The organism is Azospirillum melinis (assembly GCF_013340935.1).
Lineage (GTDB): Bacteria > Pseudomonadota > Alphaproteobacteria > Azospirillales > Azospirillaceae > Azospirillum > Azospirillum melinis.
Genome location: NZ_WHOS01000001.1, coordinates 283,327 through 339,083 on the forward strand (window position 1 = coordinate 283,327; position 55,757 = coordinate 339,083).

54 protein-coding genes (1 of these 54 running past the window's edge) are annotated in these 55,757 nt (G+C 67.1%); 36 read left to right on the top strand and 18 right to left on the bottom strand.

Features of this window, described 5'->3' with window-relative positions:
• From GBZ48_RS01230 to GBZ48_RS01290, 13 genes are all read left to right on the top strand, one after another.
• A protein-coding gene (locus GBZ48_RS01230) for a hypothetical protein (protein WP_246306913.1) crosses the window boundary here: on the top strand, nt 1-324 show its end. Its footprint begins 972 nt before the window's first position; only the last 324 of its 1,296 coding nucleotides appear in the window; its start codon lies beyond the left edge, outside the window; the stop codon is at nt 322-324.
• A 213-nt stretch (nt 325-537) separates the two neighbouring features.
• The gene (locus GBZ48_RS01235; RefSeq protein ID WP_174469311.1) at nt 538-1,188 is read left to right on the top strand and encodes a HyaD/HybD family hydrogenase maturation endopeptidase; all 651 of its coding nucleotides are present in this window, start codon (nt 538-540) and stop codon (nt 1,186-1,188) included.
• 19 nt (nt 1,189-1,207) lie between these two features.
• Nucleotides 1,208-1,519, top strand: coding sequence for a HypC/HybG/HupF family hydrogenase formation chaperone (locus GBZ48_RS01240; RefSeq protein WP_174469312.1), 312 nt, complete (start codon nt 1,208-1,210; stop codon nt 1,517-1,519).
• A gap of 4 nt (nt 1,520-1,523) precedes the next feature.
• Nucleotides 1,524-1,952 carry a thioredoxin domain-containing protein gene (locus tag GBZ48_RS01245; RefSeq protein ID WP_174469313.1) on the top strand — a complete coding sequence of 143 codons (429 nt, stop codon included), beginning with the start codon at nt 1,524-1,526 and terminating at the stop codon, nt 1,950-1,952.
• Nucleotides 1,949-2,833, top strand: a complete 885-nt coding sequence (locus tag GBZ48_RS01250) for a hydrogenase expression/formation protein (RefSeq protein ID WP_174469314.1) — start codon at nt 1,949-1,951, stop codon at nt 2,831-2,833. The genes GBZ48_RS01245 and GBZ48_RS01250 overlap by 4 nt, the downstream gene beginning before the upstream one ends.
• Nucleotides 2,830-3,666 (top strand): [NiFe]-hydrogenase assembly chaperone HybE, encoded by an 837-nt coding sequence (locus tag GBZ48_RS01255; RefSeq protein ID WP_174469315.1) that lies wholly within the window; start codon nt 2,830-2,832, stop codon nt 3,664-3,666. The genes GBZ48_RS01250 and GBZ48_RS01255 overlap by 4 nt, the downstream gene beginning before the upstream one ends.
• A 1-nt stretch (nt 3,667) precedes the next feature.
• Complete coding sequence (gene hypA, locus GBZ48_RS01260) at nt 3,668-4,000, top strand: hydrogenase maturation nickel metallochaperone HypA (RefSeq protein WP_425485966.1); 333 nt, start codon at nt 3,668-3,670, stop codon at nt 3,998-4,000.
• Nucleotides 4,001-4,045: 45 nt separating this feature from the next.
• Nucleotides 4,046-5,533, top strand: coding sequence for a sigma-54-dependent transcriptional regulator (locus tag GBZ48_RS01265; RefSeq protein ID WP_174469317.1), 1,488 nt, complete (start codon nt 4,046-4,048; stop codon nt 5,531-5,533).
• A 92-nt stretch (nt 5,534-5,625) separates the two neighbouring features.
• Entirely contained in the window at nt 5,626-6,174 is a 549-nt protein-coding gene (locus GBZ48_RS01270) for a HupE/UreJ family protein (protein WP_174469318.1), read from the top strand.
• A 193-nt stretch (nt 6,175-6,367) separates the two neighbouring features.
• On the top strand, nt 6,368-7,441 hold the full coding sequence (locus GBZ48_RS01275) for a hydrogenase small subunit (protein ID WP_174469319.1): 1,074 nt from the start codon (nt 6,368-6,370) through the stop codon (nt 7,439-7,441).
• A gap of 2 nt (nt 7,442-7,443) precedes the next feature.
• Complete coding sequence (locus GBZ48_RS01280; protein ID WP_174469320.1) at nt 7,444-9,258, top strand: nickel-dependent hydrogenase large subunit; 1,815 nt, start codon at nt 7,444-7,446, stop codon at nt 9,256-9,258.
• A 25-nt stretch (nt 9,259-9,283) separates the two neighbouring features.
• Nucleotides 9,284-10,078, top strand: coding sequence for a Ni/Fe-hydrogenase, b-type cytochrome subunit (cybH, locus tag GBZ48_RS01285; RefSeq protein ID WP_174469321.1), 795 nt, complete (start codon nt 9,284-9,286; stop codon nt 10,076-10,078).
• Nucleotides 10,079-10,213: 135 nt separating this feature from the next.
• Complete coding sequence (locus GBZ48_RS01290; RefSeq protein WP_174469322.1) at nt 10,214-10,576, top strand: hypothetical protein; 363 nt, start codon at nt 10,214-10,216, stop codon at nt 10,574-10,576.
• On the opposite strand, the gene hypF is transcribed toward GBZ48_RS01290, so the two are convergent.
• Nucleotides 10,546-12,786, bottom strand: a complete 2,241-nt coding sequence (gene hypF / locus GBZ48_RS01295) for a carbamoyltransferase HypF (protein WP_174469323.1) — start codon at nt 12,784-12,786, stop codon at nt 10,546-10,548. The genes GBZ48_RS01290 and hypF overlap by 31 nt on opposite strands.
• Nucleotides 12,787-12,925: 139 nt before the next feature.
• Here hypF and GBZ48_RS01300 point away from each other — a divergent pair, with 139 nt between their 5' ends.
• The 4 genes from GBZ48_RS01300 to GBZ48_RS01315 all read left to right on the top strand — a co-directional run bounded on the left by GBZ48_RS01300 (nt 12,926) and on the right by GBZ48_RS01315 (nt 16,074).
• The gene (locus GBZ48_RS01300) at nt 12,926-13,159 is read left to right on the top strand and encodes a hypothetical protein (protein WP_098738662.1); all 234 of its coding nucleotides are present in this window, start codon (nt 12,926-12,928) and stop codon (nt 13,157-13,159) included.
• A 200-nt stretch (nt 13,160-13,359) separates the two neighbouring features.
• Nucleotides 13,360-14,418: a type III polyketide synthase gene (locus tag GBZ48_RS01305; RefSeq protein ID WP_174469324.1), complete on the top strand. Its 1,059-nt coding sequence runs from the start codon at nt 13,360-13,362 to the stop codon at nt 14,416-14,418.
• Nucleotides 14,419-14,435: 17 nt separating this feature from the next.
• Nucleotides 14,436-15,002 (top strand): isoprenylcysteine carboxyl methyltransferase family protein, encoded by a 567-nt coding sequence (locus tag GBZ48_RS01310; protein ID WP_174469413.1) that lies wholly within the window; start codon nt 14,436-14,438, stop codon nt 15,000-15,002.
• Nucleotides 15,003-15,054: 52 nt separating this feature from the next.
• The gene (locus tag GBZ48_RS01315; protein ID WP_174469325.1) at nt 15,055-16,074 is read left to right on the top strand and encodes an SDR family oxidoreductase; all 1,020 of its coding nucleotides are present in this window, start codon (nt 15,055-15,057) and stop codon (nt 16,072-16,074) included.
• Between the two features lie 327 nt (nt 16,075-16,401).
• Here the strand turns inward: GBZ48_RS01315 and nirK are convergent, their stop codons facing one another.
• The 6 genes from nirK to GBZ48_RS01345 all read right to left on the bottom strand — a co-directional run bounded on the left by nirK (nt 16,402) and on the right by GBZ48_RS01345 (nt 22,822).
• Complete coding sequence (gene nirK, locus GBZ48_RS01320) at nt 16,402-17,469, bottom strand: copper-containing nitrite reductase (protein WP_174469326.1); 1,068 nt, start codon at nt 17,467-17,469, stop codon at nt 16,402-16,404.
• Between the two features lie 147 nt (nt 17,470-17,616).
• Entirely contained in the window at nt 17,617-18,165 is a 549-nt protein-coding gene (gene mog, locus GBZ48_RS01325) for a molybdopterin adenylyltransferase (protein ID WP_174469327.1), read from the bottom strand.
• 19 nt (nt 18,166-18,184) lie between these two features.
• Complete coding sequence (locus tag GBZ48_RS01330) at nt 18,185-20,101, bottom strand: nitric oxide reductase activation protein NorD (protein ID WP_174469328.1); 1,917 nt, start codon at nt 20,099-20,101, stop codon at nt 18,185-18,187.
• Between the two features lie 25 nt (nt 20,102-20,126).
• The gene (locus tag GBZ48_RS01335) at nt 20,127-20,930 is read right to left on the bottom strand and encodes an AAA family ATPase (protein ID WP_174469329.1); all 804 of its coding nucleotides are present in this window, start codon (nt 20,928-20,930) and stop codon (nt 20,127-20,129) included.
• Nucleotides 20,931-21,006: 76 nt separating this feature from the next.
• The gene (locus GBZ48_RS01340) at nt 21,007-22,356 is read right to left on the bottom strand and encodes a cbb3-type cytochrome c oxidase subunit I (RefSeq protein WP_174469330.1); all 1,350 of its coding nucleotides are present in this window, start codon (nt 22,354-22,356) and stop codon (nt 21,007-21,009) included.
• A gap of 13 nt (nt 22,357-22,369) precedes the next feature.
• On the bottom strand, nt 22,370-22,822 hold the full coding sequence (locus GBZ48_RS01345) for a c-type cytochrome (protein WP_174469331.1): 453 nt from the start codon (nt 22,820-22,822) through the stop codon (nt 22,370-22,372).
• A 231-nt stretch (nt 22,823-23,053) separates the two neighbouring features.
• Between GBZ48_RS01345 and GBZ48_RS01350 the strand changes: the two genes are divergently transcribed.
• The 4 genes from GBZ48_RS01350 to GBZ48_RS01365 are packed head-to-tail and all read left to right on the top strand — an operon-like array spanning nt 23,054 to nt 24,781.
• Nucleotides 23,054-23,668 carry a cytochrome c oxidase subunit 3 gene (locus tag GBZ48_RS01350; protein WP_174469332.1) on the top strand — a complete coding sequence of 205 codons (615 nt, stop codon included), beginning with the start codon at nt 23,054-23,056 and terminating at the stop codon, nt 23,666-23,668.
• Between the two features lie 11 nt (nt 23,669-23,679).
• Nucleotides 23,680-23,982, top strand: coding sequence for a cytochrome C oxidase subunit IV family protein (locus tag GBZ48_RS01355; RefSeq protein WP_211105583.1), 303 nt, complete (start codon nt 23,680-23,682; stop codon nt 23,980-23,982).
• A gap of 20 nt (nt 23,983-24,002) precedes the next feature.
• Nucleotides 24,003-24,158 carry a hypothetical protein gene (locus GBZ48_RS01360; protein ID WP_174469333.1) on the top strand — a complete coding sequence of 52 codons (156 nt, stop codon included), beginning with the start codon at nt 24,003-24,005 and terminating at the stop codon, nt 24,156-24,158.
• Between the two features lie 44 nt (nt 24,159-24,202).
• Nucleotides 24,203-24,781, top strand: a complete 579-nt coding sequence (locus GBZ48_RS01365; RefSeq protein ID WP_246306914.1) for a P-loop NTPase family protein — start codon at nt 24,203-24,205, stop codon at nt 24,779-24,781.
• A 29-nt stretch (nt 24,782-24,810) separates the two neighbouring features.
• On the opposite strand, the gene GBZ48_RS01370 is transcribed toward GBZ48_RS01365, so the two are convergent.
• From GBZ48_RS01370 to kynU, 3 genes are read right to left on the bottom strand one after another with little or no spacing between them, the layout of a single operon-like run.
• On the bottom strand, nt 24,811-25,644 hold the full coding sequence (locus GBZ48_RS01370) for an alpha/beta hydrolase fold domain-containing protein (protein ID WP_174469334.1): 834 nt from the start codon (nt 25,642-25,644) through the stop codon (nt 24,811-24,813).
• On the bottom strand, nt 25,641-26,492 hold the full coding sequence (kynA, locus tag GBZ48_RS01375) for a tryptophan 2,3-dioxygenase (RefSeq protein WP_174469335.1): 852 nt from the start codon (nt 26,490-26,492) through the stop codon (nt 25,641-25,643). The genes GBZ48_RS01370 and kynA overlap by 4 nt, the downstream gene beginning before the upstream one ends.
• Nucleotides 26,489-27,682: a kynureninase gene (gene kynU / locus GBZ48_RS01380; protein WP_174469336.1), complete on the bottom strand. Its 1,194-nt coding sequence runs from the start codon at nt 27,680-27,682 to the stop codon at nt 26,489-26,491. Before kynU ends, kynA begins: the two co-directional genes overlap by 4 nt.
• Nucleotides 27,683-27,875: 193 nt before the next feature.
• On the opposite strand from kynU, the gene GBZ48_RS01385 reads away from it, so the two are divergent.
• Together GBZ48_RS01385 and GBZ48_RS01390 are read left to right on the top strand one after the other, a co-directional pair.
• Entirely contained in the window at nt 27,876-29,048 is a 1,173-nt protein-coding gene (locus GBZ48_RS01385; protein ID WP_174469337.1) for an amino acid aminotransferase, read from the top strand.
• 31 nt (nt 29,049-29,079) lie between these two features.
• Entirely contained in the window at nt 29,080-29,709 is a 630-nt protein-coding gene (locus tag GBZ48_RS01390) for a YitT family protein (RefSeq protein ID WP_109447066.1), read from the top strand.
• 23 nt (nt 29,710-29,732) lie between these two features.
• Here GBZ48_RS01390 and GBZ48_RS01395 read toward each other — a convergent pair whose 3' ends face one another.
• A complete protein-coding gene (locus GBZ48_RS01395; protein ID WP_174469338.1) occupies nt 29,733-30,206 on the bottom strand; it encodes a YchJ family protein in 474 nt (157 codons plus the stop codon).
• Nucleotides 30,207-30,239: 33 nt separating this feature from the next.
• Entirely contained in the window at nt 30,240-30,881 is a 642-nt protein-coding gene (locus GBZ48_RS36645; RefSeq protein WP_174469339.1) for a TetR/AcrR family transcriptional regulator C-terminal domain-containing protein, read from the bottom strand.
• Nucleotides 30,882-30,971: 90 nt separating this feature from the next.
• Between GBZ48_RS36645 and GBZ48_RS01405 the strand changes: the two genes are divergently transcribed.
• On the top strand, nt 30,972-32,090 hold the full coding sequence (locus GBZ48_RS01405) for an efflux RND transporter periplasmic adaptor subunit (protein ID WP_174469340.1): 1,119 nt from the start codon (nt 30,972-30,974) through the stop codon (nt 32,088-32,090).
• A complete protein-coding gene (locus GBZ48_RS01410) occupies nt 32,087-35,209 on the top strand; it encodes an efflux RND transporter permease subunit (protein WP_174469341.1) in 3,123 nt (1,040 codons plus the stop codon). Before GBZ48_RS01405 ends, GBZ48_RS01410 begins: the two co-directional genes overlap by 4 nt.
• Before the next feature lie 170 nt (nt 35,210-35,379).
• Here the strand turns inward: GBZ48_RS01410 and GBZ48_RS01415 are convergent, their stop codons facing one another.
• The 5 genes from GBZ48_RS01415 to GBZ48_RS01435 all read right to left on the bottom strand — a co-directional run bounded on the left by GBZ48_RS01415 (nt 35,380) and on the right by GBZ48_RS01435 (nt 41,874).
• Nucleotides 35,380-36,534 carry an acyltransferase family protein gene (locus GBZ48_RS01415; protein WP_174469342.1) on the bottom strand — a complete coding sequence of 385 codons (1,155 nt, stop codon included), beginning with the start codon at nt 36,532-36,534 and terminating at the stop codon, nt 35,380-35,382.
• 265 nt (nt 36,535-36,799) lie between these two features.
• On the bottom strand, nt 36,800-38,233 hold the full coding sequence (locus tag GBZ48_RS01420) for a sodium:proton antiporter (RefSeq protein ID WP_343049088.1): 1,434 nt from the start codon (nt 38,231-38,233) through the stop codon (nt 36,800-36,802).
• A 171-nt stretch (nt 38,234-38,404) separates the two neighbouring features.
• Nucleotides 38,405-38,782: a DUF1850 domain-containing protein gene (locus GBZ48_RS01425; RefSeq protein ID WP_174469344.1), complete on the bottom strand. Its 378-nt coding sequence runs from the start codon at nt 38,780-38,782 to the stop codon at nt 38,405-38,407.
• 1 nt (nt 38,783) lies between these two features.
• A complete protein-coding gene (locus GBZ48_RS01430; protein WP_174469345.1) occupies nt 38,784-40,874 on the bottom strand; it encodes a TRAP transporter fused permease subunit in 2,091 nt (696 codons plus the stop codon).
• Nucleotides 40,875-40,899: 25 nt separating this feature from the next.
• Nucleotides 40,900-41,874, bottom strand: coding sequence for a TAXI family TRAP transporter solute-binding subunit (locus tag GBZ48_RS01435; protein ID WP_174469346.1), 975 nt, complete (start codon nt 41,872-41,874; stop codon nt 40,900-40,902).
• 346 nt (nt 41,875-42,220) lie between these two features.
• Here GBZ48_RS01435 and GBZ48_RS01440 point away from each other — a divergent pair, with 346 nt between their 5' ends.
• The 8 genes from GBZ48_RS01440 to GBZ48_RS01475 all read left to right on the top strand — a co-directional run bounded on the left by GBZ48_RS01440 (nt 42,221) and on the right by GBZ48_RS01475 (nt 51,209).
• Nucleotides 42,221-42,721, top strand: a complete 501-nt coding sequence (locus GBZ48_RS01440; RefSeq protein WP_174469347.1) for a (2Fe-2S)-binding protein — start codon at nt 42,221-42,223, stop codon at nt 42,719-42,721.
• 79 nt (nt 42,722-42,800) lie between these two features.
• Complete coding sequence (locus tag GBZ48_RS01445) at nt 42,801-45,191, top strand: xanthine dehydrogenase family protein molybdopterin-binding subunit (RefSeq protein WP_174469348.1); 2,391 nt, start codon at nt 42,801-42,803, stop codon at nt 45,189-45,191.
• A 28-nt stretch (nt 45,192-45,219) separates the two neighbouring features.
• Nucleotides 45,220-46,011 (top strand): FAD binding domain-containing protein, encoded by a 792-nt coding sequence (locus GBZ48_RS01450; RefSeq protein WP_174469349.1) that lies wholly within the window; start codon nt 45,220-45,222, stop codon nt 46,009-46,011.
• Nucleotides 46,012-46,227: 216 nt separating this feature from the next.
• Nucleotides 46,228-47,151 carry an AAA family ATPase gene (locus GBZ48_RS01455; protein ID WP_174469350.1) on the top strand — a complete coding sequence of 308 codons (924 nt, stop codon included), beginning with the start codon at nt 46,228-46,230 and terminating at the stop codon, nt 47,149-47,151.
• A gap of 7 nt (nt 47,152-47,158) precedes the next feature.
• Nucleotides 47,159-48,376 (top strand): vWA domain-containing protein, encoded by a 1,218-nt coding sequence (locus GBZ48_RS01460; protein WP_174469351.1) that lies wholly within the window; start codon nt 47,159-47,161, stop codon nt 48,374-48,376.
• Entirely contained in the window at nt 48,373-48,702 is a 330-nt protein-coding gene (locus tag GBZ48_RS01465) for an XdhC family protein (protein WP_174469352.1), read from the top strand. The genes GBZ48_RS01460 and GBZ48_RS01465 overlap by 4 nt, the downstream gene beginning before the upstream one ends.
• On the top strand, nt 48,699-49,415 hold the full coding sequence (locus GBZ48_RS01470; protein WP_174469353.1) for an XdhC family protein: 717 nt from the start codon (nt 48,699-48,701) through the stop codon (nt 49,413-49,415). The genes GBZ48_RS01465 and GBZ48_RS01470 overlap by 4 nt, the downstream gene beginning before the upstream one ends.
• A 126-nt stretch (nt 49,416-49,541) precedes the next feature.
• Nucleotides 49,542-51,209, top strand: coding sequence for an NTP transferase domain-containing protein (locus GBZ48_RS01475; protein ID WP_174469354.1), 1,668 nt, complete (start codon nt 49,542-49,544; stop codon nt 51,207-51,209).
• On the opposite strand, the gene GBZ48_RS01480 is transcribed toward GBZ48_RS01475, so the two are convergent.
• Nucleotides 51,166-51,864, bottom strand: a complete 699-nt coding sequence (locus tag GBZ48_RS01480) for a type 1 glutamine amidotransferase (protein WP_174469355.1) — start codon at nt 51,862-51,864, stop codon at nt 51,166-51,168. The two genes, GBZ48_RS01475 and GBZ48_RS01480, sit on opposite strands and share 44 nt — an antisense overlap.
• Nucleotides 51,865-52,044: 180 nt before the next feature.
• On the opposite strand from GBZ48_RS01480, the gene GBZ48_RS01485 reads away from it, so the two are divergent.
• From GBZ48_RS01485 to GBZ48_RS01495, 3 genes are all read left to right on the top strand, one after another.
• On the top strand, nt 52,045-53,559 hold the full coding sequence (locus tag GBZ48_RS01485) for a bifunctional metallophosphatase/5'-nucleotidase (protein ID WP_174469356.1): 1,515 nt from the start codon (nt 52,045-52,047) through the stop codon (nt 53,557-53,559).
• 109 nt (nt 53,560-53,668) lie between these two features.
• Nucleotides 53,669-54,712: a hypothetical protein gene (locus GBZ48_RS01490; RefSeq protein WP_174469357.1), complete on the top strand. Its 1,044-nt coding sequence runs from the start codon at nt 53,669-53,671 to the stop codon at nt 54,710-54,712.
• Nucleotides 54,713-54,717: 5 nt separating this feature from the next.
• Nucleotides 54,718-55,716 (top strand): hypothetical protein, encoded by a 999-nt coding sequence (locus GBZ48_RS01495; protein ID WP_174469358.1) that lies wholly within the window; start codon nt 54,718-54,720, stop codon nt 55,714-55,716.
• Nucleotides 55,717-55,757 lie beyond the last annotated feature (41 nt).

Below are 55,757 nucleotides of genomic sequence, written 5' to 3' on the forward strand. Positions count from 1 at the left end.
CTGCTCGACGACGGAGCGCCAAATCTCGCGGCTTTCGCCCAGGCAGGCGTCCGCGGCATGGGCATAACGGTTCATGCCGGGGAACCGGATGCACGGGCAACCAATCGCCTCCATAGCTTTGGAACCCATGTGCACCGCCATGGCATGATCTTCTTCGTCGATGGCATCAGGTCGGCGGCCATGCTGCGCATCGCCGAGGATGCCGGAGCGTCCTATGTGGCGGGACCGCTGATCGGCCAGGACACCGATGTGCCCGGGCATATGAAACGCATGACCGAACGGGAACTGATCCAGAAATCCGCCAAAACCGCCCGTCATCGCTGACCGGCAAGCTTCCAGCCATACTGGCAAGTTGATTGCCAGTTTCCACGCATGCTGTAATGTTGATGTCCACAATCGCTGCTATATCGAGCGATGGGCGTCGAAATACGCAATCCAATCAATGGCCTGACCCAGCCGCCGATCCTGGCATGGAACTTGTACGAACGATGGTTCGGCGGCAGGACGCCGCATCATTGGACGGATGCCGGGGCACAAATGGAGTTGGCTGGAAACGAAGGCGGTCGCGGAACGGCACGAATCCTGGTGCTGGGCATCGGCAACATCCTGTGGGCCGACGAGGGATTCGGTGTCCGCACGGTGGAGCGTCTGGCCGCCGATTGGCGCTTCCCCGACACCGTCACCGTGATGGATGGCGGAACCCAGGGTCTGTACCTGCTGCCGCATCTGGAATGCGCGGACGCGCTGATCGTGGTCGATGCCATCGACTATGGGCTGCCGCCCGGCACCAGCCGCGTCTTCCATGGCGATGACGTACCGGCATTCCTCGGCGCCAAGAAGATGAGCCTGCATCAGACCGGCTTCCAGGAGGTGCTGGCGAGCGCCATGCTGCTGGGCCGCTGCCCGCAAAAACTGATCCTGGTCGGCGTACAGCCGGAATGCCTGGAGGATTACGGCGGCGGCCTGACCGACACCGTCGCCGCCCAGGTCTCCCCGACCATCGAGATCATCCTCACGCTTCTGCGCGACGGGTTCGGCGTGGAGGGCACGCGCCGCGATGCCGCCGCCGACCTAGCCGCCCCGGCCATCGCCCGCGACGCCTATGAAGGCGGACGCCCAAGTGCCGATGAGGCGTGCCGCATCGGCGATCCCCGCATCCTGGCGGCACTGTCCGCCGACCAGGCCTGAAACCGGGAGCGCCCAGAGCATGTGCATCGGCATTCCCCTGCGCCTCACCGGCGTCGACGGCGTGGTCGGCCGGGTTGAGGATGGGTCGGCCGTCGACCTTTCACTGGTTCCGGAGGCCGCCACCGGCGACTGGGTGCTTGGCTTCCTCGGTGCGGCGCGCCGTATGCTGGAGCCGGAAGAGGCCGCCCAGATCCTCGACGCGCTGGCGGCAATGGCCGCGGCATTGGATGGGGAAACCCTCGACGGCGCCTTCGCCGACCTGACCGGCCGCGAGCCCACCCTTCCCCCCCACCTGGAGGCGGCCCGCGCGGCCGGCCTGACGGAGGCCTGACGCCATGACCGACCTCGCCCCCCCTCCCGCCAAGCAGCGCCTGCCCTTACCGCCGCTGGTGGATCTGCTGACCGACGTCCATGGCTATCTGCGCCTCGACCATGCCGACGACCGGCCGTGGCTGGACGATCCGAAGAAAAACTGGGTGGTCTTCCTGCCCGGCCACGGCAAGGGCAATGCGGAGACCGCCGACGTCGCCGTCATCCTGCCGGAACTGGTCCGCGCGCTGCACCCGCGCCTGACTCCGGCCGTGGCGGGCGAGGCGGCGGAGCGCGCGATCCTGGCCCTGGCCGGCATGATGAGCCTGCCGTCGCTGGTCTTCCTGCGCGGCGACCGGCTGCTTGGCAGCATCCCGCGCGTGCGTGACTGGGACGATTATCTGCAGCGGATCGGCGAGATCCTGGAAGGCTCTTTGGAAGGCGGTGCGGCATGAATTCCCTGTTCGGCATGACCCATCCGCCGGTCGGCTTCGGCCCCGGCAGCCAGCCCGACGCCAGCGAGGAAGGGCTGGAATATCTGCCGATGCCGTCCGGCATGCGCGTCTATGAACCGCACCTGCCGGAGGTCGCCGATCCCGCCTGCGCCGCGGCGGCCCGCGACGTGCTCGTCCGCATCCAGGGGGCGCTTGCCGACTGGTCGCCCGGCGAGGAAATCCGCATTCCGGTCGACGATCTCGACGCTCCCATCCTGGCCCTGGTCGACGAGGCGCTGGGCGAAGGGGAGGTCGCGGTCAAGGTGGAGCGGGCCGGCGACCGGCTGGAGATTCAGGAGGCGTCTCTCGCCGGCGTCTGGCGCGTGCGCGCCTTCGGCGAAGGGTCGACGCGCGAAAGCCTGCTGGTCGGGGCCTTCCCGCGGGTGGCGCTGAATCGCGCCTTCACCGCTATGGCGCCGGTCGTGACCGGACCCACGCCAACCGGCCTGATGCCAACCGGTCTAATGAATGGCCAGCCGATCCTGACCGAGCTTCTGGACCGCAGTGCCGCCTGGCGCCTCGGCGACGGCCCCCATGCGGTGAATTTCAGTCTGCTGCCCCACACGCCGGAGGATCTGGCCTTCGTCGAACAGCGCTTGGGCGTCGGCGCTACCACCATCCTGTCGCGCGGGTACGGCAATTGCCGCGTCACCGCCACGGCGACGCCGAATGTCTGGTGGGTGCGCTATTACAATTCGGTCGACACGCTGATCCTCGATACGGTGGAGATCGTCGACGTGCCGGCAGTGGTTTGCGCCGCGGTGGAGGACATCGCCGACAGCGCCGAACGGCTGGCCGAAATCCTCGATGCGCTGGCAACCGACCTGGAGCGGGTGCGATGAGCGCCGTCGCTTCCCGCTTCGAGGGCTCCTATCTCGGCGACGCCAGCCGCATCGGCGCGGCGACGCGGATGGAATGCAAGATCTGCTGGCATGTCTATGACCCGGCGGAAGGGTGCGAGCAGTGGCAGGTGCCGCCCGGCACAGCCTTCGCCGCCCTGCCCGACCATTGGCGCTGCCCGGTCTGCGACGGCGCCCGCGATCAGTTCATGGCGCTGGACGGCGAGCCGGCGGCCACGGAAGCCGCCGCCCTGCCGGCTGCCGTCGCGCCAGTGACCGGCCCTGCCCTGCCAACCGAGGCCATCGCGCGGCTGGAAGCGGTTTTCCGCGAAATCCACACGGCGCAGATGCGCGGCATGCCCATCGTCAACGACGCGCTTGCGGTGAAGGCCGTCGGCTTCCGCCGCCATGGCGAGCGTTGGCTCGGCTCCCTGGTGACCCCCTGGTTCCTTAACCTCGTCCTGCTGCCGGGCGAGGGTGACGACTGGTCGGGGCTGGTGCCGGGGGCGAAGGAACTGATCGAGTTTCCGTCCGGCTGGTATGAGTTCGTCCATGCCAACCGCAAGGGCGTCGGCGTCTACAAGGCCTGTTCGCTCTTTTCGCCGATGTTCGAGTTCGCCTCGATGCTCCAGGCGACGGAAACGGCCTCGGCGGCTCTGGTCTCCCTCTTCGATCCCTCCATCCGCGAAGACGGCGCCCAGACCGCCGAGATCCGTCGCCGGCGCGAGGAGGAACTTGCGCCCCCGCCCGAGCCCGCTCCGGTACAGACCGAGCCGGTGCGCCCGTCGCGCCGGGCGCTGCTGGGGATGGGGACCGGAGACACTGCGGATGCATGAAATGGCGCTCTGCGAAAGCCTGCTCCAGGCGATGGAGGAGGCCGGTCGGACGAATGGATTCAGCCGCGTGACCAAGGTCCGGTTGGAGATCGGCCGCTTCGCCGGGGTGGAGGTGGAGGCGCTGCGCTTCGGCTTCGACGTGGTGACGCGGGGATCGCTGGCCGACGGGGCGGAACTGGTGGTGCTGGAGGTGCCGGGCCGCGGTTGGTGTTTCGACTGCAACGACACGGTGGATCTGGACGACCGGCTGTCGTCCTGTCCACACTGCGGCGGCAGCCGGCTGCATCCCAACGGCGGCACCGAAATGACGATCAAGGATCTTGAGGTTGAGTGAGGCGAGGTCGAAAGAGGCAGGCCCGATGACGAAGGACCCCGCGCGATGACCGATCCCACCCGCCCCGGCATCCTGGTGGTGGATGACGAGCCGCGCTCCGTCGAAGTCATCGCCCGCCTGCTGGACGAGGAGTTCGAGGTCTTCACCGCCCTGTCGGCGGAAGAGGGCCTGCGCCTGCTGGAAACCGAATGGATCCAGGTCGTCTTCTCCGACCAGCGGATGCCGGAGGTCAGCGGGGTGGAGTTCCTGACCCAGGTCCGCGAGCGCTGGCCCGACGTGGTGCGCATCGTCATCACCGGCTACATCGACCCTGAGGACATCATCGGCGCCATCAACACCGCCGGCATCCACCAGTTCATCACCAAGCCCTGGCATCCCGACCATCTGCTGCTGACCGCCCGCAACGCCGCGAGGCTCTACCGGCTCCAGCGCGAGCACGACCGTCTGACAAGCGAGTTGAAGCTGCTGCCGCCACTGGCCGAGACGCGGGTGGCGACCAGACGTGAGCGGGTCCGGCAGTCCTACCGCTTCGACGGGCTGATCCGGGCCGAGGGCAGCCCGGTCGACGAGGTCTGCCGGCAGGCCGAACGGGTTTCGGGCTTCAACGTCCCGGTTCTGGTGCTGGGCGAGACGGGCACCGGCAAGGAACTGCTGGCCCGCGCCATCCATTACGGCAGCCCGCGCTCCGACCAGCCCTTCTACTGCGAGAATTGCGGCGCCATCCCGGACGAGCTGCTGGAAAGCGAGCTGTTCGGCCACAAGAAGGGCGCCTTCACCGGCGCCCACAGCAACCGCGTCGGCCTGCTCGAGCAGGCCGACGGCGGCACCATCTTCCTGGACGAGATCGGCGACATCAGCCCGGCCTTCCAGGTCCGGCTTCTGCGCTTCCTGCAGGAGGGCGAGATCCGGCCGGTCGGGTCCAACGAGACACGGCGGGTCGATGTCCGCGTCGTCGCCGCCACCCACCGCGACCTGACCGCCGAGGTGAAGGCCGGCCGCTTCCGCGAGGATCTCTATTACCGGCTCAGCACCATGACGCTGACGATGCCGCCCTTGCGCGACCGGCCGGACGACATTCCGGTGTTGGCCCGCCACATCCTCGACCGGCTGTCGGCCGCTCACGGCAAGCCGGTGGCCGGCTTCGCCCCCGACACGCTGGCCTGCCTGGAATCCTACGGCTGGCCCGGCAACGTGCGCGAGTTGCAGAACGAGATCATGCGCATGCTGGTGCTGTGCGAAGGCGACACGCTGGGCGCCGACCTGCTGTCCGACCAAGTGCTGCGCGGTGCGGCGCTGAATACCCGCCCGGCCTCGCCGGAGGATGGGCCGCTGCCGCCGCTCGACCTGATCGGCCAGGGGGGGCCGCTGAAATCGCGGATCGAGCGGGTGGAGGCCGGCATCCTGATGGAAACGCTGGTCCGCTGCCGCTGGAACAAGAGCAAGGCCGCCGACGAGCTGGGCCTGTCCCGCATGGGCCTGCGCGCCAAGCTGGAACGCTACGGCATCGAGCGCGGGCCGGCGCAGCGGCACTGACTTCAGTCGCCCTCTCCCGCCCCACATCCCCTCTCCTCCTGGGGAGAGGAAGAGATCACCAAAACCACAAGAACCCCGAGGAGCCGTTCGATATGTCGAAACTTACCCGCCTTGCCGCCGTCTCCGCGGCCATCGCGCTTGCCGCCACCCCTGCCCTCGCCCATCCCGGCCATCTTGCCGGGGCCGGTTTCCTCGACGGTGCCGCGCATCCGCTGGGCGGGCTCGACCACCTGATCGCCATGGTCACGGTCGGCGTCTACGGCGCCACCATCGGCGGCCGTGCCGTTCTGGCGGTGCCGGGGGCCTTTCTGGCCGCCATGCTGGCCGGCGGGCTGTTCGCGCTGACGGGCGGCGAGCTGCCGCTGGTCGAGCCGGCCATCTATGCCTCCACCGTCGTGCTGGCGCTGCTGTGCGTCATGCCGATGTCGCGCAACAGCTTGATCGGCGTCGTCTTCGCCGCCGGCTTCGGCCTGTTCCACGGCTTCGCCCATGGCGCGGAGATGCCGGCCGATGCCGCGGCACTCGGCTATGCCGCCGGCTTCCTCGCCAGCACTGCGGGGCTGCACGCGGCCGGTGTGGTAATCGGCTGGGGCCTCCACCGCCTGATCGGCCGGCCGGAGGAGGATGGCCGGACGGCCTGACCGCCACCGGCAACAGACTTTCCACCCCGGCCGTCGTTTCGGCCGGGGAGTTGCCAGCGGCGACGGTCCTTACAGCCTTGTGACCGTTGGTTTGCCAAATGTTCGTACTACGGCACGATTGTTGCCTATGCCCGCAGGAGAAGCGCACCGGCCCCTCGCACGCCGGTGCTGCCCGACGGGAGAAAACAAACCGATGGCAACGCTGGAAACCTTCTACGAGGTGATGCGGCGGCAGGGGATCACACGCCGTTCGTTCCTGAAATACTGCTCGCTGACCGCCGCGGCCCTGGGGCTGGGGCCTGAACTGGTTCCGCAGATCGTCCATGCCATGGAAACCAAGCCGCGCACCCCGGTGCTGTGGCTGCATGGGCTGGAATGCACCTGCTGCTCGGAATCCTTCATCCGCTCGGCGCACCCGCTGGTCAAGGACGTGGTGCTGTCGATGATCTCGCTGGACTACGACGACACGCTGATGGCGTCGGCCGGCCACCATGCCGAGGCGATCCTCGACGAGGTGATGGAGAAGTACAAGGGCAACTACATCCTGGCGGTGGAAGGCAATCCGCCGCTGAACCAGGACGGCATGTCCTGCATCATCGGCGGCAAGCCCTTCACCGACCAGCTGCGCAAGGTCGCCAAGGACGCCAAGGCGATCATCTCCTGGGGCTCCTGCGCGTCCTTCGGCTGCGTCCAGGCGGCGCGCCCGAACCCGACCCGCGCCACCCCGGTGCATGAGGTCATCACCGACAAGCCGATCATCAAGGTGCCCGGCTGCCCGCCGATCGCCGAGGTGATGACCGGCGTCATCACCTACATGCTGACCTTCGACCGCATCCCGGAACTGGACCGCCAGGGCCGTCCGAAGATGTTCTACAGCCAGCGCATCCACGACAAATGCTATCGCCGGCCGCATTTCGACGCCGGCCAGTTCGTCGAGTCCTTCGACGACGAGGGCGCGCGCAAGGGCTATTGCCTTTACAAAGTCGGCTGCAAGGGTCCGACCACCTACAACGCCTGCTCCACCGTCCGCTGGAACGAGGGCACCAGTTTCCCCATCCAGTCCGGCCATGGCTGCATCGGCTGCTCGGAGGATGGCTTCTGGGACAAGGGGTCCTGGTACGCCCGCCAGTCCGACATCCTCCAGTTCGGGATCGAGGCCAACGCCGACCAGATCGGCACCACCGCCGCCATCGGCGTCGGCAGCATCATCGCCGCCCACGCGGCGGTCAGCGCCCTGAAGCGCGCGCAGCACAAGGGAGACGTCTGACCATGGGCATCGTCCAGACCCCGAACGGGTTCTCGCTCGACACCGGCGGCAAGCGCATCGTCGTCGATCCGGTCACCCGCATCGAAGGCCACATGCGCTGCGAGGTGAACGTCGACAGCGACAACATCATCCGCAACGCCGTCTCCACCGGCACGATGTGGCGCGGCCTCGAGGTGATCCTGAAGGGCCGCGACCCGCGCGACGCCTGGGCCTTCGTCGAGCGCATCTGCGGCGTCTGCACCGGCTGCCACGCGCTGACCTCGGTCCGCGCGGTGGAGGATGCGCTCCAGATCCGCATCCCGAAGAACGCCCACCTGATCCGCGAGATCATGGCGAAGACGCTGCAGGTCCATGACCACATCGTCCACTTCTATCACCTGCACGCGCTGGACTGGGTCAACCCGGTCAACGCGCTGAAGGCCGACCCGCAGGCGACCTCGGCATTGCAGCAGGCGGTTTCGCCGCGCCATGCCAAGTCCAGCCCCGGCTATTTCCGCGATGTCCAGACCCGCCTGAAGAAGTTCGTGGAGAGCGGCCAGCTCGGCATCTTTAAGAACGGCTATTGGGACAACCCGGCCTACAAGCTGTCGCCGGAAGCCGACCTGATGGCGGTGACCCATTATCTGGAGGCGCTCGATCTCCAAAAGGACATCGTCAAAATCCACACCATCCTCGGCGGCAAGAACCCGCACCCGAACTACATGGTCGGCGGCGTTCCCTGCGCCATCAACATGGACGGCACCGGGTCGTCGGGCGCGCCGCTGAATATGGAGCGGCTGAACTTCATCCGCGCCCGCATCCAGGAAGCCACCGCCTTCGTCGAGAACGTCTATCTGCCGGACGTGCTGGCCATCGCCAGCTTCTACAAGGACTGGCTCTATGGCGGCGGGCTGTCGGCGACCAACGTCATGGACTACGGCGATTACGAGAAGGTGCCGTACGACCATTCGACCTGCCAGCTGCCGGGCGGCGTCATCCTGAACGGCAACTGGAACGAGGTCCATCCCATCGACCCGCGCGACCCGGCGCAGGTGCAGGAGTTCGTCGCCCACAGCTGGTACCATTACGAGGACGAGAGCAAGGGCCTGCACCCGTGGGACGGCGTGACCGAGGCCAAGTTCGAGCTGGGCGCCAACACCAAGGGCACCCGCACCGACATCAAGGAGCTTGACGAGGCCGCCAAATATTCCTGGATCAAGGCGCCGCGCTGGCGCGGCCATGCGGTGGAGGTCGGCCCCCTGCCCCGCTACATCCTGGCCTATGCCCAGGGTGTGGGCTATGTGAAGGACCAGATCACCGAAGCGCTGGGCGCTTTCAACACGCTGGCCGGGACGAACTTCACGCCACAGCAGGCGCTGCCGACCACCATCGGCCGCACGCTGGCCCGCGCGCTGGAATGCCAGTATTGCTGCACCATGATGATGGACGACTGGAACGCCCTGATCGCCAACATCAAGGCCGGCGACACGGCAACCGCGAATGTCGAAAAGTGGGACCCGAAGACCTGGCCGAAGGAGGCCAAGGGCGTCGGCACCGTCGCCGCGCCGCGCGGCGGGCTCGGTCACTGGATCAAGATCAAGGACGGCAAGATCGACAATTACCAGTGCGTCGTGCCGACGACCTGGAACGGCAGCCCGCGCGATCCCAAGGGCAACATCGGCGCCTTCGAGGCCTCGCTGCTGAACACGCCGATGGCCCGTCCGGACGAGCCGGTGGAGATCCTGCGCACCCTGCACAGCTTCGATCCGTGCCTTGCCTGCTCCACCCACGTCATGGCGCCGGACGGCGCCGAACTGGCCCGCGTCACCGTGCGCTGACCGGCAGCCGAGGAGGATTTAAGTCATGGCTCCTCTCGACAATGCGAAGCCGGTCGCGACACCGGACGAGGAAGGGACGGCCGCTCCGGCGGCCGGCCGTTTCCTGAAGGCAATCTATGTGTACGAGGTGCCGGTGCGGATCTGGCACTGGGTCAACGCGCTGGCGATCGTGGTTCTGTCGGTCACCGGCTACCTGATCGCCAATCCGCTGCCGACCATGCCGGGCGAGGCCAGCGCCAATTTCCTGATGGGCTACATCCGCTTCGTCCATTTCGCTGCGGCCTACATCTTTGCCATCGGCTTCATCGGCCGGCTCTATTGGGCTCTCGTCGGCAACCACCATGCCAAGCAGCTGTTCCGCTTCCCCTTCTGGGACCGCCACTGGTGGGGCGAGCTGTTCCTGGAGGCCCGCTGGTACCTGTTCCTGGAGCGCAAGCCGAAGCTGTATGTCGGCCATAACCCGCTGGCGCAATTCTCGATGTTCTGGGCCATCGCGGTGGGCAGCGTCTTCATGATCGTCACCGGCTTCGCGCTCTACAGCGAGGGAGCGGGCCAGGGCAGCTGGCAGGACAAGCTGTTCGGCTGGGTCATCCCGCTGTTCGGCCAGAGCATGGACGTCCACACTTGGCACCATCTCGGCATGTGGGCGATCCTGCTGTTCGTGATCGTCCACGTCTATGCCGCGGTGCGCGAAGACATCATGTCCCGCCAGTCGATCATCTCCACCATGATCAGCGGCGTACGCACCTTCAAGGATGCCGAGGCCCCGGCGGACGAAGGGCATGAGCGTCCGGTGAAGAAGGCGGCGCGGGCGGGATAAGATTACCTTCACCAGCACGCTGCACCCCTTGGAAACCTTGAATAGTTCCGCATACGTTCCCATATCTGGGAGGTTCCGAAAACAACGGAGTCTCCCAGATCAGCGCCGCCCCGTTCGGGTCGGCCGGAGGACGTCATGCCCTATTTTCCGACCATTGAACTGACCCCGCAGGTGAAGATGTTGCTGGCGCGCGGGGCGCTGACGCTGAACCCCGGCCAATGGGTGCGGGGCGAGAAGGGACGCGGCCGGTTCTTGCGCACCGATCCGCGCAGCGGGACCACCTATGTCAGCTGGCTTCGGCCGGGCGACGACTGGGAAACCGCGTCGCAGCGGTTCCACCGTGCCTGCCGAAAGGGCTATATCGGCAAGTATCGCGGCCTGTACGAGTTCGACAAGGCCAACCGCACCGCCGAAGTGCCGCGCCGGCGCGAGAAGGTCCAGGCACCTGTCCAGATGCCGCTGTTCGGCTACAGGACGAAGGACGCCGCCCACGCCTGACCGAGGCTGAGCCCGCCATCGTTGGCGGGGGCCAGCCTCGGCAGCAGCGCCTCCACCCCGGCGGCGCGAAATCCGGCGACCAGTTCTTCCGCCAGAATGGCGTTCATCAGGCAGCCGCCGGACAGCATCACCCGGCCCATGCCATGGGCACTCAGCACCGGCAACGTCCAGTCCACCAGTGCCGCCGCCAGCGTGCCGTGGAACAGTTCCGCTCCCTCCACCGCATCGGCGACGGTCAGCAACCGCTCCAACAGGGGAGTCAGGTCCAGTTCGCCGTTATCGATCCGCCATGTGCCGTCCGCCACGCGGGTCTGTCGCACGAGGGATTCCAACGCCATCGGTGCCTCTCCTTCGAACCCAGCCACCGCGCGGACTCCCAGCAGGCCACAGGCGGCGTCGAACCAGCGCCCGCATGAGCTGGTGAGCGGCGCATTGATGCCACGCTCGATCATCCGCCGGACACCCTCGGCCGGTCCGTGCGCGGCGAAGCGGGAGGCGATCTCATCGGCACGTCCCATCCGGGCCAGGGCCGCGGCGGCCATGCGCCAGGGCTGGCGGGCCGCCACATCGCCGCCGGGCTGCGCCAGAGGCGCAAGGCTGCCGAGACGCTCGGACCGCATCCCATCGACCAGCAGCATCTCCCCGCCCCAGGACCCGCCATCCTCCCCCAGGCCGAACCCGTCCAGCGCCAGCCCGACTGCCGGCCCCTCGACCCGGTGTTCGGCCATCACGGCGGCGACATGGGCGTGGTGATGCTGGACCGGCACCGTCGGCAGGCCGCTCATTTCGGCGAAGCGGGTGGATTGGAAATCGGGATGCCTGTCATGGGCGACCGCAACCGGCTCGACCCCCAGGATGTGCAGCAGATGGCCGACGGTTTCCTCCAGGAAGCCCAGCGTCGCGGCGTTGTCGAGGTCGCCGATGTGCTGGGACAGGAATGCCTCGTCACCACGGGTGACGCACACCGTCGTTTTCAGATGGCCGCCCACCGCCAGGACCGGCGGCACCGGATGGGCCAGCCGGATCGGCTCCGGCACATGGCCGCGGCCGCGGCGCAGGAAGGCGGGGGCGCCGGCCAGCTTGCGCACGACGCTGTCGTCGGCACGGATGACGATGTCGCGGTCATGGTCGACGATCAGGTCGGCGATGCCGGCCAGCCTTTCCCGTGCCTCCTCGTTGCCAATTGCCAACGGTTCGCCGCCGGGATTGGCGGAGGTCATCACCAGCGTCAGATCCTGCGGTACGTCCAGCCAGCCGGTGCCGTCCGGCCGCCCGGCCGCCTCGTGGAACAGCAGGTAATGCAGCGGCGTACAGGGGAGCATGACACCCAGCCAAGCCAGACCGGGAGCGATCTCGGGTGCCAATTCGGGCGCATCGTCCCGCCGCCGCAGCAGGACGATGGGGCGCGCCACCCCCTCCAGCAACGCCCGCTCGCCGGCGTCCATCCAAACATGACGGATGGCGGATTCGGTGTTGGCGACCATCAGGGCGAAGGGCTTGCCGTTGCGCTGCTTGACCCGCCGCAATCGCTCCACCGCATCCGCCCGCGTGGCGTCACAGGCGAGGTGGAAGCCGCCCAGCCCCTTGATGGCAACGATCCTGCCGGCGCGGAGTGCGGCGACGATGTCTTCCGGCGGATACGACAGGCGGGGCCCGCAGGCCGGACAGGCCGTCGGCTGGGCGTGGAAGCGGCGGTTCGCCGGGTCCTCGTACTCGGCCAGACAATCCGGGCAAAGCGGAAAACCGGTCATCGCCGTCTGCGGCCTGTCATAGGGAAGTTGTCGCGTGATGGTGTAGCGCGGGCCGCAATGGGTGCAGTTCAGGAAGGCATAGCGATGGCGGCGGTCGGCCGGGTCGAACAGTTCGGCCAGGCACGCCGGGCAGACCGTGGCGTCGGGTCCGATGCCGGTCGCCACGGTGCCTGCGGACAGGCTGTGCCGGATTGAGAAAGCGGTCTCACTGGAAAGAGGCGGAATAGCCTCGCACTCGACGGCATCGATGCGGGCCAGCGGCGGCGCCTCGGCCGACAGGGCCGCCTGAAAAGCGGCAACGCCGCTGCCCTGTGCCTCGATCAGCACCCCCTGCGGGTCGTTCAGCACCCAGCCGGTCAGGCCGAGCCGTCCGGCGAGCGCATGGACATGCGGGCGGAATCCCACCCCCTGCACCCGCCCGCGCACACGGATCCTCAGCCGTTCATCTTCATGTGACATGAGAGCCTGTCGAATGATCTTCGGCCGCGCCGACCCCGATATCCTAACCGTCTCCCCAAAAGGAAGAAGGGATTTCGCAACCATCCGGCACGGCGCCGGTTGACAGGGGGACATGCGGAACCGGAACGGAGATGCCGCCATGAGCGCAAGCAAGCACGAGAAGACCGACAAGCCGACCGATGCCGACCTGAAGAACAACCCGCAGATCGGCGGGTCGAAGGGCGCCCGCGCCGCCGGCATGACGCCGGACGACCTGGATCTGGCCCAGGGCGAGAGCACCTTCGAGGGCGACGTGGAAAACCAGACCAACGACAAGGGCGGCGTCGACAAGCCCTTCCGCGACGGCCCGCCGCTGCGGCCCCGTCAGGCCTGACGGACAAAAGCATCAATGAAAAAGGCGGCGCTCCGCGAGCGCCGCTTTTTTCGTCGATATCCATCGCATTTCCTAAGGCGATAGCCTTTTGAAAGGCCGCCGCTTGGCGCAATCGGCCCGCGCTTTCCCTGTTGGCTGATGAAACGGGATTGCCGCCCCGACCCAGGATGTTCAACCGACGGCAGCATGCAGGAGGCAGGATGTCACCCGATCCGCAGCTGTTGGCGGTCGCCACTGCGTTGCCGCCCTACCGCTTCGAACAGGAAGAGACTCTGGCCGTCGCGCGAACAGTGTTCGCCCACCGCCTGCGCGATTTCGACCGGCTGGCCCCTGTCTTCGCCAACACCGGCATCCGCACCCGCCACGCCGCCTGCCCGCTGTCCTGGTATCTGGCGCCCCATGGCTGGGCAGAGCGCGCCGCCGTCTTCGAGCGGGTGGCGCTGGACTTGCTTGAGGATGCGGCCGGCAAAGCGCTGAGCGCGGCGGGGCTGCGCCCCGGCGAAGTCGATGCCATCGTCTGCGCCACCACCACCGGCATCGCCACACCGAGCCTGGAGGCGCTGCTGCTCGACCGCATGGGGTTCCGGCCCGATACGGTGCGGCTGCCCGTGTTCGGGCTGGGCTGCGCCGGCGGGGCGCTGGGGTTGGCGCGGGCAGGCATGATCGCAAGGGCGATGCCAGGCCGTACCGTGCTGTTCCTGGTGGTCGAGCTGTGCACCCTGTCCCACCGGCCGGAACAGGCGTCCGCCACCAATGTGGTGGCGAGCGCGCTGTTCGCCGACGGCGCTGCCGCCGCCCTGCTGCGGAGCCCCGTGGCAGGCGACGACACATCCCGACCGCGCCTCGTCGGCAGCGCCGAGCACACTTGGCCCGGCACCCGGCGGATCATGGGGTGGCGGATCGAGGATGAGGGTTTCGGCGTCGTCTTCAGCCAGGACATTCCGCGCCTGATCCGCGAACGGCTGGCCCCGGTGGTGGACGGCTTCCTGACCGGACGCGGCATGACCCTTGCCGATCTGGGCGGCGTGATCTGCCACCCCGGAGGTGCCAAGGTGCTTCAAGCATTGACTGAGGTGCTGGCGCCCGCCACCGCGGGCATGGACGAGTCCTGGGCCGTGCTGGGCGATTGCGGCAACATGTCGGCGGCCAGCGTGATGTTCGTTCTGGAACGGCGGTTGCGGAACGGAGCCGCCGGACCGCATCTGATGCTGGCGCTCGGTCCCGGCTTCACCGCCGGCCTCACCCTGCTGGACCTCTGAGGATTGAAAGGGTGACGATGGACGCATTCGGCTGGCCGCAGATCATCCTGGCCGCGGTTGCGGCGCAGCGTCTGCTGGAGTTGGCGGTCGCCCGCCGCAACACCTCCCGCCTGCTGGCCGACGGTGCGCGGGAGGTCGGAGCCGGGCATTACCCTCTGTTCGTCGCGCTGCATGCCGGATGGCTGCTGGCGCTGTTTCTGGCAGTCCCGGCCGACGCGCCGGTCAATGGCTGGCTGTTGGCGCTGTTTGTGCTGCTCCAGGCCGGGCGGGTTTGGGTGATCGCAACGCTCGGCCGCTTCTGGACAACGCGGATCATCACGCTGGACAGCGCGCCGCTGGTCCGCCGCGGTCCCTTCCGCTGGGTCCGGCATCCCAATTACCTCGTGGTGGCGGGGGAGTTCGCCGTGCTGCCGCTGGTCTTCGGCGAGCTGTGGATCGCGGTCGCGGCCAGCCTGCTGAACATTCCGCTGACCTTCCATCGCATCCGCGTGGAGGAAGCGGCCCTGAAAAGACGCGACGGAACCGCAAGCGGTACCGGGGGTTTGACAAATTGGAGCAGCCGGCGCACCCCGCCGGCGGCCTGACGCCCAGAGTGACGCCCAGATCCGGCCCGCCCCCTGAGACAGGACCCTCGCCATGCAACCGACCAACGGCGTTCAGAAGTCCCCCGTCATCTGCATCACCGGCGCTTCCGCCGGTGTCGGCCGCGCAACGGCGCTGGCATTCGCCGCCTATCGCAGAGCTTCCATCGGCCTGATCGCCAGATCGTCCGATGCGCTGGAGGAGGTGAAGGCCGAGGTCGAACGGCTGGGCGGCCAGGCGCTGGTCCTGCCGCTGGACGTCGCCGACCCCGACGCGCTGGAGGCTGCCGCCGACCAAGTGGAGAACGCCTTCGGTCCCATCGACGTCTGGATCAACGTGGCGATGGTCACAGTCTTCGGCCCCGTCCACGCCGTGACGCCGGAGGAGCTGAAGCGGGTGACCGAGGTGACTTATCTCGGCTCCGCCTACGGTATCCAGGCCGCCCTGAGGCGGATGCGGCTGCGGGACAGCGGTACGATCCTGCAGGTGGGCTCGGCATTGGCCTACCGGTCGATTCCGCTGCAATCCGCCTATTGCGCGGCGAAACATGCCATCACCGGCTTCATCGACAGCCTGCACTCCGAATTGATCCATGATCACAGCCGGATCGGGTTGACCACCGTGCATCTGCCGGCGGTCAATACCCCGCAATTCGACTGGGCGCGCAGCCACATGCCGCGCCGGTCCCGGCCGATGGGCACCATCTTCCAGCCGGAGGACATCGCCCGCGCGATCCTGCACGCCGCCGAGAATCCCCGCCGCGAATATTGGCTGGGTGGATCGGCGATGCAGGCGATCCTCGGAAATTTTCTGGCGCCGGGCTTTGCCGACCGCTACCTCGCCAACACCGCGGTGGAGGGCCAGATGACGGAGGAGCGGGAAATCCCCGGCCGGCCCGACAATCTCTACCACCCCGTCGACGGTCTGCACCGCACCCGCGGGCGCTTCGGACTGCCGCACAACAGCCTGCGCCTGACGGCACCCAGCGGCGCCGCAAGAGGTCTGGCGATGGCCGCCGGCCTGATCCTGGCGGGCGGGCTGGGCTTCATGATAAGCCGGGCGGCGCACCGGTAAATGTCACAGCGGAGCAGTCAGGGTCAGGACTTGTGGCCTCCGCCGAGCCGCCTATATAGGGTGTCGTACGTCAACAACTGAAAGGAGGTGATCTCGTGTCTCATTGTCCGTCTCACTCGTCGTCGAGCGCCAAGGCCGAGGTCTCTTTCTTCGCGGAAGGGATTTCGGTCCGCTAAGGACTGCGCCGTGGTGTCGACGACACACGGATTGACAATGGAAGGGCTGCCGGAAACGGTGGCCCTTCTTTGTTTTGCGGTTTTTGTCGAGTAATTTTCAGCAAAACCCCTCTCCCCTTGCCGGAGAGGGGCTTTTAATTTATCCGCAGCCTCAGTGCTGCATCTCGCCCAGTTGCTTGCGGCTGTCGCCGGTCTTGTCGTGGATGATGCTGTCGTCGGGCTTGCCCTCGACTTCCAGAATGCCGATCAGGCCCTTGGTGGCACGGCTGAGCGCGTGGTCGACCAGGGCATATTTGCCGGGGTAGTCGACCTTGAATTCCACCATGGTGGCGCCGCCGGGGGCGACGGTGACGGTCTGGATGCCCTTGGCCGGCTCGCTTTCCAGTCCGCCCAGATTGTAGACCTTGTCGAAGATCTCACCGATGACGTGGAAGGAGGAGGTCAGGTTCGGACCGCCGACGCCGAAGAACAGGCGAACCGTCTCGCCGACCTTGGCCTTCAGCGGCTTGTCCTTGGTCAAGGCGCCGACGGTGCCGTTGAACACCAGATAGCTCGGACGCTCGTTGACGAGGCCGTCATAATCGTCCTCGGCATTCGCCAGGTTCTTGGCCTTGGTGGCGTAGATTTCCTGCTGCATCACGTAGAATTCATGATCGACCGGGGCCAAGCCGGCTTCCGGTTCCACCACGATCAGGCCGTACATGCCCTTGGAGATGTGGTGGGCGACCATCGGCGTGGCGCAGTGATAGACATAGACGCCGGGGGTCAGGGCCTTGAAGCTGAAGGCCTTGGTCTGGCCGGGCTCCACCTGGGTGATCTGGCCGCCGCCGAGGAAGCCGGTCGCGGCGTGGAAGTCGACGGAATGGTTCATCGTCGATTCCGGCGCGTTGGAGATCGAAACATCCACCGTATCGCCGACCCGCACCCGTACCATCGGACCCGGCACCGTGTTGTTGAAGGTCCAGTAGGTGTAGGTGGTACCATCGTCCAGCTTGGATTCGACCTCGGTCGTCATCAGGGAGACCTTGTGGGTCTTCGGCGCCCGTTTGCCAGCCTTTTCCGGAGCCGGCACGGAAGCGGGGTCCTGGACGACGCTGACCGTCGGCTGCTTGACCTTCGGGTCGGCATAGAGCGTGTCGGCGGCCGAGGCGCCGCCGATACCGGACAGGATCATCAGGGCGGCGGCGCTGACGGTGACGAGAGAGATCTTGGTCTTCATGGCGTCATCTCGGTTGAATGTTTCTTGTGAGGGAATATTCCTCCTGCCCCCGAGATCGATGCTTGACCGCCGTCAAGTGGAACTTCTGAACGCTATTTTGTCGCATGCTCCTTTTTATTTCCACACTAAGTATAATGACTTTTGATGTCACGATTTAGGACGGAAGGAAACGCAGATCTCGGGATCGGTCTCGATCCGGCCGGCACCGATCAAATCCAGGCAATAGGGGATCGCGGGAAACACCGCGTCCAGGCAATCATGGATGGCGGACGGCTTGCCCGGCAGATTGACGATCAGGCTGCTCCCGCGAATACCGGCGGTCTGGCGCGACAGGATCGCGGTGGGCACCACACGGAGGCTGACCGACCGCATCAGTTCGCCGAAGCCCGGCATCATCTTGTCGCAGACCCGTTCCGTCGCCTCCGGCGTCACGTCGCGCGGCGCCGGGCCGGTGCCGCCGGTGGTCACCACCAGACCGCAGCCGGCGACGTCGCACAGCTCTACCAGGGTGGCGGCGATCAGGTCCAACTCGTCCGGGATCACCCGCGCCTCCGGCACCCAGGGGGAAGAGATGATGCGCGACAGCTCCTCATTGATCGCCGGGCCGCCCTTGTCCTCGTAGACGCCGCGGCTGGCGCGGTCCGAGATGGTGACGATACCGATCTTCACGGGGCCGATCTTCACCGGTGCGGTCATGTCTGAAGGTCCTTTTCGGTCAGGCGGTGCAGGCGACCTGCCGGTAGAGCGCCGGCAACGCCTTGGTCAGGTGGGAAACCTGCGGGAATATGGCATAGGCGCCGCGTCCGAACAGATACGGGATATAGTCGCGGGCCTGCGCATCGACGGTGATGGCGAAGACGGCCAGCCCGGCGCGCCGTGCCTCGCGGATCGCCTGCCGCGTGTCCTCGATGCCGTAACGGCCCTCGTAATGATCGACGTCGTTCGGCTTGCCGTCGGTCAGCAGAACCAGCAGCCGGTGCCGGTTCGGCCGGTCGGCCAGCTGCCCGGTCACGTGACGGATCGCCGCCCCCATGCGCGTGTAATAGCCGGGCTTCAGCGCACCGATCCGGCGGGTGACGGTGGGGCCCAGCGGCTCCTCGAAGCCTTTCAGCGTCTGGACCCGCACCCAGTCGCGCCGCCGCGACGTGAAGGAATAGAGCGCATGGTCGTCGCCGCAGGCGGTCAACCCATGGCTCAGCGCCAGCAGCGCCTCCTTCTCGACATCCAGAACCCGCCGCCCCTCGATCCAGCCGTCGGTGGACAGCGAGCCGTCGACCAGCACTGCCACCGCCAGATCGCGGGCGGCGCTGCGCACCTGCTGGTGCACGCGGTCGCTGCCGCAACCGCCGGCCCGAAGATCGGCCCGGCTGCGCACCAGGGCAGCCAGATCCAACTCGTCGCCGTCGGCTTGGCCGGTGAACGACATGCGGCGGGGGCGCAGCGCCTCGAACTGGCGGCGCACCTGACGGATGCGGCGCAGGGCGGCGGCATCGGGCTGCCAGGAGTCGCCGTCGGCCGGTGCGGTTTCGGCGATCACCCGGCAGTGGTTGGGCAGATGGGCCTGCCGGCCATGATCCCATTCCGGATAGGTCAGGGTCGCCGCCAGCGGTGTGTCGTCGACCACCGGCGCCCCGAGGTCGAGGTCGAGCTTCAGCGTGGTCGATGCCTTGCGCCGGTGGGCGCCGACGGCGATCTCGTCCAGATCGTCGGCGGCCTTGCGGGCATTCTCCGCATCGTCGTCATCGACCGCACGCGGGATGTTCAGCGCCTCGGCGAGGCTCAGCATCTTTTCGAAGCGGTTGAGGATCAGCGGGTCGTTGCGCTGGATCTGGTCGGTCTGTCGGCGCGTTGCGGCCCGGCGGCGCTGGTCGCCCTCGGCCGCCTGTCCGCCTTCGCCGGGGCTTTCGACGGCGGCGGAAGCGTCACGGCCGACGCTTGGCGACACCAGTCCCCACAGCGGCACCGGCAGCATCCGGGCATAACCGTAAGGGGCGGTGAAATCCGACAGCGGAACGCCGGGCGCCAGCATGCGTGCACCATCGCTGGTGACGGCACCGGTGCCGAGCAGCGCCAGGACGGCGCGCTCAACATCGGCTTCGACCGGCGGCGGGCGGCGGGCGGGGCGTATGGCGGCGACGGCGCGGGCCAGTTCCTCATGCATGCGGGACAGGCCGGGCCAACGCTTCAGAACCCGTGCGGTGGCGGCGGCGGCGCTGCGAAGCGCCTGCACATCGGCCTGCAACGGGTCGGCGGGGGCCGGCTCGGCCTCGGCATGGGCGAAAAAGGCGGCCAGCCATTCATACAGCCGCTCGTTCAGGGCGGGGTCGGGGAACAGGTCGATGGCAGTGGGCAACTGGAGCACATTGCCGTCCAGTGCCGACCGCTCCACCCGCTCTTCCCCCAGCCCGATGCGGCCGAGCAGCGACAGCCGGTGCCCCGACACCGAAGCGCTTCCGGCGGCAAGCCGCACGCCACGGTCGCCGCCCAGCGCCCGGAAGAACACCGCCAGCCGTGGACGCATCGTCTCCAGCGTGACGGCTGCGTCGGGATGGTGCGGATAGCTCGACCGCCCGCCGATCAGGCGGTGCCACAAACGGCCGACGGTCTCTTCCGGCTCGAAGAACTCCAGCATGGCGATTGCCCTCCGCCCTTTCCGGTCAGCCCAGCGTGACCTCGGCGACGCGCAGCAGGGCGGCGCGGATGTCCGGGTCGTCGGTCAGCGGCTCGATCAGGGCGGCACGGATGGCGCGCTCGGGCTTCATGCCGGAGCGGATCAGCGTGGCGCAGTAGATCAGCAGGCGGGTCGAAACGCCTTCCTCCAAATCCTGGCCCTTCAGGGCACGCAGGGCGTTGGCGAGGCGGACCAATGGGACGACGCGATTTTCGGGCAGGCCGCTTTCCGTCGCGACGATGGGAATCTCGCGCACGGGCGCGGGAAAATCGAACTCTACGGCCAGGAAGCGCTGGCGGGTGCTGGGCTTCAGCGCCTTCAGCACATTCTGGTAGCCGGGGTTGTAGGACACCACCAGCATGAAGCCCGGCGGCGCTTCCAGCGTCTCGCCGGTGCGGTCGAGCGGCAGGATGCGGCGGTCGTCGGTCAGCGGGTGCAGCACGACGGTAACGTCCTTGCGCGCCTCCACCACCTCGTCGAGATAGCAGATGGCGCCCTCGCGCACGGCGCGGGTCAGCGGCCCATCCGCCCAGACGGTGTCCCCGCCCTTCAGCAGATAGCGGCCGGTCAGGTCGGCGGCGGTCAAATCGTCGTGGCAGGACACGGTGTAGAGCGGCCGGCCCAGCTTGGCCGCCATGTGGGCGACGAAGCGGGTCTTGCCGCAGCCGGTCGGCCCCTTCAGCAGAAGCGGCAGGCGGTGACGATAGGCATGCTCGAACAGCGCGCACTCGTCGGCGGTCGGCTGATAGAACGGCGGGGACGGGAGGATGGGGACGGCGCTGTCGGGCATCGCGATGGAACTCCATGAATGGAACGGCCCCCGCAACGACCGGGCATCCGGTGGGTCGCAGGGGCCGGAGGGAACGTCACTCGGCCGGCTGGTAGCTGGACGGGATCGAGGCGGGTCGCTCCTCGCGGGCCGGGCCGAAGACGGCGTAGAGGTAGAGCGCGACGCCCACCGCCACGGCGAAACCGGCACCCAGCCGCATCCAGTAGAACAGCGCGATCTGCTCCTGGACCTCCATGTAGCTCATGCCCAGGACCCGCTGCAGATGGGTCTGAACAACGCCGGCAACGGTCAGGGCAAAGGTCATGAAGGCCATGCCGCCGCTCATCAGCCAGAAGCTCCACATGTTGAGGATCTGGTTGTAGGGCTGCTTGCCGCGCAGGTAGGGCATGGCGTAGGTGATGATGGCGAGGTTGATCATCGCATAGGCGCCGTAGAAGGCGAGGTGCCCGTGCGCCGCGGTGACCTGGGTGCCGTGGGTGTAGTAGTTGATCGGGGCCAGCGTGTGCAGGAAGCCCCACAGCCCGGCGCCGAAGAAGGCGAAGACCGCGCAGCCCAGCGACCACAGCATCGCCGCCTTGTTCGGGTGACGGCGGCCGCTCTTCCACACCATCATGAAGGCGAAGACGACCATGGTGAAGAAGGGGGCGACCTCCAGCGTGGAGAACAGCGAGCCGATCCACTGCCAGTAGCCGGGCGTGCCGATCCAGTAGTAATGGTGGCCGGTGCCGAGAATGCCGCTGAACAGGGCGAGACCGACCATGGCGTACAGCCACTTCTCGACGACTTCACGGTCGACGCCGGTCATCTTGATCATCAGGAAGGCGAGGATGGAGGCCAGGACCAGTTCCCACACGCCCTCGACCCACAGATGGACGACGTACCACCAGTACATCTTGTCCAGCGACAGGTTCGCCGGGTTGTAGAAGGAGAACAGGAAGAAGACCGCGATGCCCCACATGCCTACCAGCAGGATGTTGGTGATGACCGTGCGGCGGCCCTTCAGCACCGTCATCGTGATGTTGTAGAGGAACATCAGCGCGACGACGACGATGGCGGCCTTGATCCACAGCGGCTGTTCCAGGAACTCCCGCCCTTCATGGATGCGGAAGACATAGCCGACGACCGCCGCCAGCGCGCCGAAGACGAACAGACCGAGCTGGATCAGCGCCAGCTTCGGACTGTGCAGTTCGGTCTCCGCCTCCTCGGGCACGAGATAGTAGGCGGCGCCGAAGAAGCCGATCAGCAGCCAGACGATCAGCGAGTTGGTGTGGATCATCCGGATGATGTTGAAGGGCAGAAGCTCCGACAACGTGTTGGGCAGGACATAGACGGTACCGGCCAGGAGACCCACCAGGATCTGCACACCGAATAGCCCCATAGCGGCTGCGAAGTAATAGATGGCGACTTTTTGCGATTCGTACTTCATGACGGAAATCTCCTCAGCCCGACAGCTTGGGCGGCCAGTTCTGGGTGTTGATCCGGCTGGTCCATTCCAGGAACGCGGCGAGATCCTCGACCTCGCCTTCGGTCAGGTGGAACTGCGGCATCTGGCGCCGGCCTTCGATTCCGGACGGCTGTGCCGCCATCCAGCCCTTCAGCGCCATCACGGCGCCCTCGGGGTCCTTGTCGCCGCCGTAGCGCAGCCAGACATTGCCCAGCTCGGGGGCGAAATAGGCGCCCTCGCCCAGCAGCGTGTGGCAGTTGATGCAGGAGTTCTTCTCCCACACATGCTTGCCGCGGACGACCGCTTCGGACAGCGTCTTCTTATTGGTGCTGGTATTGACGATGTAGTTGTGGCTGAGCGCGGTCAACGCGACGAAGGTCGCGAAGAAGAACAGCGATCCGCCATAGAAGATGTTTCGCGCGGCCGCCTTGGTGAAGCGTTCGGTCATCGCTCGGGATCCCTGGAAATCTCGATCTGTCGGTCGAGAGGGGGTCGGTTCGGGAGGGGTGTAGGGTGCGCGAAGCCGGGGGCGGGAAGCCGGGCGTCGCAGCGTCCTACCGCCACGGGTCGGGCGAATAATTGACCGTGGCGGAAGGGCATTCCTTGACCGCGGTCAAGCCGGTCTGCGGACCGCCGCCTTATCGTTCGCACACACGATTACAAGCTTTGGATATTGGAAATGGCCGACGTTGAGATGACGGGCCTGGAGATCGGCGGTCCGGAAGCCGCGGGTCCGGTGGAGCGGGGAAGCGGCCTTGCCGCCCTGCCCGGCAACCTGATGATGTGGATCCTGATCTTCAGCGAACTGGCGGTGTTCGGCGTTGCCTTCCTGGGCTTCGCCATCGCCCGCGTGCTGGACCCGGCGACCTTCGCCGCCGGTCAGGCCCATTTGAACGGAACCGCCGGCGCGCTGAACACCATGGTTCTGGTGACCAGCGGCTATCTGGCCGCCAAGGGTGTTGCTGCCGGCCGGCGCGGTGCGGTGCCGCAGGCCCGCCGGGCGATGCTGCTGGCGGCCGCCGTCGGGTCGGTGTTCCTGGCGGTGAAGGCGGTGGAGTATTCGGCGACGCTGGGCGCCGGGCTGACCATCGACACCGACAGCTTCTTCACCCTCTATTTCCTGCTGACCGGCTTCCACGCCCTGCATGTGGCGCTGGGCATCGTCATCCTGCTGCTGGCCGGCCGCTCCAGCGCCGACACGCTGGTGGAGAATCTGGAGACCGGAGCGGCCTTCTGGCACATGGTCGATCTGGTCTGGGTGATCCTCTATCCGCTCGTCTATCTGATCCGCTGAGAGGACAGGCCATGACATTTCTCAAGAAGATCGACCGGCTGACGCTGTCCTGGCTGACCCTGATGGCGCTGACCGCCGTCACCCTGCTGTTCGCCCGGCATGGCGACGCGGGCGGCAGCGTCGGCATCGCCGGAGCAGCGCTGCTGCTGGCGCTGGCGGTGACGAAGGGACGGGAAATCCTGCTGCATTATCTGGAGTTGGACCATGCCGGTCCGGGCTGGCGGTTTCTGATGACCGCATGGCTGGTCCTGCTGTGCGGAGCCATCCTGCTGACCACCGCCGCCGGCGCCCTGGGCTGGGTCGGCCCACACTGAAAAGACCGGGGGAAGCCGCCATGACCGAAGCCAAGCTCGGCCTGATCCTGACCAGCATCGCCGTCGTTACCGTGGCGGGGGCGCTCTACCGCCAGCGCGCGTTGGGACGCAATGGGCTGGTGACAGTGATCGCCGCCACCGGCGCCGTGTTCGCCGCGATGTTCTTTACCCAATAATCGGAACCCGCCCGTCATCGGCCGCGCTGGACCCGACGATCCGTATGCGTAAGATCGCCGGTTCGGAACAGCATCAGTCGGACGCGGCGGAAACCATGCAGCTTGAGGATTTGGGACAGCGCATCTGCATCCTGGGGCCGTCCAACAGCGGCAAATCCACCCTTGCGTCGGCCATCGGACGCAAGTGCGGCCTGACGGTCATTCACCTCGACCAGCTTTACCATCGGCCCGGCACCGATTGGGAGCCCCGCCCAAGGGAAGAGTTCGTCCGCCTGCACGATGACGCCATCGGCGGCGACCGGTGGGTGATGGATGGAAACTACTCGGTCTGCATGCAGCAGCGTTTCGCGCGGGCGACCGGATTGATCATGCTGGACATCGCCATGCCGGCAAGCCTGCTGCGGTATTTCCGTCGGACTTGGTTCGAGCGCGAACGGCTTGGCGCGCTGAATGGCGGGCGCGACAGCGTCAAATGGGCGATGATCCATCACATCGCCGTCGTCACTCCCCGGAACCGAAGCCGCAATGCGGCCCGGTTCAATCAAGCCGACCTGCCGAAAATTCGCCTGCCGTCCATCCGCGCGGTCAAGGACTGCTATCAGCTATGGGGCCTGGAGAGATAGCCCGGCTTCTCTCCGCCCGGTGGAACACCCTAAAAGCCAAGCAACGCCGCGACCAGATCGGAGTCCGGGTCGGCCAGATCGTCGATGACGTCGAAGTGATGCCGCCCGGCGGCCAGCCGCAACCCGGTCGCCACTCCCAGCCCAAGCCAGATGTTGGCGAGCAGTTCCGTCTGGCGGACAAACTCCGGCCGCTCGTCGGCACCGACCCAGCAGGTGATGCCGACGCCGGGCTGCGGGCGCAGCAGCGCCGGGCTTTCCGCCACGGCCTCTACCTCGTCCAGGCGCAGCGTGGCGTTCATGCGGGTGTTGAGCAGCGGGCGCAGGTCGTGCAGCCCGCTGATGGAGACGACATGTTCCACCCGCGCCCGGACATCGTCCGACAGCGGGGCGTCCGCGCAGACGAGCCGGCTGACCAGATGGCCGCCGGCGGAATGGCCGGTCAGGCGCAACGGCCTGGGCTCCGCCCCCGCGATGACCTCCACCGCCCGCGCCATCTGCCGGGTGATGCCGGCGATCCGTGTCTCGGGACACAGCGTGTAGCTGGGCATGGCGACCGCCCATCCCTGCGCAAGCGGCCCGGCGGCCAGATGCGACCAGCGCCCCTTGTCGAAGGCCATCCAATATCCGCCATGGACGAAGACCACGGTGCCCTTGGCGGCTCCCTCCGGCCGGAACAGGTCGTAGCGTTCCCGCTCTCCCTCGCCATAGGGCAGGTCCAGTTCCGTCCGTCCGGCGGCGGCGAGTTCGGTCCGGAAGGCCGCGGCCCGCTCCGCCCAGCGTGCGGGGTAGGCGTCGCCGCCGGGGATGTGGGCGCCGTTGCTGTAGGCGTCGTCCCAATCCGTGATCCTGCGCAGTCCCGTCACAGCACCGTCCTCACCCGCCAGAGTTCCGGGAAAAGCTCCACCGCCAGCATGTTGCGCAGGTAGGACACGCCGCCGGTCCCGCCGGTGCCACGCTTGAAGCCGATCACCCGTTCCACCGTCGTAACATGGTTGAAGCGCCAGCGCCGGAAGTAATCCTCGAAATCGACCAGCTTCTCGGCAAGCTCGTAGAGCGGCCAATGAGCTTCGGGCGACTGGTAGACGACCCGCCATGCCTCGGTCACTCCGTCATGGGGCTGGTGGGTCTGCGACACGTCGCGTTCCAGCACCTCGGCCGGAACCGGAATGCCGTTGCGGGCGAGCAGGCGCAGCGCCTCGTCATACAGGCTGGGACGGGACAGCTCCTGTTCCAGCAGGGCATGGATGTCCGGCCGATGGGCATGGGGGCGCAGCATTGCCGGGTTGCGGTTGCCCAGCAGAAACTCGATCTCCCGGTACTGGTAGGACTGGAAGCCGGAGGACTGTCCAAGATCGTCGCGGAACCGGGTGTATTCGCTGGGCGTCATCGTCCGCAGCACGTCCCAGGCCGAGTTCAGCTGCTCGAAGATGCGGGCGACGCGGGTCAGCATCTTGAAGGCGGGAGACAACCGGTCCTCGCGAATCGCTTCACGGGCAGCGCGGATCTCATAGACGGCCAGCCGCATCCACAGCTCCGACGTCTGGTGCTGGACGATGAACAGCATCTCGTCATGGGCGGTGGAGCGTGGAGTCTGCGCACCGAGGATGCGGTCCAGCTGCAGATAGTCGCCATAGGACATCCGCCCGTCGAAGGCCATCTCGGCACCCTCCGCCGCCGGATCGTAAGGCGTCTTCGCATCCTGCCCGCTCATGTCACCATTGCCTTCCTGTGATAGGCTGGCCGGTCCCAAAGCCCGCCATCCATGACCTGTTTAAGCACATCGACCGCGCCGCGCACCTCCGCCTCGCCGATATAGAGCGGGGTGAAGCCGAAACGCAGCACGTCCGGCGCCCGGAAGTCGCCGATCACGCCGCGGTCGATCAGCGCTTGCATAATGGCGTAGCCCTGCGGATGGCGGAACGACACCTGACTGCCGCGCCGGTTGCCGTCACGCGGGGAGGCAAGCTCCAGCATCGGACACTGCGCCTCGACCAATCCGATGAACAGGTCGCACAGCGCAGTGGAGGCTCGGCGGACGTCGGCCATCTCGACCTCGTCCCACACATCCAGCGCTGCGTCGAGTGCCGCCAGCGCGATCACCGGCGGCGTGCCGACGCGCATGCGCTCCACCCCCGCGCCGGGACGATAGGAGGGATCGAAGGCGAAGGGCGCCTCATGCCCCATCCAGCCGGACAGGGCCGGCCGCGCCGTCGCCGCATGCTGCGGGGCGACATAGATGAAGGCCGGGGCGCCCGGTCCGCCATTCAGATATTTGTACGTGCAGCCGACCGCGAAGTCTGCCTCTGCACCGGCCAGATCGACCGGCAGCGCACCGGCGGAATGAGCGAGGTCCCACACCGTCACCACCCCCGCCGCATGGGCCTTGGCGGTCAGCACCGCCATGTCGTGCAGCCGGCCGGTCCGGTAGTCGACCTGGGTCAGCATCAGGACGGCGACATCCTCGCCGATTGCCCCCTCCACCTCCTCCGGCGCCACCATTTTCAGGACATGGCCGCGGCCCAGCGTCTCGATCAGCCCTTCCGCCATATAGAGGTCGGTGGGGAAGTTGCCGCTGTCGGACAGGATCACCCGGCGGTCGGACCGCATCGCCAGTGCCGCGGCCAGCGCTTGATAAACCTTGATCGACAGGGTGTCGCCGACCACGACGCTGCCGGACGGCGCGCCGATCAGCCGGGCGATGCGGTCGCCGACCTTGCCGGGCTGCACCATCCAGCCGGCGCTGTTCCAGCCGCGGATCAGCTGACCGCCCCATTCCTGGGCGAGGGTCCGGGCTACCCGCTCCTCCACCCCGATGGGCAGCGGCCCCAGCGAGTTGCCGTCGAGATAGATCACGCCATCCGGAATACGGAAGCGGGCGCGGGTCTTCTGAAAATCGGTCATCGATCTGACTGCTCCTTCCCCGGCAAAGGATGCCCGGCAATTGCTGCCATTGCAAATTGTCGCAATGCTTAAGCGTATCAGACGATATGAATTCATCATTGTCCCGGAGGCCGTGAAAGTGGAGGATCGCAGCGGCCGGACCAGCCGGCTGCCACCCTTGCCTTCCCCATCACCAAGGACCGGACGAACCGCCATGTTCAACGCGCTTTCCCGCCAGCCCGACGATGCCCTGCTCGCCCTGATCGGGCTGTACAAGCAGGATCCGCGGCCGGGCAAGGTCGATCTCGGCGTCGGGGTCTACCGGGACGAGGAGGGGCGCACCCCGGTCTTCCGTGCGGTGAAAGCGGTGGAACGGCTGCTGCTCGACGGGCAGGACAGCAAGGCCTATCTGGGGCTGGAGGGCGACGCCGGCTATCTGGAGCGGTTGTGGTCGCTGGTCGGCGGAGCCGCCGAAACCAAGGTTGCCACGGCCGGCGTGCAGACCCCCGGCGGGTCGGGCGCGCTGCGGCTGGCGGCCGACCTCGTCCTGCGCGGCGGGTCGAAGCGGGTGCTGGTCGGTCAGCCGACCTGGCCGAACCATGTCGGCATCTTCGCCGCCGCCGGCCTCGAGGTTGTCAGCTATCCCTTCTTCGACACCGCCAGCCAGACCGTGCTGTTCGACCGCATGATCGCAGCGTTCGAGACGGCACAGCCCGGCGACGTCGCCCTGCTGCACGGCAGCTGCCACAACCCGACCGGCGCGCCGCTGTCGCTCGACCAGTGGAAGGAACTGGCGACGGTGCTGGAGAAGCGCGGCGTCCTGCCGCTGGTCGACCTTGCCTATCAGGGCTTCGGTCGCGGTCTGGATGAGGATGCCGAGGGGCTGCGCCACCTGATCGGGGTCGTGCCGGAAACGCTGGTCGCCGTGTCCTCGTCCAAGTCCTTCGGCCTCTACCGTGAGCGCACCGGCGCCATCTTCGCCGTCGCCGCGGCGCCGGCCGCCGCCGACCTCGCCAAGTCCAACCTGATGGCGCTGGCCCGCACCAGCTATTCGATGCCGCCCGACCATGGCGCCGCCGTCGTCCGAACCATCCTGAGCGACGCCGCCCTGACCGCCGATTGGGCCGCGGAACTGGACGTCATGCGCGCCCGCATCGCCGGCATCCGCCGCAAGCTGGCTGCCGGTCTGGCCGGCGCCTTCCCCGCCCTGGCCGCGGTAGCGGCACAGGAGGGCATGTTCTCGCTGCTGCCGCTGACCGAGGCGGAAGTGCTGCGCCTGCGCGCCGACCATGCCATCTACATGCCGACCTCCGGCCGCATCAACATCGCCGGCCTGAAGACGGCCGAGGTTGACGATGTGGTGGCGAAGTTCGCCGCTCTCCGCTGAGCCCTTTGGTTTGATCCGGGGACAGAAGACGATGGCCGCGACCCTCCAGGCTCCACCCGCCGCGGTGGAGCGTCACCAGCTCTATGAAGACGCGCTCGCCATGCTGATGGGCACGCTGTTCATCGCGCTGGGCATGCTGATCTATTCCAAGACGATGTTGCTGACCGGCAGCACGGCCGGGCTGGCGCTGCTGCTGAGCTATGTCACCAAGGTCCAGTTCGGCATCATCTTCTTCGCGATCAATCTGCCCTTCTACTGGCTGGCCTGGAAGCGGCTGGGCTGGAAATTCACCGCGCGCACCTTCACCGCCGTGGCGCTGGTGACGCTGTTCTCGCGCCTGACCGACCAGTGGGTGGGCTTCACCCACCTGGACCCGGTCTATGCCACCGTGGTTGGAAGCGGCCTATGCGGCACCGGCCTCTTGATGCTGTTCCGCCACCGCACCGGTCTGGGCGGTGTCAACATCCTGGCGATCTATCTGCAGGAGACCTACGGCATCCGCGCCGGCTATTTCCAGCTGGGCGTCGATTTCGCGATCCTGGCCGGCGCCTTCTTCGTCCTGGCGCCGGACCGGCTTCTGCTGTCGGTGCTGGGCGCGACCATCGTCAACGTCACGCTGGCGATCAACCACAAGCCGGGACGCTATCTCGGCATCAGCTGAGGGGTGACCGCTGCGGGCGTCGGTCAGCGCCCGCAGCAGGCCTTGTGCTTTTTCCCCGAGCCGCAGGGGCATGGATCGTTGCGGCCGACCTTCACCACGCGGCGCGGCGGGTCCTTCGGGTTCAGGACGCTGTCGACGTAAAACCAGCGACCGCCGATGCGGCGGAAACGCGACCGCTCGTGCAAAGGCCACTCCTCGCCATCGCGGTGGAAGGTCAAGAAGAACTCGACCATCCCGTCGTCGCCGGTTTCCTCCGCCTTCATGACGGTCAGCGGACCCCAGTCGCATTCATCCGCCACCCGCTCCACATCGGCACGGCTGAAGGTGGCGCGGGTTTCCGGCACGCAGCTCCGCTCGATATGGTCAATGTCGCGACGGACGAACGCGGTGTAGCGCGACCGCATCAGCGCTTCCGCGCTGGGGGCGGGCTCCCCCGCCAGGATGGGGCCGCAGCACTGATCGAACTCGCGGCCGGAACCGCAGGGGCAGGCGGACATGGACTACTCTTCCATCACAGACATCGGTAACGGTCAGGGTGTAGCAGGCGCAACGCCGCGCAGGAACAGGTCAACCGCCTTGTCGACGAAGGCATGGCGTTCCTCCTCCGTCGGTACCGGACAGAGGCCGAGTACAAGCTGGCAATAAGCGCCCCCCTGCATGGCGGACAGGAACTGCCGGGCGACGAAGGCCGGATCGTCGGTGGCGATTGCACCGCGGTCGTTCAGCCGGGTGAACAGGGCGACGAAATTGGCGATCCCCTGCTCAGGTCCCGCCTGGAAATAGAGCTGGGCGGCGAGCGGCATCCGCGTCGCCTCCCCCACCACCGCCTGATGGACGCGGATTGCGGCATCCGACCACAGCAGGTCGGTGAAACGGCGGCCGACCTGGATCAGGACATCGCGCAACGGCATCCCGTCGAACATCTCCGGCGCAAAGCGCAAGCCGCGCCGCTCGCACTCGGCGGAGATCACGGCGGTGTAAAGCTCTTCCTTCGATGGGAAGCGGGTGTAGAGCGTCGTTTTGGACACTCGAGCCTGTTGCGCGACCTGATCCATCGACGCGGCGGCATAGCCGAGTTCCAGGAACACCTCCCGCGCGGCGGCGACGATCTGTTCCGCCTTCGCGTCGAGGGATGGGGCGGGGTGGGACGCTTTCTGCTCCGATGACTGCACTGAACTGTACCGTTCACTCTTGACGTTGGCTAGGGGCCGGAGTAGGACGGTAACAGTACGATACAGTCCAGTCCAGTGGGGAGACGTGGTATGGCCCTGTTCCGCGAAAGGTGGCTTGCGTCCGCCGTCATGGCGACAACGGCGCTTCTGACGGTGGCGGGCCTGCTTACCGGCTGCAACGAAACGCAGTCCGCCTCCACTCCGGCGGAAGCAGAGGTGCGGCCGGTCCGCGTTGCCACCGTCACGCTGGAACCGCTGGTCGACAGCGTACGCTACCCGGCGGTGATCCGCCCGCGGGTGGAGGCCGATGTCGGCTTCCGCGTCGGCGGCAAGGTGACCGCCCGGCTGGTGGAGGTCGGCACCCGCGTCGAACCCGGCATGCCGCTGGCCCACCTCGACCCCACCGATCTTCAATTGCAGATCCGCGCATCGCAGGCACAGCTCGCCTCGGCGCAGGCCGATGCGGCCAACGCCCGCAGTGATTTCCAGCGCTACGCCAGCCTGCGCCAGGGCGAATGGACCACCCGCCAGGAATACGACCGCCGCAAGACCACGCTGGACAAGGCGGAGTCCAAGGTGCGCGAGGTGGAGGCGCAGCTGCGCGTCCTCGACAACTCCGCCCAATATGCCACGCTGGTCGCTGACGAGGCCGGCATCGTCACCGCGACGCTGATCGAGCCGGGACAGGTCGTCGCGTCCGGCCAGACCGCGCTGCGCGTCGCCCGGCTGGGCAGCCTGGAGGCGGTGGCGAACATCCCCGAGCAGAGCGTCGCCGCCCTGCCCCGCCAGAAACTGGCGGTTGAGCTGTGGTCGCATCCGGGCCAGAGCATCGCCGGCAGCCTGCGCGAGGTCTCGCCGAGCGCCGACGCCAACACCCGGACCTTCCAGGCCAAGATCACGCTGACCGATCCACCGACCACGGTCCAGCTCGGCATGACCGCGACCGTCATCGCCGCCGCCGACCATGGCGCCCCCATCGCCCGCCTGCCGCTGAGCGCTTTGGCACAGCGGGAGCAGAAGCCGGCGGTTTGGGTTCTGTCCGCACCGGACGACCGGCTGGAACTCCGCCCCGTCACCGTTGCCGCCTATGCCGGCGACCTCGCGCTGATCGGAGGCGGGCTTAAGGACGGCGAGCGCGTCGTCACCGCCGGCGTCCACAAGCTCGACGCCGGCCAGAAGGTCCGTGTCTGGACGGAGCCGGCGCGATGAACCACTCCCGCATGAACCTGTCGGCCTGGGCGCTGGCCCACCGCACGCTGGTGCTTTTCATGATGCTCGCCAGCGTGCTGGCCGGGGCGCTCGCCTACAAGACCCTGGGCCGGGCAGAGGATCCGTCCTTCACCTTCAAAGTGATGGTGGTGAGCACCCAATGGCCCGGCGCCACCGCGCGCGAGGTCGAACAGTTCGTCACCGACCGCATCGAGAAGAAGCTGGAGGAGGTCCCCTATTACGACGTCGCCCGCAGCTATTCAAAGCCGGGTGAATCGGTGATCTTCGTCCAGCTCAAGGACTCCACCCCGCCGAAGCTGGTGGCGGACCTGTGGTATCAGGTGCGCAAGAAGATCGGCGACATCCGCCACACATTGCCGGACGGCGTGGTCGGCCCCTTCTTCAATGACGAATTCGGCGATGTCTATTCCGGCATCTACGCCTTCATGGGCGAGGATTTCACCCCTGCCCAGCTGAAGAAGGTGGCCGAACAGGCCCGCGCCCGCCTGCTGAAACTGCCGGGTGTCGAGAAGATCGACCTGATCGCCCCGCAGGAGGAGCGCGTCTATGTCGAGATCTCCAGCCAGCGGCTCGCCAGCTTCGGTCTGCCGGTCGATTCGGTGATCCAGGCACTCCAGCGCGAGAACGCCATCGCCGCGTCCGGGGATGTCGATACCGGATCTCAGCGCGTCTATGTCCGCCTCGATCTCGGCCTCGACACCGCAGCGGCGGTGCGCGCGATTCCGGTCGAAAGCGGCGGCCGGCTGCTGACCATCGGCGACGTGGCGGAGGTCAAGCGCGGCTATGTCGAACCGCGGCGCTACACGCTGCGCTACAACGGTCGCGACGCCATCGGTCTGGGCGTGGTCATGGCGAAGGGCGGCAACGTGCTGAAGCTGGGAGAACATCTCGACGTTGCGATGGAGAAGGTCCGCGCCGAGCTGCCGGTCGGGCTGGAGGTTGCTCAGGTCGCCGACCAGCCGAAGGTGGTCGAACATTCCGTCGGCGAATTCATGGAATCGCTGGCCGAAGCGCTGGGCATTGTCATCCTGGTCAGCCTCGTCAGCCTGGGCTGGCGCACCGGCATCGTCGTGGCGCTGGCGGTGCCGCTGGTGCTGGCGATGACGCTGGTGGCGATGCAAATCCTGCACATCGACCTGCAGCGCATCTCGCTGGGTGCCCTCATCATCGCGCTTGGACTGCTGGTCGACGACGCCATCATCGCGGTGGAGATGATGGTGGTGAAGATGGAACAGGGATGGGACCGGCTGAAGGCCGGCGCCTTCGCCTACACCTCGACCGCCTTCCCGATGCTGAGCGGCACAATCGTCACCGCCGCCGGCTTCGTGCCGGTCGGCTTCGCGGCCTCGGCCGCCGGCGAATACACCAACTCGATCTTCTGGGTGGTGGCGCTGTCGCTGCTGCTGTCCTGGGTGGTGGCGGTGATCTTCACCCCCTATCTCGGTTGGCTGCTGCTGCCCAAGCCCAAGCATGTGGTGCCGGACGGGCACGAGCTGGACATCTACGACACCCGCGCCTACCGCATCCTGCGCGGGATGATCGAGGCCTGCGTGCGGGCACGCTGGGTCACCATCGGCGTGACGGTGGCGGCCTTCGTCACCGCGCTCGTCGGCTTCGGCCATGTCCAGCAGCAGTTCTTCCCGTCTGCCAGCCGGCCGGAGCTGCTGATCGACATCCGGCTTGCCGAAGGTTCCTCCTTCGAGGCGACGGCCGCCGAGGTCAAGCGGATGGAGGCGGTGCTGGCCAAGGACCCGGACGTCGATTACTGGGTCGCCTACACCGGCGGCGGGTCGCCGCGCTTCTACCTGCCGCTCGACCAGCAGTTGGAAACCGCCAACTTCGCCCAGTTCATGGTGATGACCAAGGGGTTGGAGGAGCGCGAGCATTTCATGCAGCGGCTGGAGCCGACGCTGGACTCCGACTTCCCGGCCGCCCGCGTCCGCATCGGCCGCTTGGAGAATGGCCCGCCGGTCGGCTACCCCGTGCAGTTCCGCGTCACCGGCGAGGACCCGGCGACCATCCGCAAGATCGCTTATCAGGTGCGCGACACCATGCGCGCCCACCCCAACACCGCCAACGTCCATCTGGATTGGGACGAGTTGTCGAAGCGCGTCCGTCTGGAGGTGGACACCGCCAAGGCGCGTGCGCTCGGCGTGTCGAAGCAGGATCTGTCCAACGCCCTGCAACTGCTGCTGAACGGCATGTCCGTCACCCAGTACCGCGAGGGCACGGAACTGATAGGCGTCCTGCTGCGCACCACGCCGGAGGAGCGGATGGACCTCTCCCGCCTGGGCGAGCTGAACATCCGCACCAGCCGCGGCACGACGGTGCCGCTCAGCCAGGTCGCCGCCGTGCGCTACGAGCTGGAGGAACCGGTGCTGTGGCGCCGGGCGCGCGAGACGACGATGACGGTCAAGGGCGACGTGACCGGCGGCTTGCAGGCCCCGGTGGTCAGCACCCAACTGAACGGGCAGTTCGACACCCTGCGCGCCACCTTACCAGACGGATATGCCATCACCATGGGCGGCGCCATCGAGGAAAGCGCCAAGGGCCAGGATTCGATCAACGCCATGATGCCGGTGATGCTGCTGATCATGGTCACCACGCTGATGCTGCAATTGCAGAGCTTCTCCCGCGTGTTCATGGTCCTGCTGACCGCTCCGCTGGGTCTGATCGGCGTCACCGCCTCGCTTCTGCTGTTCAACCTGCCCTTCGGCTTCGTCGCCATGCTGGGGGTGATCGCGCTGGCCGGCATCATCATGCGCAACTCGGTCATCCTGGTCGACCAGATCGAGCAGGACATCCGCAGCGGACGGTCGCGCTGGGACAGCATCGTGGAGGCAACGGTGCGCCGCGCCCGCCCCATCGCCCTGACGGCAGCGGCCGCGATCCTCGCCATGATCCCGCTGACGCAGAGCGTGTTCTGGGGACCGATGGCGGTCGCCATCATGGGCGGTCTGGCCGGCGCCACCGTGCTGACGATCTTCTTCCTGCCGGCGCTCTACGCGGCATGGTTCCGTGTACCCCGGCCGGAAAGGGAGGAGGTGGAGGACAGCGGCATCGGCGGCGCGCTGCCGAAGCCGGCGTTGGGGGATTGATGCCCCACTCTTTCGGTCAGGCTTGACCGCGGTCAAGGGTGGCGCGGTTCATCCGTGACAGGGTGGCGCCACAATCGATCTCCCGATTGCATCATCACTGCTGATGAACCTCTTTCGTACTGTGCCTTTGCGCCCGGCGGCCTCAGCCCCCGGGCGCATTTTTTTGGGCGTCAGTCCGCCCGTCTGCCCGCCATCGCCAGCGTCGGCCGGCCGAAGCGCGGTCCGTCCCGCAGAAGGCGCCGGCCGCCGACCTCGATCCGCCGATAGGCCGGGCCGGCCATCAGCAGGCAGGCCGTGACCATCGCCACCAAGAGCGCCATCGACCAGCCGCCCGGCAGCGCCTTGCGGTCATAAATGCCGAGCCCCAGCCCCAGCAGCCGCGTGGTGGCATATTCGACGAAGCCGTGGATCAGGTAGAGCGAATAGGACACCTCCCCCAGCCAGACCAGCGGCCGGACATTCAGCATCCCCGCGGCCCGGCCGTGATTGGCGACAGCCGCCAGGATCAGCAGGGCGAACAGGGGCACGGCCAGCAGGTCCGGCCCGCCGGAGTGCAGGAGCAGCAGGATCGCCACCACCACCCCGGCCATCGTCAGGTCGCTCGACAGCACCGACGCGGCAAGCCCGCTGCGGAAGGCACTGTAGAGCAGAGTGCCCAGCAGGAATTCCGGCAGGCAGCGCAGCAGGGTCTGCGGACCGTCCCACTGGTTCAGATTGTCCTGCGTCGCCCAGGCCAGCGCAAAGAGCGTCGCCAGCGCACCGACCGCCAGCAGGGCCTGCGTCCGGCCGCTCGACCGCCAGACCCAGGGCAGCGCGAAGGGGAAGACCAGATAGGCCATGAACTCCAGGCTGATCGACCAGGCCGGATAATTCCAGCTCAGCATGCTGGCATAAAGGCCCTGGAGCATGAACAGGTTGGCGACCAGGGCCCAGACCGATTCAGCCCCTTTCAGCGGGATTGCCGGGAAGCTGCCGGTGGCGGCGTACTCCACCGCGCGGACTGCCAGCGCCGTCGCCACGAACAGCAGCAGGACCGCCAGATGCAGCGGATAGAGCCGGGCGATGCGCGCCCGCAGGAAGCTCCAGTATTTGTCGCCGACCGAGTCCGTGAAGGTGCCGTGATAGACATGCGTCAGCACAAAGCCGCTGAGCATGAAGAACAGGTCGACGGCCAGATATCCCTTCTGAACCAGATGCGTGTAGCTGTCGGGATGCAGGTTGGGGAAATACTGGAAGCTGTAGTGGTACAGCACCACCCACAAGGCCGCGATGCCGCGCAGCGGGGTCAGGGAGTGGAGGTGGCCGGGGTTGGTCTGCGTGCTCATGGCGCAGGCTCCGGCCGCTCAGACCGATGGAACCTGCCCGCTCGGTGGGATCTGGTCCGAGCAGGATTGCCTGGGCGCGGCCATCGGCCGCCCCGCCTTGAAGCCCGCACCCGTGTTCCAGCCGAGACCCTTCGAAACCACGTCAACCTCCAGCCGTTACGCCGCGCGACACCCGTCCGATGTCGGACGGAAAGGCGGCCCCAGTGCGGGTTAACGGCGGAGGTGACGATTGGTTTCGCCGGCGGCTGTTACAGATTGAGGACCGTTACAGGAAGAAGACCAGCGTGGTGAGCCCCAGCAGGGGCACCAGGATACCGAAGGACCAAGCCATGTAGCCGAAGAAGCTGGGCATGGCAACGCCGCGCTCCTCGGCAATCGCCTTGACCATGAAGTTGGGAGCGTTGCCGATATAGCTGTTGGCACCCATGAACACCGCACCGGCCGAGATGGCGGTCAGCGTCAGCGACAGATCCGTCATCAGCACCTTTGCGTCGCCGCCGGCGGTGTTGAAGAAGATCAGGTAGGTCGGCGCATTGTCGAGGAAACTGGACAGGATGCCGGCCGCCCAGAAATAGGCGGCGGGGTTCGGCTTCCCGCCCTCGTTCACCGCGGAGATGATGGCGCCCAGCGCGCCGTCGGTGCCGGCCCGCAGGATGGCGATGGCCGGAATGATGGTCAGGAAGATGGCGGCGAACAGCTTCGCCACCTCCAGGATCGGCCCCCAGCTGAAACCGTTCAGGCGGCGGCTCTGCTTGCTGGTCAGCGCCAGCGACAGGCCGGTGATGCCAAGCAGCAGCAGGTTCGACACGATGGTCTCCAGCGGCACCGGCACATGGTACAGCGTGACGCCCGTTCCCGGATGCCAGATGCCGCTGAGCAGCACCGCGCCGACGATGGCGATCAGCAGCAGCAGGTTGACGCTGCCCTCGATGCGGATCGGTTCGCGCTCGTGCACGCCCTCGATCAGCGGGTGCTTGCCCGGGTCGCGAGTGTGCAGGAAGAGGTCGAGCGCGAAATAGATCGCCAGCAGCAGGCCCGACAGGAAGGCCATCGGCGCCAGCAGATGCACCGTCGGCCAGAAGAAATCGACGCCCTTCAGGAAGCCCAGGAACAGCGGCGGGTCGCCCAGCGGAGTCAGCGACCCGCCGACATTCGACACCAGGAAGATGAAGAAGACGACCGTGTGGACCTTGTGGCGCCGATGCTCGTTCGCGCGCAGCAGCGGGCGGATCAGCAGCATCGAGGCGCCGGTGGTCCCCATCAGGCTGGCAAGCACGGTGCCCAGCGCCAGCCCGACCGTGTTGGCCATCGGCGTCCCCACAAGCGACCCTGCCAGCCGCACACCGCCCGCGACCGTGAACAGCGCGGTCAGCAGAACGATGAAGGGGATGTATTCCAGCAGGACCGTGTGCAACAGCTCGTAGGTGGCGAGCTCGACCCCGAAGGTCGCGGCGAAGGGAACCAGGAAGGCCAGGGCCCAGGCCGCCGAAATCTTGCCGAAATGATGGTGCCAGACCATCGGCGCCAGCAACGGGAACAGCGCGATCGACAGCAGGATGCCGGCGAAGGGTACCACCCACGCCGCACTCATCAACCGCCCGTCCAGATGCGGCACGCCGGCATGGGCGACCTCCGCCGCCACCTCCGCGGCTTGCACCCCATGCGTGCCCAGCAGCACGCTGCCGACGGCGAGCGTCACGCCGACAGCGGTCGGAAGGATGGATGGGCGGCGTCGGTGCGTGGGAGAATTGATCATCGGTCCGGAAAATAGGCTGACGAAAGGAACGGGAGTATGCGGACTGACGCAGCGTAAGCCAAGCCGGAAGGGGCGGCGACGACACGAACTTTCGTATGCGGGTATGCGCCGGCCCTATGGGCAGGCCCGCAGGGTGATGGCCCGATCCGCCATCCCCGTCCAGCCGGAGAGCGGCCGACAGTTACCGCCCGCACACAGCCGATGCTCTGCGGTGAATCCGGATGCCGCCAGCGTGACGCTGTCCTGCGGCGGCAGGTCCGGCCTCCAGGCCATCCAGCCATCCGCGGTCATCCGGGCATCCGGGCCGGGCTCCATGCCCGCACCGGTGCCGCGGATTCGTGCCTCCACCAGACGCAAGCGTCCCGCATCTATGCTCCACTGCTCCCGCCACTCCGTCTTCTCGATGGAGTGGGTCCAGGACAGGGTGAACGCCGCCCCCGGCAGCGAGGCCAGCAGCGCGCCGCCGAGAGCGAACAGGCAGAGACCGCTCACCTCACGCCGCGGCGGCGGTCGGCACGCTCCGGCGCCGGTGCTGCCACAGCAGGAACAGGACGGTCATGACGAAGGCGGCCTCGTCGGTCAGGGGCAGCGCCACGATGAACAGGAAGGAGGCCGCTGCGGCATAGAGCCGGGCGACCAGAGACAGCGGCGTCCAGAAGAAGCCGATGGTCGCGGCCCCCCACAGGGCGATGGCGACGCAGGCCTTGACGAACACATAGGCCACCGCCAGCCAGCTCCCGCCTTGCAGCACCAGCGCCGGATCATAGACGGCCATGAAGGGCACGACATAGCCCGCCATCGCCACCCGCGTCGCGATCCAGCCGATCTCCATATGGTCGGCCTTGCAGATCGACGAGGCCGCCAGTGCCGCCAGGGCGACCGGCGGGGTCAGGTCGGCCATGATGCCGAAATAGAAGACGAACATGTGGCTGACGATCAGGGGCACGCCCATGGTCAGCAGGGCCGGCGCCGCGATGGACGCGGTGATGATGTAGTTGGCCGTCGTCGGCAGGCCGGTGCCCAGCACGATGCAGGCGATCATCGTCAGCACCAGCGCCGCCAGCAGATTGCCGCCCGACCAGTCGACGATGGTCGAGGCGAAGCTGGACGCCAGCCCGGTCAGCGTCATCATGCCGATCAGCACGCCGACCAGCGCACAGGCGACGCCGACGCCGACCGCGTTCTTGGCGCCGTCGGCGATGCTGTTCACCACCAGCGTAAGCGTCTGCCGGCCGCCCTTGAACAGCAGGCAGGGGATGATGAGCAGCACGACCATGGTGAAGGCCAGATGCTCGGTCCGGAACCCCAGCTTCCAAAGTCCGGCGGCCACCAGCCCGACCGCGACCCAGAAGGCGACGCGCAGCGCCATCGGCCCGATGGTGCCGACGATGGTCGTGCCAAGGATCAGCGCCGCGGTCGCCGCGATGCCGATGACGCCCGCGAACAGCGGCGTGAAGCCGGAGAACAGCAGATAGATCAGCGCCGCCAGCGGCAGGATGAGGTACCAACCCTCCACCACGGCCCGCAGCGCGCTGGGGCACTGGTCCTTGGGCAGCCCGACGAGGTTGCGCATCCCCGCCTCCAGATGGACCATCCAGAAGGCGCTGCCGAAATAGAGGATGGCCGGGATCGCCGCGGCGATGGCGACCTCGCTGTAAGGCACGCCGATGGTTTCCGCCATGATGAAGGCGGCCGCCCCCATCACCGGCGGCATCAACTGCCCGCCCATGCTCGCCGTGGCCTCCACCGCACCGGCGAAGGCTGGGCGATAGCCGAAGCGCATCATCAGCGGGATGGTGAACTGCCCGGTGGTCAGGACATTGGCGACGCCCGACCCGTTGATGGTGCCCATCAGGCCTGACGAGATCACTGCCACCTTCGCCGGTCCGCCCTTGGCGTGGCCGACGAGGCCGAGCGACACGTCGTTGAACAGCTTGATCATGCCGGCGCGTTCCAGGAAGGCGCCGAACAGGATGAACAGGAAGATGTAGCTGGCCGACACGAAGGTCGGCGTGCCGTAAAGCCCCTCCGTCGACAGGTAGAGATTGTCGATCACCTGATCGATGTCGTAGCCACGGTGGGCGAGCCCGAAGGGCAGATGGCGGCCGAACAGGGCGTAGGGGATGAACACCCCGCACATGATCGGCAGCGCCAGCCCCATGATGCGCCGCGCCGCCTCGAACACCAGCGCCACCGCGACGGTGCCGACGATCAGGTCGGTGGTGTTGGGGTCGCCCGCCCGCTGGATCAGCTCGACCTCGAACACGTAATGATACAGGCCGACGCCGAAGGCGGTCAGGCCCAGCAGCCAGTCGTACCAGGGAACCCGTCTGCGCTCCGCCGTCTGGCGGAAGCCGAACAGGGTGAAGGTCATCAGCAGCAGGAAACCGACATGGACCGCCCGCACCACCATGGTGGAGACCGGGTTGAAGGCGGCGGTCCAGATCTGGAAGGCGGAGAAGGCGACGGCGATGGCGAAGACCGCCCGCCCGTCGAACCCTTCGAATGCGGCCACCGTCGCCGGATTTTCCCGGTCAATGGCCTGGCGGATCTCGGAGTCCGCCTGATTTTTCTGTGCGCTCACCACGGCTTCTCCGCCCGTCAGTTTTTTACATTAAGCCCTTTTCCTTGAAGTACTTGATGGCGCCCGGATGCAACGGCACCGGCGACTGGGTGGCGGTCTGGTCGAGCTTGATCTGCTTGGCGGCGACATGCGCGGCGGCCAGCGCGTCGAGATTCTCGAACAGCGTCTTGGTCATCGCATAGGCCGCATCGTCCGACACACCGGAGTGGCTGACCAGCAGGTTGCGGACGGCGGCGGTCGGCACGGCCTCCGTCTGGCCCGGATAGGTGCCGGCCGGGATCGTTTCGGTGATGTAGGCGGCATCGCCGACCTTCTGCACCAATTCGGCTGGAATGCTGACGACGGTGATCTCCTGGGACGAGGACAGATCCTTGATCGCCGCAACGCCGAGGCCGGCGGAAATCAACGTCGCGTCGAGCTGGCGGTTCTTGATCAGATCGACCGACTCGCCGAAGGGCAGATACTCAGTCTTGGCGAAATCCTTATAGGTCAGGCCGGCGGCGCCGAAGATGGCCCGCGCGTTCAGCTCCGTCCCCGACTTCGGTGCGCCGACCGACACCCGCTTTCCCTTCAGGTCGGCCAGCGTCTTGATGCCCGATTCCTTGGCGGCGACGACCTGGATGTAGTTGGGATAGATGGCGGCGATAGTGCGCAGCTTGTCCAGCTTCTGCTTGAAGCCGACCTCCTCGTTGCCCTTCCAGGCATCGCTCAGCGAATCGCCCAGCGTAAAGCCGATCTCGCCGCGCCCGGCCTGGAGCAGGTTGAGGTTCTCGACCGACGCCTTGGTCGCCTGCGCCGTCACCTTCGCCCCCGGCAGCGCCTTGCCGTACACGTTGGAAAGCGCCACTCCCAGCGGGTAATAGACGCCGCTGGTGCCGCCGGTCAGAACGGTGATGAAGGTCTCCGCCTGCGCCGGAAGTGCGGCGAGGCCAAGGCTGACGCCGAGGCCGGCAGCCGTGCACAGGGCCAGGACGCGACGCTTCACAGATGGGCGATTCATGGTGGCTCTCCCCGTCATCATTGCCGTGCCCGGATCGTTGCCGGGCGGATTTATTTGTGGACCCACAGAGCGTGGGCAGCCCCAACCCACTGTAACGCGCCACAAAATTGCGCGCCAGTACGTACAATCCGACATAACGATGGTTGCAATGCCATTCTTTCGGCCAAGCCATGCACAGGCTCCTTGACCTCGAAGGGCAGAGACCCCCTATCCTTGTGGCACAGGACCGCCGACCGAAGCGGACACCACCATGGCTTCGGCCGACGGCGCGTCAATCGACAGTGATAAGTGCCAACTGCACGCCATACGACTGCAAGCCAGACTTCAGCCAGCGGGAGGAAATCCGATGTCCTGTACCGTTTCGATGACCGTCAATGGCAAGACGGTCTCGCGCGAGGTGGAGGAGCGCACCCTGCTCGTCGCCTTCCTGCGCGAGCATCTTGGCCTGACGGGCACCCATGTCGGCTGCGACACCAGCCAATGCGGCGCCTGCGTCGTCCATGTCGACGGCCGGTCGGTCAAATCCTGCACCACGCTGGCCGTCCAGGCCAACGGGGCGGATGTCACGACCATCGAAGGTCTGGCAGCGTCCGACGGCACGCTGCACCCGATGCAGGCCGCCTTCCGCGAACATCACGGTCTGCAATGCGGCTTCTGCACGCCGGGCATGGTGATGAGCGCTGTCGATCTGGTCCGCGAGAACCCTAGCCCAACCGAGGCTGACATCCGCGAAGGGCTGGAGGGCAACATCTGCCGCTGCACCGGCTACCACAACATCGTCAAGGCGGTGAAAGCGGGTGCCGAAGCGATGGCCGGAGCACGGGCAACGCCGGTCGCGGCCGAATAAGGGCGAATCGCCCAAAGCAGAAAAGATTGCAGTTCAGGCATTTCCGCATCTTCAGCGTTCCTGTGGGAGGAAACACGAGATGGCGAACCCCAATGGCATCGGCGCCTCTGTGCGCCGGCGCGAAGACCAGCGTTTTCTGACCGGCCGCGGCAATTACACCGACGATTTCAAGCGCCTGAACATGACCCATGCGGTCCATGTGCGCTCACCCTACGCCCACGCCCGCATCCTGGGCATCGACTTCACGGACGCGGCAGCGATGCCGGGCGTGGTCGCCGTGCTGACCGGGGCCGACATGGAAGCCGACAAGGTCGGCAGCCTGCCCTGCGGCTGGCAGATCCATTCCAAGGACGGCTCGCCGATGAAGGAGCCGCCGCATTACCCGCTTGCGCGCGACCGCGTGCGCTATGTCGGCGATGCGGTGGCGGTGGTGATCGCCGAGACCCGCGAGCAGGCGCGCGACGCCGCCGAGATGGTGGTGGTCGATTACGAGGAACTGCCGGCGGTGGGGTCCTCCACCCGCGCGGTCGCCGGCGGTGCGCCGCTGGTCCATGACGATGCGCCGGACAATGTCTGCTATGACTGGCATCTGGGCGACAAGGCCGCGACGGATGCCGCCTTCGCCAATGCCGCCCATGTCGCGAAGATCGATCTGGTCAACCAGCGTCTGGTCCCGAACGCGATGGAACCGCGGGCGGCGATGGGCGAGTACGAACAGTCGAACGGCGAATACACGCTGACCACCACCAGCCAGAACCCGCATGTCACCCGCCTGCTGATGGGCGCCTTCGTGCTGGGCATTCCCGAACACAAGCTGCGGGTGGTGGCCCCCGACGTCGGCGGCGGCTTCGGGTCGAAGATCTTCCATTACGGCGAGGAGGCCGTCGTCACCTGGGCGGCGCGCAAGGTCGGCCGGCCGGTGAAATGGACCGCCGACCGTTCCGAAAGTTTCCTGACCGACGCCCATGGCCGCGATCACGTCAGCCACGCTGAACTGGCGATGGATGCCGACGGCAATTTCCTGGCACTGCGCGTCTCGACGCTGGCCAATCTCGGCGCCTATCTGTCCACCTTTGCGCCGTCGATCCCGACCTACCTCTACGCCACGCTGCTGGCCGGCCAGTACAAGACCCCGGCGATCTATGCCGAGGTCAAGGCGGTCTTCACCAACACCGCTCCCGTCGATGCCTATCGCGGTGCCGGCCGGCCCGAGGCCTGCTATCTGATCGAACGGATCGTCGATGTCGCAGCCGGCGTGGTCGGCATGGACAAGACCGAGATCCGCCGCCGCAACTTCGTGCCGAAGGAGGCGATGCCCTACCAGACGCCGGTGGCGCTGCAATACGACACCGGCGATTTCGCCAAGAACCTGGACATCGCCCTGCCGCTGGTCGACTACCCCGGCTTCCAGCAGCGCCGCGCCGAATCGAAGGCGCGCGGTAAGCTGCGCGGCATCGGATTCGCGACCTACATCGAAGCCTGCGGCATCGCGCCCAGCAATGTCGCCGGCGCGCTCGGTGCTCGCGCAGGACTTTATGAATGCGCGGAAGTCCGTTTCCATCCAACGGGTTCGGTGACGGTCTTCACCGGCGCTCACAGCCACGGCCAGGGCCATGAGACCACCTTCGCCCAGATCGTGGCGGAGCGCTTCGGCATCCCGATCGAGAATGTCGAGATCGTCCACGGCGACACCAACAAGATCCCCTTCGGCATGGGCACCTACGGTTCGCGCTCGCTCGCGGTCGGCGGGTCGGCCCTGGTGAAGGCGATGGACAAGGTGGAGCGCAAGGCGAAGAAGATCGCCGCCCATATGCTGGAGGCCGCCGAGACCGACATCGAGGTCAAGGAAGGCCGCTTCACCGTCGCCGGCACCGACAAGAGCCTGGGCATCGGCGACATCGCCCTGCAGGCCTACGTCCCGCACAATTTCCCGCTCGACGAACTGGAACCGGGGCTGGACGAGCAGGCCTTCTACGACCCGAAGAACTTTACCTATCCCAACGGCTGCCATGTCTGCGAGCTGGAGATCGATCCGGATACCGGCGTCACCACCATCGTCAGCTTCGCCGCGGTGGACGATTTCGGCAACGTCATAAACCCGCTGATCGTCGAGGGGCAGGTGCATGGCGGCCTGGTCCAGGGCATCGGACAGGCGCTGTACGAGAACTGCGTCTATGACGAGGAGTCGGGCCAGCTCGTCACCGGCTCCTACATGGACTATTGCATGCCGCGGGCGGACGATGTCCCATCCTTCACCGTGCGCTATCACGAGGACCAGCCCTGCACCCACAATCCGCTGGGCGTGAAGGGTTGCGGCGAGGCCGGGACCATCGGCGCCGCCGCCGCCGTGATAAACGCGGTGGTGGATGCGCTGTCGGACTATGGCATCACCCACATGGACATGCCGGCGACGCCGGAGAAGGTCTGGCGGGTGATCCGCGACGCCACTCCCGCCATGGCGGCGGAATAAGACGGCCGAAGAAGAAGGAGGCTAGAGAATGTACGCGTTCACGTACCAACGGCCGACATCGCTTGCCGACGCGGCGACCGCCATCCAGGCGGAAGAGGCCAAGCTGCTGGGCGGCGGCCAGACCCTGCTGCCGACGCTGAAACAGCGCCTCGCTCGTCCCACCGACCTGATCGATCTCGGCGCCATTCCGGAACTGAAGGGCATCCGCGAGGCCGATGGAGGGTTGGAGATCGGCGCCTTCACCCGTCATGCGGAGGTCGCCCATTCCGACCTCGTCAAGCGGGTCATCCCGGCGCTGGCGAGCCTCGCCGAGGGCATCGGCGACCGTCAGGTCCGCAACATGGGCACGATGGGCGGCTCCATCGCCAACGCCGACCCTTCTGCCGACTACCCGTCGGCCGTGGTGGCGCTCAAGGCCACGGTGACCACCGACCGCCGGACCATCGCCGGTGACGATTTCTTCACCGGCATGTTCGAAACCGCGTTGGAGCCGGGCGAGATCCTCAAGTCGGTCCGCTACTCCCGGCCGGACAAGGCGGCCTACGCCAAATTCCGCAACCCGGCCAGCCGCTACGCCATCGTCGGCGTCTTCGTCGCGAAGTTCGGCGCGGAGGTGCGGGTGGCGGTGACCGGCGCCGCCGGCTCCGTCTTCCGCGCCACCGCGTTCGAGACGGCGCTGGCTGCCGACTTCCGTGCCGAAGCCTTGAACGGCCTGTCGGTGGAGGCCGACGGCCTGAACGCCGACATCCACGCCAGCGCCGACTACCGCGCCCACCTCGTCACCGTGATGGCGAAGCGCGCGGTGGAAGCGGCGGGGTGATCGGGAAAGTCCCCTCTCCCCCCCGGGGAGAGGGTTAGGGTGAGGGGGATGCGTTGCGTGGAGCATCCAAGCAATGCAAAGTCCCTCACCCGGCGCCCTTGGCGCCACCCTCTCCCCGAGGGAGAGGGTCTGCCCCCCTCACCCGGTCGGCTTCGCCGCCCGACCTCTCCCCAGGGGGGAGAGGCGGATTTGCAGGCCAGCCCCAAAAGGCCTTCGATGACCACCTCCCTTCCCGCCTCCGTCGATGAAACGCTGGCGCTACTCACCCGCGGCAATTACGTCGCGGACCGCTCGCTGGCGACCGCGCTGTTCCTGGCGCTGAAGCTCAAGCGCCCGTTGTTCCTGGAGGGCGAGGCCGGGGTCGGCAAGACGGAGATCGCCAAGGTCCTGTCGGCGACGCTCGGCCGCAAGCTGCTGCGGCTGCAATGCTATGAGGGGCTGGACGCCTCGTCCGCCGTCTATGAGTGGAATTATGCCCGCCAGATGATGGAAATCCGGCTGGCGGAGGCATCCGGCGGGCAGGACCGCGAATCGCTGGCCGCCGACCTGTTCTCCGAACGCTTTCTGGTCAAGCGTCCACTGCTCCAGGCACTGGAACCGGACCTTGCCGGACCGCCGGTGCTGCTGATCGACGAGCTGGATCGCACCGACGAACCGTTCGAGGCCTATCTGCTGGAGATCCTCTCCGACTACCAGGTCTCGATTCCCGAATTCGGCACCGTTCATGCGCCGGAGCCGCCCATCGTCATCCTCACCTCCAACCGCACGCGCGAGATCCACGACGCGCTGAAACGGCGCTGCTTCTACCATTGGGTCGATTACCCCGGCGCCGCGCGGGAGCGGGAGATCCTGTCGGTTAAGGCTCCGCAGGCCGATGCCCGGCTGGCGGCCCAGGTGGTCGGCTTCGTCCAGACCCTGCGTGGCATGGACCTCTACAAGGCGCCGGGCGTGGCCGAGACGCTCGACTGGGCGCAAGCGCTGGTCGAGCTGAACCAGCTGGAACTTGAGCCCTCCGTCATCAACGACACGCTGGGCACGCTGCTGAAATACCAGGACGACATTGCCCGCATCCAGGGCAGCGAGGCGGCGCGCATCCTGACCCAGGTCAAGACCGAGCTGGCCGCCACCACCGCCCGGTGAGCGCATCATGACGGACGACGCGCCGGCCGGACGCCTCACCCTCAACCTGATGCATTTCGCCCGCGCCCTGCGCGCCGCCGGCCTGCCGGTCGGGCCGGGCAAGGTCTTGCAGGCAGTCGAGGCGGTGGAGGCGGTCGGCCTGTCCAACCGCACCGACTTCTATTGGGCGCTGCACGCCATCTTCGTGAACCGCCACGACCAGAGCGAGCTCTTCGACCAGGCCTTCCACGTCTTCTGGCGCAACCCCGACATCCTGAAGAAGATGATGTCACTGATGCTGCCGAAGGTGCGGACGGAGGCGCCGCCCGACCAGCCGGAAATGGCCCAGCGCCTCGCCGAGGCCCTGCACGGCAGCGGCACCGAACAGGAGGAGCCGGAAAAGACGGAGATCGAGATCGATGCCTCCTTCACCGTCTCCGCCGCCGAGCGCTTGCAGGACAAGGACTTCGAGAAAATGACGGGGGAGGAGATGGCGCAGGCCAAGCGCCTGCTGACCCGTCTCTCCCTGCCGCTGGCGGAGGTCACCACACGGCGCCACCGCCCCGACCCGATGGGACCGCGGGTGGACCCGCGAGCCACGCTGCGGCGGATGCTGCGCAGCGGCGGCGACCTGTCGGACCTCGCCCGCAAGCGCCGCCGCACCCGGCCGCCGCCGCTGGTGGTGCTGTGCGACATTTCCGGTTCGATGACCCGCTATTCGCGGATGCTGCTGCATTTCATGCATGCGGTCACCAACGACCGCGACCGGGTGTACAGCTTCGTCTTCGGCACGCGGCTGACCAACATCACCCGCCACCTGCGGCACAAGGACGTCGATGTGGCGCTGGACGCCGTGTCGGGAGCGGTGGCCGACTGGTCGGGCGGCACACGGATCGGCACCGCACTGCACGCCTTCAACCGGACCTGGGCGCGCCGGGTGCTGGGCCAGGGTGCGGTGGTACTTCTCATTACCGACGGGCTGGACAGGGATGCAGGGGAAGGGCTTGCGGCAGAGGCCGAACGGTTGCACAAAAGCTGTCGGCGGCTCGTCTGGCTGAATCCTTTGTTGCGCTGGGAAGGCTTTGCGCCGAAATCCTCAGGCATCCGGGCGTTGCTGCCGCATGTGGACGATTTTCGTGCGGCCCACAGCCTGAACAGCCTCGCGGATCTGGCCGGCGCCTTGTCGGCCGACGGTCCGCGTCGTAGTCCGGGCTTGCGCCGCTGGTTGAAGGAGGCGGCGGGATGAACGACACCCTGATGGCGGACAACATCGTGGAACAGGCGGCCGCATGGCGGACAGCCGGCCGCAGGGTGGCCCTGGCGACCGTCGTGTCGACCTGGGGCTCCTCGCCGCGGCCGGTCGGCAGCCAGATGGCGGTCGACGACCGCGGCTCCATGGCCGGTTCCGTGTCCGGCGGCTGCATCGAAAGCGCCGTGGCGCATGAGGCGGCCAAGACGATGGAGGACGGCGAACCGCGTCTGCTGTCCTTCGGCATCACCAACGAAATGGCCTGGGAAGTCGGGCTGGCCTGCGGCGGACAGGTGCAGGTCTATGTCGAGGCCGTGGAATGAAACGCGAAATTCTGGACCGGCTGCTCGCGGCGAAAGCCGATGCAATTCCGGCTGCCCTGGTGACCGATCTTAACAGCGGCCTCCAGACGCTTGTTTTTGAAGACACCGTGCATGGCGGCTTCGGGCTGGAGCCCGACCTGCTGGACGAGGTGCGCCGGCGCATCCGCCAGGATCGTTCCGGCATGCTGGTCGATCCGCAGGACGAGGACGGCTTCCGGCTGTTCGTGCATGTCCACAATCCGGCCATGCGCCTGTTGATCGTCGGCGCCGTGCACATCGCGCAGGCTCTGGCCCCGGTGGCGGCGCTGACCGGCTATGACGTGACGGTGATCGACCCGCGCGGTGCCTTCGCCACCGAGGCGCGCTTCCCCGGCGTGAAGCTGAACCACCTTTGGCCGGACGAGGCGCTGGCCGAACTGAAGCCCGACGTCCGCACCGCGGTGGTTACGCTGACGCACGACCCGAAGCTGGACGACCCGGCGCTGATCGCCGCCCTGCGGTCCCCCGCCTTCTATGTCGGTGCGCTGGGCAGCAAGCGCACCCACGCCCTGCGCCTCGACCGCTTGCGCGACGAGGGGCTGAGCGAGGTCGAGGTGAAGCGCATCCGCGGCCCGGTCGGGCTGTCGATCGGCGCCGTCACCCCGGCTGAGATCGCCATTGCGATCATGGGGCAGATCACCTGCGTGCGGCGGGGCGAGACTCATCCCTGTTGAGGCCTGAGGACCGGGGTGGAGGAGCCATAAAAGCCTTCCCCACCCCACACCTTCCGCCCATTGCCCGGCTCCGGCCCGCTTGCCATATCCGTGGGCACACATCGTCCGTGCCCATCCGGAGCCCCCATGTTCTTCGGCCCGCTTCCCCTGTCCGACGCCGAGGGCGCGATTCTCGCCCATTCGTTGCGCCTGGGTGCCATCGCCTTCAAGAAGGGCCGTCGGCTGTCGGCCGATGACCTCAAAGCCCTGCGCGAGGCCGGCATCGCCGAGGTGATCGCCGCCAAGCTGTCCGACAACGACATCGGCGAGGATGCCGCCGCCACCCGCATCGCCACCGCCGTGGCGGGCGCCGCCGTCCAGGTCGCCGCCGCCTTCACCGGCCGGGTCAACCTGTTCGCCGAAGCGCACGGCCTGCTGCGCCTCGCCCCGTCCCGCATCGACGCGATCAACGAGATCGACGAGAGCGTCACCATCGCCACCCTGCCCGACTTCGCCCCGGTCGAGCCCGGACAGATGCTGGCCACCGTCAAGATCATCCCCTTCGCCGCTCCCGCCATCGCGGTGGAGCAGGCGGAGCGGATCGCCACCGACGGACCGCCCCCGCTGGCCGTCCTGCCCTACCGCCCGCTGTCGGTGGCGCTGATCCAGACACGGCTTCCGGGGGTGAAGGACAGCGTTCTCGACAAGACCGTCGCCGTGACGCGGGACCGGGTCGAGGCCATCGGCGGCACGCTGATCCATGACTCGCGCTGCGCCCATGACGAGGCGGCGCTGGCGGCGCAGATCGCCGGGGCGCCGGTGGCCGACCTGCTGCTGATCGCCGGCGCCTCCGCCATTACCGACCGCCGCGACGTGCTGCCGGCGGCCATCGAGCGGGCCGGCGGCGTGGTGGAGCATTTCGGCATGCCGGTCGATCCCGGCAACCTGCTGCTGCTGGCGAGGCGTGATGGCAAGCCGGTGCTGGGGCTGCCGGGCTGTGCGCGCTCGCCCAAGCTGAACGGCTTCGACTGGGTATTGCAGCGCATCGCCGCCGGCATTCCGCCCAGCCGGGCCGAGGTGATGCGGATGGGCGTTGGCGGGCTGCTGGCCGAGATCCCGACGCGCCCCCTGCCCCGCGCCGGCGTTTCGCCGGAAACGCCCCGCGCCCCGCGCGTCACGGCGCTGGTGCTGGCCGCCGGCCGCTCCAGCCGCATGGGGCCGACCAACAAGCTGCTGGCGGAGGTCAACGGCGCGCCGCTGGTCGCCCGTGCCGTCGATGCGGCCCTCGCCTCGCAAGCCGCCACCGTCATCGTGGTCACCGGCCACCAGGGGGAAAGCGTGGCACGGGCACTGGCCGACCGGCCGGTCACCTTCGTCCACAATCCCGCATTCGCCGAGGGGCTCAGCAGTTCGCTGCGCGCCGGTCTGGCCGCGGTACCGAGCGAATCCGACGCCGTGGTCGTCTGCCTGGGCGACATGCCGCGGGTGGCGTCCGCCGTGATCGACCGGCTGATCGCGGCCTACAGCCCGCTGGAAGGCCGTGCGATCTGCATCCCCACCACCCATGGCAAGCAGGGCAATCCGGTGCTGTGGGATCGCGCCTTCTTCACGGAGATGGCGGCGCTGAGCGGCGATGCCGGAGCGAAGCGGCTGATCGGCCAGCATGCCGACCGGCTGTGCGAAGTGCCGGTCGACGATGCCGGCATCCTCTACGACATCGATACCCCCGACCTTCTGGCCCGCTTCACCGAGGTTACCGACAGTGGACCGGTCAGCGCGCCAGATCCAGCCAGCGCCGGGTCATCGCACGGGTGAAGTTTTCCGCCACCGGCAGATGGGTGGCGATCAAGACTTCCAGACCGTGCAGCATCTCCGCATTGCTCTGCCGCGCCTCTTCCCGGATGCGCGACGCCCAGCCACGCAGGATGTCGCCGGTGGCCTCCGGATGGAACTGGAAGGCATAGGTGGCGCGACCGAGGCGGAAGGCCTGACGGTCGCAGGCTTCGCTGTAAGCCAGCGGTACAGCGCCCTCGGGAAACTCGAAGGTGTCGTAATGCCACTGGGCGAGATTCAGTTCGGAACCGAAACCGCCAAGCAGCGGGTCGTCCTGCGCCCCGTCGGTCAGGCTGACGCGGTGGATGCCCAGTTCCGGAATGGTGTGGCGGTAGACCTTGGCGCCATAGGCGCGGGCCGCCAGCTGCGCGCCCAGGCAGATGCCCATCACCGGCCGGTCGGCCTCGGTGAAGTCGCGGATCGACTCCATCACCCGGCCGAAATGCGGCCCCTTCTCATCGTCCCAGGCGTCCTGCGGACCGCCCAGCACCACCAGTCCGGCATAGCCGTCCTTGTCGGGGATCGCCTCCCCCTCGTTGGCGGCAATTGTGTGGAGGGTGGCGCCGTTGTCGGTCAGCGCATCGCCCACCAGACCGATGGGGGCGGTACGGCTGTTCTGAACCACCAGGATGCGCATGGGTCTGCTCGGCTCGCGTCGTTGGTAGGGCTGTCATGAAGTTGTGAGACCGTCGCGGGCAGAGTTCAAGCCACAGCTTTTCCCAACCGCATGCGCCGATATGCAAAGCCGCTATGCGCCGCGACAAAAAGCTGGTCTAGAGTGCGCAAGGCACCCTCGTTCCGCCGGAGGTTCGTTCAGATGCTGTCCCGCACCCGTCTCGTCGCAGCACCGCTGTTCGCCATCATGCTCGGCGCCGCCCTGCCCGCCTGGGCGCAAAGCGGCACGCTGACCTTCCTGCACGTCAACGACGTGTATGAGATAGCGCCGGTGAAGGGACAGGGCGGGTTCGGGCCACTGATGACCCTGCTGAAGCGCGAACGCGCGGCCGCCCCCGATGCGGTCACCACGGTCGGCGGCGATTTCCTGTCGCCCTCGCTGCTGTCCGGCACGACGCGCGGCGAGCAGATGATCACGCTGTTCAACACCATCGGCGTCGATGCGGTGACCTTCGGCAACCATGAATTCGACTTCGGTCCCGACCTGCTGAAGCAGCGCATGGCCGAATCGAAATTTCCGTGGATCGGCACCAATGTGCGGTCGGCCGACGGCTCCGCCTTCGCCAGCACAGTGCCGAGCTGGACCCGGACCATCGACGGCATCACAGTCGGCTTCCTCGGCCTGATCACCCCCGACACCGCCCGGCTGTCGAGCGCCGGGCCGAGCCTCGACTTCCCGCCGGTGCTGGAAACGGCGGCAGCGACGGTGAAGGAGTTGCGGGCGAAGGGAACGTCGGTCGTGGTGGCGCTGACCCACCTGACCATCGAGGAGGACCGCGAACTGGCGTCCAAGGTCAAGGGCATCGACCTGATCCTGGGCGGCCACGACCACGACCCGATCAGCTTCTATGAGGGGTCCACCCTGATCCTGAAGGCGGGGCACGACGCACAGTATCTCGGCGTCGTGAAACTCGCGGTCGAAACGAAAGATGCCGGCAAGGGTCCGGCGACCACCACCGTCCCGACGGAATGGCGCTTCGTCACCACCGCCGGCGTCGCCCCCGATCCGGAGGTCGAGACGGTGGTGGAGGGCTACACCAGGCGGCTCGACAGCGATCTGGCGGCGGTGATCGGCACCACGACCACGGAACTCGACAGCCGCAAGGATGTGGTGCGCAGCCGCGAGGCCAGCATGGGCAACCTGATCGCCGATGCCCTGCGCGACACACTGAAGGCCGACGTCGCCATCACCAACGGCGGCGGCATCCGCGCCGACGCGCTGCATCCCGCCGGGTCCAAGCTGACCCGCAAGGACATCTTCGCCGAACTGCCCTTCGGCAATGTCGGCGTGCTGGTGGAGATGTCCGGTCAGGATCTGATCTCCACCCTCGAACATGGCGTCAGCAAGGTGGAGGAGAAGGCAGGCCGCTTCCCGCAGGTTTCCGGCCTGACCATGACCTATGACCCGAAGGCGCCGGCCGGGCGGCGGGTGACCTCGATCATGGTCGGCGGCAAGCCGGTCGACCCGCAGGCGACCTACCGCGTCGCCACCAACGATTACATGCTGAAGGGTGGCGACGGCTATGCCGCCTTCCCGCGCTCCAAAGTCATCGTCGATGCGTCGGGCGCGGTGCTGCTGGCAACCATCGTGATGAACTACGTCGAGGCCAAGAAAACGGTGGCTCCGGCGGTGGACGGCAGGATCGTGGCAAAATAACGCAGCAGCCGGGACATTATAGTGCCCTGGGCCGTCACTCCGTTGCGCGGGGTGGGCATTTCCCTTTAGGGTAGCCCGTCCGCCCTACATCCGCGCCGAAGGCCGCCGCATGTCCGACACCCTGCCCGCCCGTTCCAACGACTTCGCCCAGACCTTCAACACCGCCCATGGCGAAGCCGGGCTGGGCCGGGTGTCGATCGCGCACATCCTGCAGCGCGTCCAGACCGATCCGAATTTCCTGTTCAGCCAGGAGTTCCGCCAGGGCGCCGGACAATGCCCGTTCCATGCCGGCAAGACCGACGGCACTGCCGAAGGAACGGCCGCAATCCCGCAGGACGATGCCGACAAGGTGGCCGTCAACAGCCTGCTGGCCCTGCTGTTCAACCGGCTGCGCGACCACATCGCCGGCAAGCTGCCCTTCGATGCGGATGGGCGGCCGATGCTCCCCATCCCGCCGCGCTCGCCGCATGGGCTGGACCCGGCCGACCGCGCCGCCATGGCCGCGGCGGCGCCGGACGTGTTCTGCTCGGTCCTGCGCGACGCGACCTGCCATCTGCTGGACGGGCTGATCACCGGCTGGGCCGTTGATCTGGTGCGGGAGGAGGAGTATTTCCGCTCCCAGGGCTCGGGCGAGATCTCGCTGGAGGCGGCGGCGACCTTCGTCCTGCGCACAGTGCTGGAACATTCGTCGCTCTACCAGCGCGCCGGATACGACATGCTGTCGATCACCAAGACCGGCAGCCACACCGCCATCCACATCTGCTGGGCGATGGTGGAGGCCGCACCGCTGCTGGTGCCGGGACAGGACGCCGCCTTCTACGACGACCTCGTCCACCGCAGCCTCAAGCAGATCGTGCCGCTGTCGATGTCCAGCCTGGGCATGCTGGTCCATTACATGGAGGAAAGCGGGATCGAGCCGCCCGACGGGCTGGCGGTGCACCGGCTGCCCAAAGACCAGAAGGCCTTCATTCTGGACGCCAACGGGCTGATCCGGCTGAACGCCGATCCAATCGTCACCTTCGCCAAGCCGGGCGAGCGCTATTACACCGGCTGCCCGGCCTTCTACACCACCAACCTGATCAAGCTGTATCTCGACATCGTCGCCGGGCTGGCGCTCGACTACTCCGTCTACGACCGCCTGCAGGAGGGTTGAGCCCGATGGCCCGCACCAATGACTTCGCCCTGACCTATGCCGGCGCGCATGAGGAGGCCGGGATGACCCGGATCAACCTCGCGCCGATCCTGCACCGCATCGCCGAAGACCCGAACTACCTGCTCAGCGAGGAACTGCTGACGCTGGCCGGCCACTGCCCGGCCCATGCCGACACCCGCAAGGAGGATTTCGAGAAGGTCGCGATCAACACGCTGCTCGGATTCCTCTATGTCGATTTGCGGGAGCACATCATCGCCCGCATGCCGCTGGACGATAACGGTCATCTGCGGCTGTCCACCCCGCCGGAGTCGCCGCACGGGCTGGATTTCGCCGATCCGGACGGCCTGACCGCCGCCGATCCCGACCGCATGGTCGGCTTCCTGCGCGATTCCGTCTGCCACCTGCTCGACGCCATCATCAAGGATTGGGCGATCAAGGTGATGGTGGAGGAGGACCGCTGCCGGACGGAGGGGACCATCACCGACATGGCTGCCGCCGGCTATGTGCTGGGCCGCGAATTGCAGAAGTCGGTGCTGCACGGCCCGTCCGGCTACGACATTCTGTCCATCACCAAGACCGGCAGCCATACCGCGCTCCATGTCTGCTGGAATCTGGTGGAAGCCGCACCGCTGCTGCGGCCGGGGCTGGAGGCGGCAGCCTACGACGACCTCGCCCGCCGCAGCCTGAAGCAGGTGCTGCCGCTGGCCATGGGCAGCCTGGGCATGCTGTGCCAGTTCATGGCGGCGGGAAAGATCGAGGCCGACGACCATCAGGCCATCCATCCGTTGCGCACCGACCAGTCGGCCTTCCTCTACGATCCGGACAAGGACCTGATCGTGCTCAACACCGACCTGATCGAGCCGACCGCGATGGCGGGAGAGCGCCATTACACCGGCTGTCCGGCCTTCTACGCCAACGGCCTGATCAACCTGTACATGGAAATCGTGCTGACGCTGGCCGCCCAGTACGGCATGTATGTGCGGCTGCAGGACAGGGTGGCGTGACCCGTTTCTCGCAATGGGGTTCTTGACGGAACGCCGACCAT

Bases quoted from the DNA above. Each gene is read 5' to 3' on its own strand.
- GBZ48_RS01250 (WP_174469314.1), top strand. From the start codon at position 1,949: ATGAATTCCCTGTTCGGCATGACCCATCCGCCGGTCGGCTTCGGCCCC.
- GBZ48_RS01340 (WP_174469330.1), bottom strand. From the start codon at position 22,356: ATGAAGTACGAATCGCAAAAAGTCGCCATCTATTACTTCGCAGCCGCT.
- GBZ48_RS01440 (WP_174469347.1), top strand. From the start codon at position 42,221: ATGTCCTGTACCGTTTCGATGACCGTCAATGGCAAGACGGTCTCGCGC.
- GBZ48_RS01300 (WP_098738662.1), top strand. From the start codon at position 12,926: ATGAGCGCAAGCAAGCACGAGAAGACCGACAAGCCGACCGATGCCGAC.
- GBZ48_RS01385 (WP_174469337.1), top strand. From the start codon at position 27,876: ATGTTCAACGCGCTTTCCCGCCAGCCCGACGATGCCCTGCTCGCCCTG.
- GBZ48_RS01470 (WP_174469353.1), top strand. From the start codon at position 48,699: ATGAAACGCGAAATTCTGGACCGGCTGCTCGCGGCGAAAGCCGATGCA.
- kynA (WP_174469335.1), bottom strand. From the start codon at position 26,492: ATGAGCGGGCAGGATGCGAAGACGCCTTACGATCCGGCGGCGGAGGGT.
- GBZ48_RS01265 (WP_174469317.1), top strand. From the start codon at position 4,046: ATGACCGATCCCACCCGCCCCGGCATCCTGGTGGTGGATGACGAGCCG.
- GBZ48_RS01330 (WP_174469328.1), bottom strand. From the start codon at position 20,101: ATGCTGGAGTTCTTCGAGCCGGAAGAGACCGTCGGCCGTTTGTGGCAC.
- GBZ48_RS01410 (WP_174469341.1), top strand. From the start codon at position 32,087: ATGAACCACTCCCGCATGAACCTGTCGGCCTGGGCGCTGGCCCACCGC.
- cybH (WP_174469321.1), top strand. From the start codon at position 9,284: ATGGCTCCTCTCGACAATGCGAAGCCGGTCGCGACACCGGACGAGGAA.
- GBZ48_RS01355 (WP_211105583.1), top strand. From the start codon at position 23,680: ATGACATTTCTCAAGAAGATCGACCGGCTGACGCTGTCCTGGCTGACC.
- GBZ48_RS01245 (WP_174469313.1), top strand. From the start codon at position 1,524: ATGACCGACCTCGCCCCCCCTCCCGCCAAGCAGCGCCTGCCCTTACCG.
- GBZ48_RS01335 (WP_174469329.1), bottom strand. From the start codon at position 20,930: ATGCCCGACAGCGCCGTCCCCATCCTCCCGTCCCCGCCGTTCTATCAG.
- GBZ48_RS01475 (WP_174469354.1), top strand. From the start codon at position 49,542: ATGTTCTTCGGCCCGCTTCCCCTGTCCGACGCCGAGGGCGCGATTCTC.
- GBZ48_RS01305 (WP_174469324.1), top strand. From the start codon at position 13,360: ATGTCACCCGATCCGCAGCTGTTGGCGGTCGCCACTGCGTTGCCGCCC.
- kynU (WP_174469336.1), bottom strand. From the start codon at position 27,682: ATGACCGATTTTCAGAAGACCCGCGCCCGCTTCCGTATTCCGGATGGC.
- GBZ48_RS01450 (WP_174469349.1), top strand. From the start codon at position 45,220: ATGTACGCGTTCACGTACCAACGGCCGACATCGCTTGCCGACGCGGCG.
- GBZ48_RS01415 (WP_174469342.1), bottom strand. From the start codon at position 36,534: ATGAGCACGCAGACCAACCCCGGCCACCTCCACTCCCTGACCCCGCTG.
- GBZ48_RS01350 (WP_174469332.1), top strand. From the start codon at position 23,054: ATGGCCGACGTTGAGATGACGGGCCTGGAGATCGGCGGTCCGGAAGCC.
- GBZ48_RS01365 (WP_246306914.1), top strand. From the start codon at position 24,203: ATGCGTAAGATCGCCGGTTCGGAACAGCATCAGTCGGACGCGGCGGAA.
- GBZ48_RS01435 (WP_174469346.1), bottom strand. From the start codon at position 41,874: ATGAATCGCCCATCTGTGAAGCGTCGCGTCCTGGCCCTGTGCACGGCT.
- GBZ48_RS01395 (WP_174469338.1), bottom strand. From the start codon at position 30,206: ATGTCCGCCTGCCCCTGCGGTTCCGGCCGCGAGTTCGATCAGTGCTGC.
- GBZ48_RS01495 (WP_174469358.1), top strand. From the start codon at position 54,718: ATGGCCCGCACCAATGACTTCGCCCTGACCTATGCCGGCGCGCATGAG.
- GBZ48_RS01360 (WP_174469333.1), top strand. From the start codon at position 24,003: ATGACCGAAGCCAAGCTCGGCCTGATCCTGACCAGCATCGCCGTCGTT.
- GBZ48_RS01280 (WP_174469320.1), top strand. From the start codon at position 7,444: ATGGGCATCGTCCAGACCCCGAACGGGTTCTCGCTCGACACCGGCGGC.
- GBZ48_RS01255 (WP_174469315.1), top strand. From the start codon at position 2,830: ATGAGCGCCGTCGCTTCCCGCTTCGAGGGCTCCTATCTCGGCGACGCC.
- GBZ48_RS01310 (WP_174469413.1), top strand. From the start codon at position 14,436: ATGGACGCATTCGGCTGGCCGCAGATCATCCTGGCCGCGGTTGCGGCG.
- GBZ48_RS01235 (WP_174469311.1), top strand. From the start codon at position 538: ATGGAGTTGGCTGGAAACGAAGGCGGTCGCGGAACGGCACGAATCCTG.
- GBZ48_RS01445 (WP_174469348.1), top strand. From the start codon at position 42,801: ATGGCGAACCCCAATGGCATCGGCGCCTCTGTGCGCCGGCGCGAAGAC.
- GBZ48_RS01315 (WP_174469325.1), top strand. From the start codon at position 15,055: ATGCAACCGACCAACGGCGTTCAGAAGTCCCCCGTCATCTGCATCACC.
- GBZ48_RS01480 (WP_174469355.1), bottom strand. From the start codon at position 51,864: ATGCGCATCCTGGTGGTTCAGAACAGCCGTACCGCCCCCATCGGTCTG.
- hypA (WP_425485966.1), top strand. From the start codon at position 3,668: ATGGCGCTCTGCGAAAGCCTGCTCCAGGCGATGGAGGAGGCCGGTCGG.
- GBZ48_RS01390 (WP_109447066.1), top strand. From the start codon at position 29,080: ATGGCCGCGACCCTCCAGGCTCCACCCGCCGCGGTGGAGCGTCACCAG.
- GBZ48_RS01485 (WP_174469356.1), top strand. From the start codon at position 52,045: ATGCTGTCCCGCACCCGTCTCGTCGCAGCACCGCTGTTCGCCATCATG.
- GBZ48_RS01240 (WP_174469312.1), top strand. From the start codon at position 1,208: ATGTGCATCGGCATTCCCCTGCGCCTCACCGGCGTCGACGGCGTGGTC.
- mog (WP_174469327.1), bottom strand. From the start codon at position 18,165: ATGACCGCACCGGTGAAGATCGGCCCCGTGAAGATCGGTATCGTCACC.
- GBZ48_RS01345 (WP_174469331.1), bottom strand. From the start codon at position 22,822: ATGACCGAACGCTTCACCAAGGCGGCCGCGCGAAACATCTTCTATGGC.
- GBZ48_RS01290 (WP_174469322.1), top strand. From the start codon at position 10,214: ATGCCCTATTTTCCGACCATTGAACTGACCCCGCAGGTGAAGATGTTG.
- GBZ48_RS01490 (WP_174469357.1), top strand. From the start codon at position 53,669: ATGTCCGACACCCTGCCCGCCCGTTCCAACGACTTCGCCCAGACCTTC.
- nirK (WP_174469326.1), bottom strand. From the start codon at position 17,469: ATGAAGACCAAGATCTCTCTCGTCACCGTCAGCGCCGCCGCCCTGATG.
- GBZ48_RS01405 (WP_174469340.1), top strand. From the start codon at position 30,972: ATGGCCCTGTTCCGCGAAAGGTGGCTTGCGTCCGCCGTCATGGCGACA.
- GBZ48_RS01275 (WP_174469319.1), top strand. From the start codon at position 6,368: ATGGCAACGCTGGAAACCTTCTACGAGGTGATGCGGCGGCAGGGGATC.
- GBZ48_RS01465 (WP_174469352.1), top strand. From the start codon at position 48,373: ATGAACGACACCCTGATGGCGGACAACATCGTGGAACAGGCGGCCGCA.
- hypF (WP_174469323.1), bottom strand. From the start codon at position 12,786: ATGTCACATGAAGATGAACGGCTGAGGATCCGTGTGCGCGGGCGGGTG.
- GBZ48_RS01270 (WP_174469318.1), top strand. From the start codon at position 5,626: ATGTCGAAACTTACCCGCCTTGCCGCCGTCTCCGCGGCCATCGCGCTT.
- GBZ48_RS01455 (WP_174469350.1), top strand. From the start codon at position 46,228: ATGACCACCTCCCTTCCCGCCTCCGTCGATGAAACGCTGGCGCTACTC.
- GBZ48_RS01460 (WP_174469351.1), top strand. From the start codon at position 47,159: ATGACGGACGACGCGCCGGCCGGACGCCTCACCCTCAACCTGATGCAT.